The following is a 57671-nucleotide window of genomic DNA, read 5'->3' as shown; positions in this document are numbered from 1 at the left end:
TGAAAACTTCTGTTGGCGATCAGGCACTTCAAATCTTGATGATTGAAAAAGTGCTTGCTGATAAATACGAAGTGACCGACAAAGAAATTGACGCGGAGTATAAAAAATCCGAAGAAGAAATGGGCGAAAGCTTTGAGCAGTTCCTGGCCCAGAACAACCAAACCGAAGAAAGCTACAAAAAAGTCATCCGTTTGAACCTGTTGCAGGAAAAAGCATTGACTGACGGCGTTGAAGTATCTGATGAGGAAATCCAGGCACAGTATGACCGTAAGGGTACTGAACTGAACGCACGCCATATTCTTGTAGCCGATGAAGAAACAGCGAACAAAGTGAAGAAAGAATTGGATGCTGGCGGCGATTTCGCAAAACTGGCTGAAGAATACTCTTCTGACACCGGTTCTGCTGCAAACGGCGGAAGCCTTGACTGGTTCGGCACTGGCGCTATGGTGCCTGAATTCGAAGAAGCAGCTTATGCTTTAGAAGTTGACGAAATCAGCGAACCGGTTCAATCCCAGCACGGATTCCACATCATCCAAGTGACGGAAAAACGCGAAGTGAAAGATCAGCCTGCTCTTGAAGACCAAAAAGAAGAAATTCGTTCTGAATTGGCCGCTTCCAAAGCAGACCAAACTACTTTGGTTCCTAAAATCGCTGACATGATGAAAGAAGCTAATGTTGAGATCAAAGATGAAGACTTAAAAGGCGCACTTGATGAAATCATGAACGCCGAAGCTACACCAGCTCAATAACCTGTAAGAAAGCCTCTTGCCAACTGGCTGGAGGCTTTCTTTTTGTTTAGTCTAAAACCTGACCATAGAAAAACTCCCGTTCGAAGGAACGGGAGTTTTTCTATTTGATCGTCGGTTTATAGAACGACCGGTTGTCCAGCGGAAACAGGCGCTCTGAGAATTCACCCGGTTTGGTTTTATCCAATGCACGGTCAAGCATCATCATTTTCGCGTCGATATTATCGATATAATGCAGCATTTCCGCTTCTTTGATCATCGGCTTTTTCGGACTGCCCCACTCTTCTTTTCCATGATGCGACAATACCATATGCTGAAGCAGCAGCACTTCTTCGCCTTCGATTTCAAGTTCATCGGCGGTTTTCGAAATTTCGTTGACCATGATGGAAATATGGCCAAGCAAATTGCCTTCAAGCGTATAAGTCGTCGCAATCGGACCCGACAATTCAAACACTTTCCCAACATCGTGCAGAATGATGCCGGCATACAACAAGTCCTTGTTCAGGCTCGGATAGATTTCGCAGATTGCTTTTCCAAGTCTCAGCATGGACACGACGTGGTCAGCAAGTCCCGATACATAGTCGTGATGGTTCCGGGTCGCAGCTGGGAACGTCAGAATTTGCTGTTGGTATTTCTTCAAGATATGGCGGGTGATCCGCTGAATCGCCGGATTTTCCATTTGGAACAAATACTGCAGGATTTCTTCCGACAATTGCTCCGTCGTTTTTTCCGATGACGGCATCAGATCGGAAATGGACTGGTGCTCTTCCGGTTTTGCCGGACGAATGCTCTTGATGCGCAATTGATTTTTTCCCCGGTAGTTATGGATTTCTCCGCCTACTCTTACAATCGTTTCAGCGGCAAATAGTTTTTCATGTTCATCTTTCGTATCCCATAATTTCGCTTCGATATCTCCGCTCTTGTCCTGCAGGACGAGCGATATAAAAGGGTTTCCGGTGGTGGTAACACCCTTTACTGATTGCTTGATCAGCAAAAATTCATCAACCGTTTCCCCTACAGCACGCTGTGTAATCCCTTTTATCATAGTTGGACACTCCTTTCGATTGTGGCAATATCTATTAGAGAAGCATTAGGCCAAGCCTGCTGCATCGCTTCGTGGCAAGTGAAATAAATAAATTGGTGGTTCTGTTGCAGCTCTGTAATTAAGTTTATCATTTGCTGCAGCCGGCTGCGATCAAAATGAACAAAGGGATCGTCCATGATAAACGGGAATGGATGGCTCTCCTGCATCGAAACTGCCAAAGACAGCCGAAGCGAGATATACGCCTGCTCTTTTGTGGCTTGGCTGAGTTCTGCAATATGGAACCGCATGCCGTCCTTTCTGACGGCTTCAAAAAAACCTTGGGGATTCATTTCCAATCCCGGGTATGCGCCCGACGTGAGCGACTCGAAGAAGTTTTGCGCCGCCGCGATAACCGCCGGCAATTTCTTTTCCTTCAATTCTTCCATCGTCTGTCGGATGGCTTCGGTGATCGCTTTGTCAATCGACCAGCGCTTCGCCAGTTCTGCAAGTTCCACTTTCTTTTCTTCGAATTGCTGCAGCTTGTCTTCATAGGTTTCGTCTTCCAGCAGCGCTTTTGTCATTTGGCGTTTTTCCGCCTGTTCTGCCAGCAGCAGATTTCGTTCTTCTTTTAACTGGTTCAACGCAGATTCGCTTTCTGCCAGCCAATCATTTGCTTGTGTTTTGTCCATATCGGCAGACAGCGGAATGCTGCCAATCGCTTTTAATTGTTCTTCAATTGGCGCAAGGTCCCGCATCAGAACTTCTTTTCTTTCCCATTCGTCGCAAGAGCGGTAAAACGCTTCAATCGAAGCTGTACCTGCTTCTTCCAGCAAAGCTTGCTGTTCTTTTTGGATTTGTCCGTAAAGTGCTGTCAGCTGCTCGTGCTCTTTTTGCAGCTCGGCTGCTTTTTCCTGCCGCTTTGCTTGTTCATCAAGCCACTGTTTGCGCACATTCCACTCCGTACGCAAATTCGCATACATTTCTTCTGTCCCCAAGGGGCTGCCATAAACTTCTGATGCCTGGCTGATCCAATTTTGCTGCTGTTGGGCAAGCACATCCATCTCTTCCGTTACTCGCAGCTCCCTGCCATGCAGCGCATGGACTTCCCTCAGATTTCCGAACAGCTTCAAAACGGTGCTGCGGCTCGTTTCGGCACGGAAGCCCAATTGCTCCAGAAAACCCTCATAGGCTTCTTTCGCCGGCTGGCTGGTTGGAGCGCCGGACAAACCGGCCAGACGATTTTTCGCAGTGTCTACCGCTTCGAATAAAGCGTCCAGTTTCCGGTCAAAAATATCCAGTTTTTGTACAAGCGCGCCATATTCTGCTTCTTTGCCGCTGTAACGCTCCAAAACTTTTGCGTACTCATTAGACAGTCCAGCCGGCTTTTGGCGCTTCCACCATAGCCAGGCGCCTCCTGCTGCAGCCATTAGACCAATTCCGGCCACCAAATAATTTGGCTGGATGACTCCTATCGCCAGCCCAAGAATTCCAAGGCCAATCAGCAGGTAATAGAGGGCAGGAGAATTGCCGGCTGCCTGCATCTGCTTCGCCGCTTTCGCTTCGGCTAATTTAGGTGCAGCTGCCTGCCACTCTTCTGCCGTTTTCCGTTCTGCTTCCGGAGGTTCTGAAGCCAGGAAGTACCGCAGTTCTTTTTCCGCTTCCGCTAGTTTCTCTTTCTCTTCCGCTAATTTTCTCCCTTGGTACTGCATTTCCTCTTCTTCCAGATCCACTCGCCGGACATGTGCCAACAGCAGTTCTTCCTGCCCCAATGAAACGTCTGCCTGAAGCGCTTCGGCTTCACTCATGCCTACCAGTGCCAGGATCCGGTTTTTCTCATCTCCGAGTTTGATCCGTTCTTCTTTTTTCTGGCGCAAAAGCGACCGCAATTGTAGCCATTCGGATTCTTTTGCCAGCAGTTGCTCAAGGGGTTCAATCTGAATTCTTTCAGAGCCAGCGCTTGTGAGTGTCTCCAGTTTTTTGCCGGCATACTCCTTTTTGGCTTCCGCTTCGGAAAGGCGGTCTGACAACCGGTCCATCCGCCGCTTTCCGTCTGAAGGAAATGCAGAAACCTTCAGCCCCTCCAGCTCTTGTTCCAGCTGTGCTTTCTTTTCGGCGAGTGGAGCAGCCTGCAGCCATTTTTCAACTGATTTTAATCGGAGGGCGTGACCTTTTTCTTCCGCTTCAATGGCTTCCAGCCGTCCCGCTATTTCCTGGAGCCGGTTAACCGCAGGTTCATAAAGTTCCGTACGGGTTCTGAGTTCTTTCAATTCGCTTTCCCTTTGCCGCAGCTCTTCGATGAGTTGATTGACTTTCGGATTGCGGCCGGCCTTTTTGAATACTTCAGCCATTTCCTTTTCCAAACGGCTTTCCAGTTTCGTAACAGCGTCGACGCCTGTAGTCCCAGAAGCGAGCAGTGTCCGGCTCAGCTCTTCTTCTGTCATTTGTTCAAGCCCCTGCAATTCATGAATGGAAAAAGAAAAGATCGATTCAAAAGAGGCACGGTCATAATCCCGTAAAATCATTTTCAGTTCCGCATCGGATCCGCGTCTGCCATCTTCGAAATACACCGTGACATCCCCTGCGGATTTTCCTTTTATCCGCTCAATGATGACGCGCCCGTATTCGTCATCGCTTATGTGCAGCTGACCGCCGTATTTGCCGCCTGCTTTTGGTTCGTAGCGCAGCAGGTTCTGGTTGCGCGACGGATAGCCGAACAGCGTCTGAATGATAAACTGCTGGATGGTTGTTTTGCCCGCTTCATTCGCTCCATAAAAAATGGACAATTCCGGATCTACGTCGATGGTCCGGTCCTGGTGTTTGCCGAATCCGTAAATGACTAGTTTTTCAATTCTCATCCGTTCATTCCTCCAAATGCATGCCGCGGCGAATTTTCTCTGCTGCAGCCGTCTGGATTTCCATCGCTTTTGAAGGGTCCAATGCTTCTAAAAAGCGGCTGCCCTTCGGATGCCGATACAAATCTTTCAATACTTCTTTCCAGTCCGAAAGCTGCCAACCGGCCATTCTGTCCATAATTTCTTCCCCAAGCGGCGAAAGTTCAGCAGGAGTTTGGATGCCGTCCACTGCAATCGACTGGACCCAGACCAAATCGTCCAGCGTGCTAAACGATTCACGGATGGTTTCCATCAATTCTTCTTCTGTGATGCCTTTTACCATATCCTGTGCTTCTTCATTCAGATTCGCCAATTTCACTTCAACAATGCCGGCCCCATATTGCTCTGTAAATTCCTGGGCTTCGGCCAAACAGGCATCCAGCAATTCATTCATATGCACGATGTCGCTGCAATCCACCATTACTTCGTCAAACTGAAGCACCGAAGCCGGAATAAAGCTTAGATTTGATGCACCGCCTGAAAGGCGGACATCGTAAAACCCTTTGGGGCCGCTTTCGTTTTTGTGGCGCCCCTGCAGATTTCCAGGATAAATTACCGGCGGGTCCGTATGCAGCAGCTGGCGCAAGTGGATATGCCCAAGCGCCCAGTAATCATAATTCTTGCTGAGCAGCTGCTGCTTCGTAAACGGCGCGTAAACAGCATGGGCGGTATCCCCTTCCAGGCTGCCGTGAAGCATGCCGATGTAAACGGCGTCTTTCTCTTCAGCTATTGGATATTGGTGGATCACCGGCTCTTTTACGTGGCGCTGTGCGTAACTGAATCCCGTAATGACTACATCGCCATTTGCCGTTGAAAGGCGGATTTGAGATATGGCCTCATCAAATGCATAAACATTCTCCGGCAACTCGAAACGCGTCCATTTGCCGCTCAAATGATCATGGTTGCCGTAGCTTAAAACAACCGGAATGCCCGCTTCAGAAAGCTTTAGCATGCCTTGCTGGAAACGGTGCTGCGCCCGGATGCTGCGGTCTTCTCCGTCGTAAATGTCACCGGCAATCAGCACAAAATCCGGCTGTTCCTTCACTGCGTAGTCAATCAGCCGGCCAAAGGCGTCCAATGTGCTGTCTTTCAGCTTTTTCCACTGGTCCGGCTGCAAGCCGCGCATGCCAGTGAACGGGCTCCCTAAATGCAAATCTGCCGTGTGAATAAATCGAATTTCCCCCATAGCCAAACTCCTTCGAGAACCGAATATTTGTTCTTATTTTAACATGTTAACGAACGAAAAAAAACTGTTTGCAGAAATCTTTCTGCAAACAGCAATCCCTCTTTATTTATTTTCCCCTAAGCGAATCGCTTTGCGGATATCTTTCAGCGACTGGGACGAACCATACATGAGAACGCCGCCCCGGTATACCCGCGCACCAAACCAGCCCAGAATGCCGATGGTCGCCAGCATGATGGCAATCGACAGCAATGGTTCCCAAAGCGGAATATCCAGCATGCCGACGCGCAGGAACATGACCAGCGGTGCAAAGAACGGAATAAACGAAGAAACCGTGACAAACCCCGCTTCCGGTACGCCGATGCCGGAAAATGCGATGAACGAGGCGATGATGATCAAAAACATCATCGGCAGCATCAATTGCTGCACATCTTCCGTCCGGCTGACAAGCGATCCGAGAAGCGCAGCCAGCACCGCATAAAGGAAATAGCCAAGCAGGAAAAACAGCACGGCGAATAAAAATGTGCTGATCTTCACATCTGAGAAGCCGAAAACGCTGAATGCGCCTTCCGATAAATCCGTTCCGGCTGTTTTGATGGCGACGTAGCCCGAAAGCCCGAACACCAGCATCTGCAAAATTCCGAGCGTTCCGATTCCGGCAATTTTCGCAAACATATGCTTGACCGGCGATACGCTTGAAATCAGGATTTCCATCACCCGCGACGATTTTTCGTTGGCGACTTCCATCGCGATCATGTTCGGATAATAAATGACTGCAATATAAATCAACATGATCAGGATATAAACGAGCCCTCTTGCCTGGCTCAATTCTTCCTGTGATTTAGACGACTCGGAAACGGCTTCCCGCTCAAACGCGGCCGGCAGGAACAATTGGCTGACTTCGGCCGCATCGAGGCCCATGGTCTCAGCCGTCAATGCCGTTTGCAGTGACTGGACCGCTTGCTCGATGTCGGCACCACTGTTCATTTCATTGGCGGACTCCGAAACATAACGGGCAGACAGCTGCTCATTTTGCTCCAGTACCAGATAAGCTTCAATGCTGCCGTCGGTTATGCCTTCTTTTAATTCCTCTTCCGTCAAATCGGTTGGCATGGCCTGTATGTCACTGCCTGCTGCTTTTAGTTGCTGCTGCAGTGCTTCGGTAAGGTCACCGCTTTCGTCCATAACGTGAAGGACATTCTCTTCTTCTTCAGAACCTTGAAAAGCCTCGATGATATTCGGCAAATTGGCCATCAGGAAAAAGGCTGCCGCGACAATGACTGTCGTAATGATGAACGATTTGGTTTTCGCTTTTGTCATAAAAGCTTGTTTGAAAATAATCCAGAAACTATGCATAAGCTTTTCCCACCTTCGCTATGAATATTTCCTCCAAAGAAGGTTCTTCAATTGCAAAGTGGCGGAGAGCGCCAAGCTTCATCGATTCCTCCAGCAAGCGTTGGGCCACCGTTTCGTCTGTAATTTGGAACAAAGCCCCGTCATGCGTTTTGGTGAAGTTCTCTACGCCCGCTATATTATGTAAAATCGAGAGGTCCTGATCCATTTTAATCCGGACATTCTGTTTGCCGAATGAACGCTTTACTTGGCGGATCGATCCGCCGACGACAATTTTTCCGCGGTCCAAAATGCTCATGTTGTCACACAGTTCCTCCACATGATCCAGACGGTGGCTCGAAAACACAATCGTTGCCCCTTCTTTCTGGAAATCCAGTATCGCACTTTTCAGCATCTCCACATTCACCGGATCCAACCCTGAAAAAGGCTCATCCAGTATGAGCAAAGAAGGCTGATGCAACAACGAAGCAATCAGCTGGATTTTTTGCTGGTTCCCTTTCGACAATTCCTCCACTTTCTTGGAAGCATAATGCGGCACTTCAAAGCGCTCCAGCCATTTTCGGACTTCCTTTTTCGCATCCGCTTTTGGCATGCTGCGCAATTGAGCCAAATAAATTAACTGCTCCTCCACCTGCATCTTCGGATAAAGCCCCCGCTCTTCGGGCAAATAGCCGATTTCCGGACTTTCCGCATATGTAATCGGTTTTCCATTCCAGCGGATGATTCCCGCAGTCGGGTTCAATAACCCCAGAATCATCCGAAAAGTCGTCGTTTTGCCGGCGCCATTGGCTCCTAAAAACCCGTGCATCTGGCCTTGCTCCACTGTCAGAGACACATCATCGACTGCAGTGAAATCGCCGAATTTCTTTGTGGCATGTTCTACTATCAAACTCATTGTCCTTCCTCCTTTCCATACTTTACTATACGAAGCAACTGTCGAAATGTTTCAAAATCGGAGGACTTTTTCAGCAAAACCGGCTATACTTAAAATGAATAACCATTCAGAAGGAGCTGTTCCTCATGAGAACGTATAAACTGACTGCATACGAACAAACTGGCAAACTGATCACAGAAGAAACTTTCACAGCTGAAAACGACGAACAGGCAAAAGAAAAAGGCCGTGCCCTCCTGGAAGAAAAAGAACTCGTCAACCAGACACACAGACTCGCTTCCCCGGCCGGCAAACTGTTATTGTTCCATTCTTAACACACAAAAAAGCATGGCAAACGCCATGCTTTCAAACTGTAGACAAAGTATAAATGAAATGAATAGAAAGGCATAAAACCAACCGGTTCGGCCACTTCGCTTTCCATGGGCTCAGCTTCAGCCTCCTCGCCGCTTTGAAAACCCGCTGCTCCTGTTTCTGCATCGCTTCGCTAGCTTCGAAACATGAAAGAGCGTTGCATCGCTGCGCTAGCTTCGTCGCAAAGACATGGCCTCACTGATTTCGGCCAATGTCTTGCCTGCGGGGTCTTCAGCTTTCGCTGTCCCACAGGAGTCTCCGTGGCCGAACCAGTTGGGCGTCTCTCTTCGATCCGATAGTGAATGGTCATCCGAGTGAATCTTAAACAGACAGCTCAAGAGGAAAAGCGACGCCTTTTGATAATCTTCATGTTCAGGATCCGGAGTGGAAGCCGGCGGAAAACCCCTGCTCCTGTTTCTGCATCGCTTCGCTAGCTTCGAAACATGGAAGAGCGTTGCATCGCTGCGCTAGAGAATTTTTTTATAGAAGAAATCAATAGTTATCTATCTTTTTAATAGCTGCACACTTAGATATGGCGCAAAACAGCGAAGAAAACCCTACTGCTCCTGTAGCGCTATGCGCTTCGTCGCAAAGACCTAGCCTCGCAGGCTTCGGCTAATGTCTTGCCTGCGGGAAAGCGAGACGGTCGAGACCCCGCAAGGAGCGTCGCGACTGAGGAGGCTTGAACGCGAGCCCGCGGCTAAAAACATATGCTCCTGCGCAAGCTCGTCGCAAAGCTATTGCTCTCGCAAGCTTCGACCAATAACTTCGCAGCTGGTTTGCGGAATATCGGCAAATATAGATCATTAGTTCAACTTATATAGCATTCATAAATATTCTTTTATCTACAAGCAAAAAGCATGGCAAACGCCATGCTTTTTCTTATTTCCCGTGGAATTCCGGTTTGCGTTTTTCAACAAAAGCCTGGATGCCTTCCAGGTGGTCCGCGCTTTTGCGCATCGCCGATTGGGCAGCCGCTTCCATTTCGAGCACTTGCTCCAATTCGCTGACTTTCAATTGATGCAAAATGTGTTTGGACGCGAGACGCGCTTTCACCGGAGACTGGAGTGCTTGTTCTGCATACGTTTCCGCGTGTTCCAGCGCCAAGCCTTCAGCTGTCACTTCATCGATCAAGCCCTTGGCAAGCGAATCATGCGCTTTCAGGATTTGGCCGGACCAGATCAATTGCTTCGCTTTCGGCACGCCAACGCGCTCTTTCATGAAGAAATGGCCGCCGCCATCTGGTACAAGGCCAATGCCGATAAAGTTCATCGCCAGTTTGCTGTTTTCTTCTGCAATGATGTGGTCGCAAGCCAATGCCATACTGAAGCCAAGCCCGGCTGATGCCCCGTGTATGGCAGCCACAGTAATTTGCGGCAATGTGTAAAGCGATTTCGCAAGACGTGAGATATCTTTCATAACCAAGTCGATGTCCATCGGGTTTTCCGGGTCCATCATTTCTTTGATGTCTCCTCCCGCTGAGAAAGCTCTGCCTTCTCCGTGGATGATCAATACTTGCAGCGTACTGTCAGCAAGCAGCGACTCAAAACAGTCGGCCAGTTCTTTCATCATTTTTCCGCTCATGGCGTTCATCGCTTGCGGCCGGTTCAGTTTTAAATAGCCGATTCGTCCTTGCTTCGTCAATTCGATTGTTTCATACATACAAAAAGACACCCTTTCGTAAAATGAATAGTCATTCACTCTACGTATTCGGTGTCTTCTTGTGAAAATCCTTTATTTTAATCCAATTACATTGATTCGTAAAGCGATTGAACCGGTTTGATTAATACGCGGTTTACTTCATCAATGATTTGGCTCAAGCCCATTTCAGCTTCAAGCATAGCTAAAATTTTCGGATCAGCTTGTGCAGCCTGCGCTGTCGCTTGTGCACTGACCATTTCTTCTTCAGTGATTTCTTCGCCTTGCGCTTGTTTTTGCTGAAGCGTAATTTGAAGGTCGCGGAAGTTCTTGAACAATTGGCTGGAATCGCTGTCTGCTGTGACAGCTTCCACCGCTTGCTTCAATTTGCCGAATTCCTCGGTGCTGCGGAACGTGCTTTCTAATTTGTTGATGTCATCGTAAATATTAACTGCCATGATCATTCTCCTCTACGCGTTATTTAGCACGATGCTGATAATTCCTTGGAAAATCCCAATAAATCCACCAAGGAAAAAGCCCAGTGCCGTAATCATCTTCAATTCTCGTTGTGAAATTCCCAGAACCAATTCTTCCAGGCGGCTCAGCGGCAATGAGTCCACTTGCTCTTTCACCATGCCTTGGATATCAATCTTATGAAGCGTATCTTCCAATTTCACTTCCCCTTGTTCAAAAACAAAATCCGTGACAAGCGGGATAATATTGGCACTTGTCCATTCTAACCCTGTCGGCCAAGTCTCTGCAAGTGTCCGGTCCAAACGGCCGTCGATATTGGCAATTTCACGCACATATTGTTTAACGGCGCCTACTGCCGGCTCAAAATCAAATTCCTTCAGCAAGTCATCCGCTCTGCGGTCCTGAAGTTTTTCCCATTCTCCGTATGCCAGCGTAATGGCCAATTCAAACGTTCTTGGGGAATTTAAGAATTTGATGATTTCCGGTTGGATGCGGTCAACAATCGGTTTGGATTCGCCAAGCAGGGAGTGCAGCATATGGCCGAAACGTCCGCGCGACTCCAGGAATTCATCGAAGAAGTTTTTGACGGTTTGGCGCCCTTCAATCGAAGCAAAATAATCCGACCCTTGGTCAATGCCGTATTTCACGGCATGAATCATCTTTTGTTCTGTTTCTTCTTTCCAGTTTTCCGGAAGCAGTTCACCGATGGTTTTGCCTTCAATATAAGCGCGCAGCGACAACGCTTGCCGGTCCACCAGTTCATCCAGCTTTGATTCGATCCGTACATCCAGATTCTGTTGTCCGGCAATTTCCAGCCAGCCATTAAGTGAACGCTGCGACTCAAAAACATGCGTCTTCAGTTCCCGGTACATCCAAGCCTCTAATTTGCTGCGCATTTCTTCATTGAAGAAACGCTTCTTGAATGTTTCCGGCGTCAGCAAGTGCTGAACGATGGTGCGCCCTAGCTGCGTCGATAACTCGTCGCGGCGTTTCGGGATTAAGCCGGGTGTAAAAGGAAGGCGCCATTTGCCAATATAAACGGCTTTATACGGCCGGAACAGCATCTTGATGGCGATAAAGTTGGTAATGCCGCCGATTAAAGCACCAATGACTGCCATTAAAACAATGGTCAATAGAATACTCACGATCTTCACTCATTTCTTTTTTCTTCTTTGTCATTCACATAAAATCCCTTTATACTGAAGAAAGAACCAAAGGAGGATTTGTATGCTGCAGCATTTTAAATTTAAACCAATGTTTGAAAACTCCCAGCTGCCTGGCTGGAATATATCCTTTTTCTATAAAAACGAACGAATTGCAGGCGAGTATCATCCCGATGGCCGCATCGTCTGGCTTTCCAAAGCACCTGAAGACGAAGAAGCGATTAAAACAATGATCCACGAGCTGATGCTCTACCATGTATACGATTAAAGCGCCGGAAAGTTTCCGGTGCTTTTTATTATATGTAAGGTTCAATGATTTTAACAGCAATAGCATTTTCGGCGACAAAAAAAGGGAATGCCCCTTTTACCCGACGTGCTGGGTAGAGGACATTCCAGATTGGATTTGATACATCTGATAGTACTGGCCGCCTAGTTTCATCAGCTCGTCGTGAGAACCTGATTCTACTATGGAGCCGCGGTCAAGAACAAGAATGCGGTCTGCGTTCTTGATCGTCGACAACCGATGGGCAATGATGAAGGTAGTGCGGCCTTTTTTCAGCACTTCCATTGCATGCTGAATGATTTCTTCCGTCTCCGTATCGATGTTCGAAGTGGCTTCATCCAGAATGAGGATGGCCGGATCGAAAGCCAGTGCGCGGGCAAATGAAACCAATTGCCGCTGGCCGGAAGAAAGGGTGCTGCCTTTTTCCACTACCGGTTCGTCAATGCCGCCCGGTAAATGTTTCAGCACCCGCTCACCGCCAACAGCAGCAAGCGCATCTTCCACCATTTTGCGGGTGATCCGCTTGTCTCCAAGCGACACGTTCGACTCGATCGTCCCTGTGAACAAGTACGGATCCTGCAGGACAATTCCCATATGCTCTCGGACAGCCTGGCGGGACATTTTCGTAATGTCCTGCCCATCAATGGTTATGGCCCCTTTAGTCGCATCATAGAAGCGGAACAGCAAATTCATGATGGAACTTTTGCCGGATCCCGTATGGCCGACCAACGCAACCGTTTCCCCTTGCTTTGCTTCGAACGAAATATCCTTCAGGACATACTCTTCGTCTTTATAAGCGAACCAGACATTTTCCACCCGGACATTGCCGCGGTATCGGGCAATGTTTTCGTCGCTGACCGCTTCGCCTTCCCGGTCAAGCAAACGGAAAACGCGTTCCGCTGCTACAAGCGCCTGTTCAAGCTTGGCAAACTGGTTGACGATGCCGCTGATCGGATTGAACAAACGGATGATGTAATCCACGAAGGCGTAAAGGACGCCTACTGTCACTGCTGAGTTTGCCGTAATGGCATTGGTGCCGAAATACCAGATAAACAATACAAAAACCAAGGAGCGCAGTACGCCAACCATATTGTAGGAAGCAGTCGCTTCCAAAATGAGCAGTTTCTGCTGGAATTTGTAATGCTTGTTGTTCATTTCTTCAAATTCTTCTTTCATCTGCTTCTCGCGGCGGAAGGCCTGGATGATCGTCATCCCCTGAATCGACTCGTTGATCATGGCGTTCATGTCGCTCAATTTTTCTCGGACAACGTGGTTGTATTTAGCCGCAAACTTCCGGTACAACAGCATCCAGCCGTATAGGAGCGGAACCAGCACCAGCATCATCGCCGCCAGTTTCCAATCCAGATAAAACATGGCGACGTAAATGCCGCCCATATACATAAAGCTGGTAGCGAATTGCGACAGCACCGTTACAAACAATTCCCGGATTGCTTCCGTATCGTTTGTAATGCGGGAGACTACCTTTCCGGCAGGCAAGCTGTCAAAATAACGGATTGGCAATGTCTGTACATGCCTGTAGACATCATTGCGCATTTTCTGGATGATGCGGTTGGCCCCTTTCTGCAAGTATAAATACTCGAGAAAGCGGAATACCGCTGCGACGATCCCGAGCCCCAGATAAACAGCCAACAAGTAGGCAATCGGCTCAAAGTTGAGCGTGCCGCCGACCGGTGCGATGTGGTTGTCGATAATTTCCTTGGCCACAAGCGGCGCCGCCAAGTCAGCCGCTACCGTAATGGCTAAAAGCAGCAAACCCCCGATTAAAATTCCTTTAAAATGCATGGCGTATTGGAGCAAACGTTTTCCTGTCCCCATGCTTACACCTCCTCAATCTGCTGGCGGAGGAATTGTTCACTATACCAACCTTTTGTTTTCAGCAAGTCTTCATGTGTTCCTTCTTCGATGACTTTTCCGTCATCCAGTACAACAATCCAATCGGCATGCTGAACTGCCGATAGGCGGTGAGTTGTAATAATCGTCGTTTTCCCGGAGCGTTCTGCCTGGATATTCTCAATAATCTTCGCTTCTGTTTTCGCATCCACGGCAGAAAGCGAATCATCCAGAATCAGTATTTCCGGGTTTTTGATCAATGCCCGTGCAATGGAAATCCGCTGTTTCTGGCCACCGGATAAAGCGACGCCTTTTTCCCCTACCAAGGTTTCCAGGCCATTCGGCAGCATCTCCAGATCTTTTTCGAAATGGGAAAGCCGAATGGCTTCTTGGATGTCCTCTTCGGTTGCATCCGATTTTCCAAATAAAATATTGGCCCGGATCGTACGGGAAAACAGCACGTGGTCCTGCGGCACATAGCCGATCCAACTGCGCAGCTGATCTTTTGTCAAATCGCTCAATTCGACGCCATTCATCATGACAGACCCTTCGCCGAGCGGATACTCTCTCAATAATTGCTTCACGAAGGTCGTCTTCCCGCTTCCGGTCTTTCCGACAATGCCCAGCGTTTGGCCGCTGTTCATCGAGAGATTGATGCCTTGCAGGTTGATCGAACTCGATTGCGGATACGTGAAACTGAAGTCCCGGAAGCCGATATGGCTTGGTTTTTCAATGAACTCCGGAGTGGCCGGGTCTTTCACGTCTTCCTGGTAATCGAGTGTTTCGTTTACCCGGTCTACCGACGCATTGCCTCGCTGCAGGATATTGATCATTTCACCGATGGCAAACATCGGCCAGACAATCATTCCCAAGTACACGTTAAAGGCGACCAAATCGCCGAGCGACATGGTGCCCTCTGCAACGAGCACTGCCCCGTAGCCCAAACCGATCATATAGCTGATGGTAGTCAGGACTTTTGTGACCGGCATAAACAAGGCATCAATGCGCTCAACGGCCATGTTTTTTTCATACACATCATTGGTCATATCCGAGAATTCTTTTTCAGATGCCCGCTCTTGCACGTAGGCACGGATGACCCGTACACCACCCACAGATTCAAGCACACTGTCGTTCATCCCACCAAAAGCATCCTGTGCTGCCGTATAGCGGACATGGATTTTTTTGCCGAGTATTTGAACGACAATCGCGAGGATCGGCAATGGGATGAGTGCAAAAAACGTTAATTCCCATGACACCAAAAAGCCCATTGCGACAATGATCGTTGCCATGTACAAAGTGGAGTCGACCATTGTCAAAATCCCGAAACCGGCCGTCTCGGAAATGGCCCGCAAATCATTCGTTGCCCGCGCCATTAAATCGCCGGTCCGGTTTTTTTCATAAAATGTCGGAGTCATTTTCAAAAATTGCCCCATCAAGCTGGAACGGAGCTGGCGTTCAATGACGTATGCCCCGCCAAACAGCTGATATTGCCAGACAAAATTGATTAAGTAGGCCAGCACTAATGACACCACCAGCACAAGAATGTATTGCCATAATAACTGGCTAGTCAGTTCTTGCTGGGCAATTGAATCGATTGCGATGCCAATTAGCCAAGGCGGCACAATTTCAATGACGTTCGCAATCATCAATAAGCCTACAGCTACGGTGTAGCGCAGCCAGTTTTCTTTAAAAAACCATCTTAATTTCCATAAAACACTAAACATCATTTACGCCTTCTTTCTTCTTTCTGCTTTACGTGTCTGCTAGTCGCCTTCCAGCGATTCCTTGATTAGAATTTTTCGTTGTTGAAGTTTTTTCATCTTCATTCTCTCCTTTGGTTTTTTATCTATTTGAACAGCAAAAAGCTGGACAAAACCCTGTTTGTCCTCAAAGGGCCGGCAATTGAACACAAAAAAGCGCGTACCTGTTTTCTAGGCACGCGCGCATGAAAAGAGGACTGGGTATCAGACCAGCCCCGATATTTTTAGTCCCGAAATAAATTCAAAGGGAAAAATTCGGATGGTCCGACATTAATATGAAGTTGGCTGAACCTGCAATCCATAACTTTTTCATTGTCAAAACCTCCTTTTCCTTTGATTTGGTAATTTAAGAGTAACACCCTTATTTTTAGATTGTCAAGATTTTTCGGAATAAATCGAAATCTTAATAAAATAAGATATTCTTCCTATTTATTAATACAGAATCAATGCAAAATTTCCAGCTATGCCATCTTCCATGCGCTCGCCTTAAGCAATTAAGGTTTCGTTTTCTATGCCTAGGGTAATTTAGTAGTAACAATATTAGAATCGGAGTTGAATGGTATGTATCAAAACATTATGGTGGCTTATGATGGTTCAGACGGCAGCCGCCTGGCATTCGACCAAGCTATTGAATTCAAAAAAGCCCTGCCTGATGTTAAATTGACCATTATTTATGTGAACGAGCAATACCACGAATCCACCGGGTTAGTAGAAGCAGGAGGCGGCACGACGCCCCGGGTTGTTTCCGCGAATGTAGACAGTACGTATGCCCAATTTATGCCGCCCGACATTGATGGCATGGCGTCTCAGACAAACACCGATTATGTGGATACATCCATCGAATTCTCCAAGCATATGCATAATTCGATTCACCAGCAGCTGGAGGAAAAAGGTATCCAAGCGAATGTCTTAGCTTTGGAAGGAAGTGCCAGCAAAACGATCCCTGCTTTTATTGAAGAACAGCATGTGGATTTATTGATTATTGGCAACAGCGGCAAATCCGGCCTTCAAAAGTTCTTCGTCGGATCGGTAAGCCGTAAATTGATCAAAGAGGCTCCGTGTTCAGTTCTCGTAGTAAAATAATGGAAGTTTACTCGGTGGGTGTATTCCAATAGAACCGAGTAAACTTATTTTTTTGATACTTTCTTGATTTATTGCCTTGTATTAGTAAGAAAGTGTCAGTTTAAAAGTGGATGAGGTGGGTATAGATTACTAATAAGAGAAAAGTTATCACAGAGGAAGAAGGGATTCAGCCATGTCTAAACATACCGTATATTTTCTTTCTTCCAGCCAGCACCGCGGTCTCATGGCTGAAATCTGGGCGAACCGCCTCGAACTCAGTGATTGGGATATCCGAAGTGCTGCATGGGGCGATCCGTCGATTAACGACACGCCAGTTGAGATAATGAAAGAAATTGTATTGAATGTGCCGGAAGTACAGCCGCGTGCATACAACTCTCAAGAAGTAAGCCAGGCAGACCTGATTGTTGCGCTGCATGACAGCGAATACGAGTCCGCTGATATACCAAGCGATTTACCCGCACAGAAAGTGCTGAGGTGGGACATCCAGAATCCGGAGCTCCGTTCGTCTGACTTGTCGGAACAATGGGCCTTGTATCAGGAAGTGTGCGACGAAATAGCGATCAACATCAAGAACCTGGAGCCGTATTTCCGCTCTGCACATATGTAAAAAAACCTTCACATAAGTGAAGGTTTTTTTTACGTGTATAGGACTGCACGGACCGGGCTTCCATCAGCGTCTTTGATTTTCAGCGGCAGTGCCGCCAATTGGTAAACGCCTGCCGGCACCTCATCGAGGACAATGCCCTCCAAAATGAATCGGTTATGGCGGTTCATCGCCATATGCATCGGCAAGTCTTTGCTGTGTTCTGTATCCACCGACGGCACATCCACTCCCAGCAGCTTGATGCCGTTCTCCTTCATCCACTCAGCAATCGACGGGTCGAACAGCGGCCAGGTTTCCGGGAATTTGGTCCGGTCTTTCCAGCTGTCTGTTTTCAGCAAAATGGCGGTGACTCCTTTTTCCACTGCCGGCAAATCCGAACCGGTTATTTCAGTTTTCCCTCTTACATCCGCTACTTGCGCTGTTGTTAAATAGCAGTCCAGGGGCAATTCGCTGATTTTGATGCCGTCATCGTCGTAATGGAAAGGTGCATCCACATGTGTTCCGATATGCGTACTTGTCACCACTTTCCCTACGTTGACAGAACCGCTTTGTTCAATGGTCGCTGCAAGCTCGTATTGGAATGGAATATCCCCTGGCCATTCCGGTGTCTGCCCGCTCAATTCCATCGAAATATCGTATATTTTTTCGATTTTCATCTACGCCACCACATTTCGTTCATTAGTATAGTTCTTATACAATTCTTCAACCATCACTTTTTTCAAACGCTTGACCATTTCTTCCACATCTTCCACCGACGTATACAAAGCGACAGGTGCAAGGCGGATGATGTTCGGTGCACGGAAATCAGGTACAACTCCGGCTTCTTTCAATGCTTTGCAAATTCGTGCCGCTTCCTTATGGGCCAGCGCAATATGCCCTCCACGTTCTTCATCCCGTTCCGGTGTCACATCATCGAATTCAGGGATCTCCTCGGCAATCAATTCCCGCAGAAGCCGGGTCAGTTGCAGCGATTTCTGACGAACGTTCCCAATGCCGGCTTCTTCAAATATTTCCAAGCTGCCAAGCAGCGGCGCCATGCTGAAGATATGCGGAGTGCCTACTTGGTAAGCTCCTGCCCCTTCCGCTTTTGTAAAGGAATGATCCATATCAAATTGCTTCGTTTTATCTGAACCGAACCAGCCAGCCAGGCCGGGAAGCAATTGGTGATGGCGTTCATGAAGATACAGGCCGCCTGTGCCGCCTGGACCTGAATTCATATACTTGTAATGGCACCAGACCGCAAAGTCTACTTCCGCATCATGCAATGCATGGGGAAGCGCGCCAATGGAATGGGCCAGGTCAAAGCCGACAAGAATCCCTTTTTGATGGGCGGCTTGAGTAATTTCCTGAATCGGCAGCAGCTGCCCGCTTCGGTACAAAACGGATGGCAATAATAGTACAGCCACATCTTCCGTCAACTGCTCCAAAATATCTTCAAGTTCCAGCGTGTAGCCATCCCGGCTCCGGATTTTTTTCAAAGCCGTTTCGGGATTTAGTCCCCGCAGCCGCAAATGGCTTTCCACCGCGTAAATATCGGATGGAAAATTCAATTCATCTACTACGATTGCGGAGCGGCTTTCCGACGGTTGAAAAACCGTCGCGAGCATTTGGTGGATATTCGAGGTGATCGATCCGGTCACCATCACTTCATGCGGCAAGGCCCCGACAAGCGGCGCAATCCGCGCACTTAAATTTTCCGCCAGCGTGAACCAGGGATCGGTTCCTTCTGTCCAGCCATCAATGCCGTGGGCTCTCCAGCTTTCCGTGATTTCAAGCAGCTTGGTTTCCGCCCTTTTTGACATCAGCCCAAGCGAATTGCCATCCATGTAAATTTCATTTTCCTTTTGATAGAACTCGGCTTTAAAACGTGCCAGTGAATCGGGCTGTTCCCCATTTTTTGCAATTGCCACTCGACATCCCCCTTATGATAGAAATGCGTATGCCCCTGCTCCAAGAATTGCGGTAACCAGTACAACAATCCATGGTGCCAGTTTAAAATAGACTAACATTGCAAAGGCGATAATCGCAATTGCGAAGTCGAGCGGCCCGCGGATTCCCGAAGTGAAAACCGGGTCGTACAACGCTGCCAGCAAAATGCCGACCACACCTGCATTAACGCCTTTTAAGGCTGCCTGCACCCCAGACTTCGTACGGATGATGCTCCAAAACGGCAAAGTGCCGATTACCAGCAGAAACGACGGCAAGAACATGGCCACTACGGCAAGCAAAACGCCAAGTCCGCTGCCCATCAATTGACCCAAGTAACCAGCCAAAGTGAATAAAGGTCCAGGAACGGCTTGTGCCGCTCCGTAACCGGAAATAAAGAGATCCGCTGACATCCAGTTTGGAACCACTTCCCGTTCAAGCATCGGCAAGACGACATGCCCGCCGCCGAATACGATTGATCCGACGCGGTAGAAAATATCAAATATAGCGTAATAGCTTGATTCGATAACGGGGCGAAGCAAAGGCAATCCGATCAGCAGTCCGGCAAAAATCGCCCAAGCCGCTAACCCCGTCTTTTTGCCGAACGTTAAAGCCAGCTTGACGGCTTCCGGCGCCTCTGCTTTTCGATAAAGAAAATAACCGATGATTCCGGTCAATACAATGATGCCAATTTGAGCCCAAGCGGTCGGCATCAGCAAAATTGCCGCAGCAGCACCGACAGCAATCGCGATTCTGGGTTTATCCGGGGCAAGCGACTTGCCCATCCCCAACAAGGCATGTGCGACTACCGCAACCGCAACGATTTTTAAGCCCTGGATCCAGCCGCTGTCGAAAGAACCATTGGTAACAAGCAAGGCAAACAATACGAGCAAGATGACCGAAGGCATTGTAAAGCCGAACCAGGATAGAAAGCCGCCGAATATTCCGCCTCTCAGCATGCCGATAGAAATTCCGACTTGTGAACTTGCCGGCCCCGGCAGGAATTGGCACAATGCGACCAAATCGGCATAGGCTTTATCGTCAAGCCATTTTCGCTTCACCACATACTCTTCCCGGAAATACCCAAGATGTGCTGTAGGGCCTCCAAAAGAAGTCAGCCCTAATTTCGTAGATGCTTTTAAAATTTCCATGTAATTCTTTTTTGCCATAATTCTCTCCTTCGCCGTTTTGATTTTTGGCTGAGTTTTGTGCTATTTACTCAGCCCTTCCTTTAAGCATAACTGATTGCTTATATGAGTGAGTATTACAATTTCGTAAACTTGTTTTCAGAATTATTTGTCTTTTATTGTTTAATCTTTTATTATTAAAACAAATCAAACTTTCCTTTCAGGAGGTGTAAACTTTGTTTCGCTTTTTAGAAGCTGAAGCAAAGGAGCCATTTGGACATACCCATACGATTGACAGCGATTGCTGTCTTCCTCGCGGCTACTGCCTTTTTCTCAGCCAGTGAATTTGCGATAGTGAAAGTACGGACTTCCCGCATTGACGCTTTGTTTGCTGACAGAAGCAAACGGGCAATCGCGGCAAAAAAAGTTATGTCCGGCATGGACAATTATTTATGCCTTTGCCAGATCGGCCTTACTGCATCCATTTTAGGAGTTGGGTGGTTAGGCTATGGCCTGGCTAAACAGTTTACTTTGCCAATCGTGATGCACGTTGGCTTTTCACCCGGCACTGCCGAAACTGTTTCCATGGTTCTCACTTTTATGTCAATCGCTTTTCTGCTCATCGTCGCCGGTGCCTTGGTGCCGAAATCGATTGCTGCCCAGCAGGCTGAAAAAATCTTGCTGGCCAATGCTCGTTGGCTTGTCTGGTGCAGCCGGCTGTTATTTGTTTTCATCCCGCTCTTCCAGGGCTCCGTCCGTTATATCACAGGCATGTCCGGGGTGCAGCGCATGTCTGCAGGCAGTGCTGCCCATACGGAAGAAGAAGTAAAACGGCTCTTGTCGGACAGCTTAAAAAACGGCGATTCCAATGCCCTCAAATATGCATATGCCCATAAACTTTTTGAGTTCGAAAGTTTGAATGCGAAAGACATCATGGTTCCCCGCACCGCCATGACTACAATTGAAAAAGATACGAGCTTGAAACAAGCCATCCAGTTTGTCCAAAACGAGCAATTTACCCGCTATCCCATTACCGACGGCGATAAAGACCACATTGTCGGAGTGGTAAATATGAAGCACCTGTTGACGGCTTTTATTCAAGATCCGGCAAACGGGCAGCTGCCTGTCGGGATTTTTGCTTTGCCGGTCATCCAAGTCATTGACGCAAGTAAAGCCAGCGAGCTGCTGTTGAAAATGCAGCATGAACGGATTCATATGGCCATTCTGCGGGACGAATACGGAGGGACGTCCGGCCTTGTGACAATTGAAGACATCCTCGAGGAAATTGTCGGTGACATCCAGGACGAATTTGATACAGATGAAATTCCGGAAGTCCAACAACTGGGAGAAGGCCATTATATCTTTGATGCCAAACTGTTGATTGACCACATCAATAATCTGCTGGGAATTGATATAGCGGATAAAGACATTGATACAATCGGAGGATGGTTTATGGCCAAAAGTTTTGATACAATTAAAGGGCAAAAAATTTCTGAGCAAAATTACGATTTTTTGGCAAAAGAAATCGATGGACATCAACTCCTCTACTTAGAAGTTCAAAGGCGCAAATAAAGACAAATACAGAATTTACACGAAACGGCTCTCATTCGAGGGTCGTTTCACTTTGTTTACAAGACTTGGAGGCGGGAAACTTTATGGAGCTCTATACAAATTTGCGCAAAGGGGAAAAAGGCGCCTGGATCAGCATCGGCGCCTATGTCTTTCTCAGCGCATTAAAGCTCTCTTTCGGGTATGCCGGCTCTTCAGAAGCACTGAAGGCGGACGGACTGAACAACTTAACAGATATTATTGCATCGGTGGCCGTATTGATCGGATTGCGGATTTCGCAAAAACCGCCTGACGAAAACCACCATTATGGCCATTTGCGGGCAGAAACAATCGCTTCACTGCTTGCCTCGTTCATCATGGCCATTATCGGGCTGCAAGTGCTTTTAGGGGCCGTACGCAATTTCTTCTCCCCTGCAGAAGCTGCACCTTCCCTTTATACAGCAGGAATCGCTTTTTTCAGTGCTTTGGTGATGTACTTTGTGTATCGCTATAATATGAAGCTCAGCCGCCAGATAAAAAGTTCTGCCGTGCGGGCAGCCGCCTACGACAACCGTTCGGATGCCTTGGTCAGTATTGGCGCCGGCATCGGAATTATCGGAGCGGTTCTTGGTGCTCCGATAATTGATGTGGTTACGGCATTTATCGTCGGACTGATTATCATCAAAACAGCGCTGGACATTTTCAAGGAAGCTGTTTTGACTTTGACCGATGGGTTTAACGAAGACGAAGTGGAAACGATGTCCGTCCTGGTGCGTAAAGTGCCGGGCGTCAGCATCTTACGGGACTTTAAAGGCCGCAATCACGGCAACGTCATGTTCATTGATTTGACTATAGGGGTCAACCCTTCCTTGAATGTGATTGAGAGCCATTGGATAACTGAGGAAATTGAACGAAAAATCCAAAAAGTGAAACCGAATTGCGTCGTACTCGTACATATAGAACCGGACTATCAAAATCCAGACTGGTCCGATTAATGGTTTAAGGGGACTTGGAATATGTATGATTTTGTCGACCAGAAGAAAATCATTTACATCACCTTCGCAATCATTTTATTGATTTCTTCTCTTTTTGCGCCAGTGGCCATTTTCTATCCGTTAAAAGTCATTTTTATCACACCGGAGGCACTTGCAATCGGAACTTCTTATATTTCGCTCATCACGGGCGGCATTGGCATTGCGCTGATTGCTGCAGGCTTGTTCGCTTTGGCGCTCATTGAAATGCGGATGAAGAAGTATCTGACCGCCGCTATTTTGTTTGTGGCCGGCAGTGCCGGTATGTGGTTGTCGCTTAGTGACTATTACTACATGACAACGGATGAATTCACTTACAACGGGCCCTTTTCTATTTCTTCCGAAAGCTACAAATGGGAAGATTTCGAGAAAATCGAAGAGCGGATTGGAAAAGAAGACAACACACAAACCGTCCAATCCGTAGCCATGCATTTGAAAAATGGCAAAGTGATTGAAATGTCTTCCGGCAAAATTCTTGAAATGCGCGGCGACCTCGCCAGCCGGATTCAACAGGCCGGCGGACTATACGAACGCGTTGAGCTCGAACAATAAGGGCATGAAAAAAGACTCCTGTGAAGGAGTCTTTTTTCTCAGCCTGTAAACAAAGGCTAGATGAAATGTGTAGAAATGCATAAAACCAACCGGACCGGCCACTTCGCTTTCCGTGGGCTCAGCTTCAGCCTCCTCGTCGCTTCGAAAACCCGCTGCTCCTGTTTCTGCATCGCTTCGCTAGCTTCGAAACATGGAAGTGCGTTGCATCGCGGCGCTAGCTTCGTCGCAAAGACATGGCCTCACTGCCTTCGGCCAATGTCTTGCCTGCGGGGTCTTCAGCTTTCGTCGCTCCGTCGCGTTTCTCCTTCACTGCTCCCATAGGAGTCTCCGTGGCTGGTCCAGTTGGACGACTCTCTTTCTTCCGAAAGTGAACGATAAATCGGATGCTGTTCAACCAGCTAGCTCAAGAAGAAAAGCGATACTTCCGGGTAGCCTTTACTTGGAGAATCCGGAGTGAAAGCCGGCGACTCCAGCGGGATAGCGAAGTGCCGAAATCCACTCGGGACGCTAGTTCCGAGTTAGTTCGGCGCGAGCCCGCGGAACGCGTCCGGCTGTAACGGAGGATCCGGTATCTTCTCTCCAGTCGTAGGTTTATTCAGCTATCATGTGTAAAAAATTTTTTATCTACAAGCTCTGAAAAAAGACTCCTGTGAAGGAGTCTTTTTTTATTTTATCGAGTTGCTGTGCCTGTTGTATCATGCTTTTCAGGGAAGACGCTGCGGTCAAGGTATTTGTGGAAGAACCATTCCCCGCCGCCAATAACAAGAGCCGAAATAATCGCCGGAGTGATAATATCGACATTATTGCCGACCAGTGCATCCCCCATTAGCCAAATGACCAGGAACGCGACGACTATATCAGATACCGTAGCAATGGCATTGCGTTTGTTCTGGTCTGAACGATTTCCTGCTTTTCGGAAAATCATCAAATCGCCCATTACGTATGCAACTAAGGTTAACACTAGGCTAATCCATAAGGTGTCAGCGAAAGGAACATCAAACAGTAAAGTGAGGATAATAAGTAAGACTGCTGCAATCATAACGAACTTCATGGCCAATGCTTTTACGTGATTCATCTTCCTTGCCTCCTTTATTTGTTGTTATTGATTTTTTACCCGCTCTTATTTTTTATTAATCATATTTATAAAAATTTTCTTGACTTTTTAGAATAATTAGTTTTCAGTTCATCTTTTGAAGCAAAACGGACTCATGGCCAGTGATGTCAGCGAGCTCGTCCACTTTCTTTTGTAGGAAATCCCTGTCGAGGGACTTCAATTCCCCGTCATTGATGGCTTCTAATAAATAAAGTTGGATTCTCCAGATTGTGTCGTACCGCAATTCAGGGGCCAAAGCAGCTGTGACAATCAATGCATCCGTCATCGAAGAATGAACCGAAACGTCTTTCTTGCTGTGGTAAGATATCTGATAAAATGTTTTGTACAAAATATCGCTGTACGATTCAAAACGGTAAAGCAGCCGGTTATGGCCTCGTTCATCCGTTAACACCAAACCATCCGTCTTCAAATGGCTCATTTCGCCAAGTAAATGGCCCAGCCGGACTAAAATATCTTTTGCTGTATTTGGATCTTGCCTCCCGGGTGAAGTGGCCCGTACGGCGACTTCCGTAATTTTTTGGATGGCATATCCCAGATCCTGGTCTGCCGTCCGTTCATCACCTATGGTTATATAGTCAGTGAACGGCAAATCCATTTTCTGTTCAGAATAAAGATGAAAAACCGGTTTTCCTTCATAAACGTAATCGCCAATTTTAACAATCACTTCAATAGCACCGTCATTTTCTTCAGCCAACTCCATTAAACGCGATAAGTCGATAAAGTGAATGTACCCAGCCCGCGTCGCTTTTACTGTTTCTTCCAGATTCCGAGCTTGCCAATTTTCCTCCGACACATGCTTTTGTTCGTAAAGATCCAAGTATTGGGCAATTACTTGTTCCGCATCCGCTGTCAGCTTATTGGTTAACGTGCTGACTTGGACGTTTGAAGCCACAAAATGAATGTAATAAGCAAAGGTCGCAATACAGAAAAAGACAATCAGTATACCGGCGGTTGTGGAAAGGACTTCATGGTCAAACACATCTTCCTGCATATAAAGAAGCGACAGCATATTGAAAATAAATCCTCCGACGAATATGCCGAGGACATGCCGGGTGGTGGCGCTCTGAATAAAGTTTTCAGGAGCACGAGGGGAGAATTGGGAAGTGTACATCGTCAGGACAACGAGTACAGTCGAAAACGTAAATGTGGTCATTGTTAGCATAGCAGCTGTTAAAATTCCGAGGATTGTTTGCCCTTCAGCTACTTTTGTCAAAAAAATAGAAGGAATTCGATCGATAAACCGCTCTACCAAATACAAGTCGGCATAGAACGTGGCCAGTGAAAGAAGAATCGCCGCTACGCTGTATACAGCTGGTATAATCCAAATTTTTTCTTTTAAAACGTACGAAACGGGCTTCAACCGGACCCCTTCTTTCTTTTTCAGATAGCCTACTTTTCCCCCTCTCATGAAACTGCAAACGCGGACATAAAAAAGACCGGAATGGCATCCGGCCTTTACTCTTCAATGGCTAATGGGATTTCTTTGACGCCTCGGACAATCATTCCCGGCCGCCAAACGAGTTCGCTTTCATTCACTGCCAATCTCATTTTCGGAAAACGCTCCAGCAAACTGGAAATGGCGATTTCTCCTTCGAGCCGGGCAAGCGGCGCTCCCAAGCAAAAATGGATGCCCATGCCAAAAGCCAAATGCGGGCTTTTTTCCCGGGTAATATCAAAAACCTCTGGATCGTTGAACTTTTCAGGGTCGTGATTGGCGGCATTCAGCGACACCACCACCAAATCGCCTCTTTGGAACCGCTTGCCTTTGAATTCCATGTCTTCACTTGCCCAGCGGGACGTGCTGAATTCAACCGGTCCGTTATACCGAAGCGACTCTTCGATCGCTTGGGCAATCAGTTCCGGCTGCTCTCTGAGCTTCTGCTGCTGCTCTGGGTGTGCCAGCAATGCCAGTACTGTATTGCCGATCAAATTGACGGTCGTTTCATGCCCCGCAATAATCAGCAATGAGACGACACCATACAATTCTTTTTGAGTCAGCCGGTCCCCTTCTTCTTCGGCAATGATCAAATTGCTGATCAAATCATCTCCGGGCTGCTCATGCACTTTCGCAAACCATTCGCCTAAGTATTGGATAAACTGCGTCATATGTTCGTAAACACTGACCCCTATTTCTCCGCTTGTGCCTTCAATCAACGAATTCGACCAAAGCCGGAACTTGTCGCGGTCTTCTACCGGCACGCCCAAAATTTCGCAAATAACACTAATCGGCAATGGAAACGCAAAATCATCAATCAAATTGATGTTTTTTTTGTTCTCCATCCCATCCAGCAATTCATCGGCAATTTCCTGAATCCGGTCCCGCATCCCTGAAATCATTTTAGGGGTGAACGCTTTTTGCGCCAAGCCGCGCAGCCTTTTATGGTCCGGCGGATCGGAAAACAGCATATTCTGTGTAAAAACGGACATTTGATCCATCGTCCCGCCAAACAGCTTCGAATAGTCTTTGATAAAGCGCTGATCTTTTAATACGGCAGCCGCGTCTTCATAATCCGTAATCAGCCAGCCTTTCTGGCCGTCCGGAAACCTCACTTGGTGAACAGGATCCATTTCACGAAGCTTTGCATAAGCAGGATAAGGGTTTTGAATGAACTTTTCTGTGAACAACTCTGCTTCTCCGGAATTGAATGTATTCATCGCTACTCCTCCTTTTTCTTACATATACCCGCACCTGCTTGTTTTCGTCTCGTTCAATATGCTTAAATTTCCATATATGTTGAACTTATGATTACCTTTGATCGAAAGATTGAAAACGCATCAATGCTACTGACCCAAAATAAAAAAAGGGCTGAATTCCAGCCCTTTTCTCTAAACTGCTACAGTTTCTGCAGCAAATAATTTTTTCGGATTTTCCATAAACATTTTATCGAGCTGCGCATCGGTCACGCCTGCTTTTTGGAGCTCGGGAATCACTGTTTCAAATAAATGCGTTGGATGCCAGTTTGCGATTGCGCCCAGTGCCGCATCGGGAATGACCGGCGGCCGGCCCAGCCACATGCTGATGGAATCATGCGAAAGCATAATTTGGTCTTCGTATCCCGAAGCCAACAGCTCAAGCAGCGTGGTGATGCGCTGATGGTCGAATGGAGCTCCGACCATGCCTTGCAGGCCAAAGCGGTCAAAAGCGATGTTCACGCCGGTTTCGAGCGTACGCTTATGGTAAGCCGGATCCGTATTGCCGCACATATGGCCGATGACAATGCCTGCAGGGTTGGCACCGAGCTCTAATAGAAGCTGCGCCTGTTCCGGCCCCATGGTGCCTTCCTGGGTGTGCGTCAATAACGTGATGCCGGTTTCTCTTTGGGCTTGTGCTGCAGCTCTAAAGAACATTTTTTCGTAATCCGTGATGGCGTCTTTACTGGAAGCCAGTTTGATGATGCCGGGTTTGATATTCGTTCCGCCAATGCCTTCTTTGATTTCCGCAGAGAACATTTCACCGATTTCCTGTTCAGCAGTGCCGAGAGAGGCCCGGAATTTAAAATAAGGCGTCGCCCCTTCGCCTTCGTAATAATAGCCGGTGGCGCAAATGATCTGCAGTCCGCTCTCTTCAGAAATTTCTTTTAACACTTCCGGGTCCCGTCCGCATTCATTCGGCGTTGGATCGACGACCGTCTGCACGCCATGGGCTATCATCTTTTTCGCAGCCTGCACTCCGGCTTCCACGGCAGCTTCCCGGTTGAACGGCCCAAGGGTTACGTCTCCATGAAACCCCGGATAGCCGAAAATGAAATGTTCGTGGATCAAGGTCTTTCCCATCGCTTCCGGAGCAATGGGCCCGGTTACCGTTTCTACTTGTTTTGCCATCTACAAAACCTCCTCGGATTTTTGCCTTTCTTCTTCCTGCAGTTTGCGCCATAGAATTTTCCCGCTGCTGGTTGTGGGAAAAGATTTCCGGAACTCAATGACACGCGGATATTTATACGCCGCCATTTCATTTTTCGCCCATTCGATGATTTCTTCTTCCGAAATCTTTCCTTCATGCCCGTCATTTAAGATGACAAAAGCTTTGACCGTTTCGCCTCTCCGCGGATCGGGAATTCCGACGACGCATGCCTGCTGGACGGCCGGATGCTTATAAAGCAGCGATTCGACTTCGGTCGGCCAGACTTTAAAACCGGAAGCATTGATCATCCGCTTAACCCGGTCAACCATAAAGTAATAGCCTTCTTCATCGCGTCTGGCAATATCACCCGTCCGGAAGAACGAAAGCCCCTCCAGGTCAATAAAAGAGTTCCGGTTATCGTCGTCGCGGTTGTAATAGCCGCTAAAGACTTGCGGACCGCGGATAACCAGTTCCCCTTCTTTTCCGGTTTCCAATTCCTCACCGGTAGAAGGGTCAATGATCCGTGCATCCACATCAAACGAAGGAATGCCCAGGCACTGCAGCTTTGGCCGGTCCGGCGGATTGAAATGGGTTTGGGAAATCGTTTCTGACAACCCGTAGCCCTCCACGTATTTCAAGCCGATTGTCTCCGTCAGTTTTTCACCGACCGCTGCCGGCAATGGTGCACCGCCGCCTCCAATCACCTGCAGCGATGTAAGTTTAAATTCACCCAGACGCGGATTCGATAAGAAATCGATGATCATCGTACTGATGTTGATCCAATGCGTGCATTGATAGGTTTCAATCGCTTTGGCCGCATACTCGCGGTCCCAACGGGTCATTATCACCATGGCGGCTCCGGCGTAAATCGGCATGTGCATGCTGTGGACCATGCCGGTCACATGAAACAGCGGCAAAGTGGCCAAAACGACCGCATCGGACGTAACATTCATCCAGTGAAACGTCCCTACCGTATTCGCCTGCACCGAGCAGTTTGTATGGATGCAGCCTTTCGGCAACCCGGTTGTTCCCGAAGTATATGGCATCACCGCAATATCGGACGCTTCTCCCGAGTATTCGGAAGGCTCATGCCCCGCTTCAACTGCCTGCTTCCAAGGCGTTGCGTGCGCAAAACTCCGGACGGCTTCCTCAACAACCGGCGGCCGATTGCCGACCTCGTCTTCTGCAGAGGCGTATTCCGAATAAGCTGCCGTAATAACGGATTCAAGCACCGCTGTTTCCTTCAGTTCTTCAATTCTTCCATACAGCTCTTGGCCGATAATGCCGCAGCGGATTTCGCCGTCCTGGATGTAGAATTCCAGTTCTTCTGCCGTATTCATTGGATTGACGGGCACTACAACTGCGCGCAGCCGCAGAATGGCGTAATAGCTAATCAGGAACTGGGGTGAATTTTGCATAAACAGCAGCACCCGCTCCCCTTTTGAAACACCCACCTTCTTCTCCAAATAACCGGCCAGTGCATCAATTTCTTCTTTTAATTGCGCATACGTATACTCCGCACCGTAATAATACAACGCTGCTTTTTGCGAATACTTTTTGGTGGACATAGCGAAATTGTCGTATAAAGTGGTTTCAGGAACAGTTATAGTTTTCGATACTCGACTTGGCCAAAATTTAAAATGGGTAGTGTCCATTCCGTTTCTCCCTTCGGCGATTTTCAAGCCATTCTTACAGAACTTCCTGCTTTTTCTTAAAATCCGGTTTCCGTTTTTCTTTGAACGCCGAGACGCCTTCCAGATGATCCTCGGTCGTCACCAGCATGGCCTGCGTGATTCTTTCCTGTTCCAAAATTTCCGGAAGGCCAGCCGTGCTTGCCTGGTCGGCAATCTTTTTCATTAGCCCAAAGGTGCGTGACGGACCGGCTGCTAAGCGTGCCGCCAGCCCAAATGCTCCCTGTTCCAGTTCTGCCAGTGGATATAAGTGGTTAACGATTCCCCATTCTTTCGCCCGTTCAGCTGTCATCGGCTCCGCGCTAAAGAACAGTTCTTTTGCCCGGTACGGCCCGACCAAACGGGTCAGGAAATAAAGGCCGCCTCCATCGGAAATCAGCCCAACCTGTGCAAAGCTCATAACAAATTTGCTGTCTTCTGCCGCCACAATCAGATCGCTGGCGAGCGCCAAATTAAATGCCGCTCCTGCTGCAAAACCATGGACTGCTGCAACGATCGGCTTTTCAAGTGCACGCATTGCCAGCACCAATTCGTTCAGTTTGCCGATATGGTCGTACGTTCCCGAAGGTCCAGCCTGCCCCATTGTTTTCACATCGCCGCCCGCTGAAAATGAGCGTCCTGCTCCTGACAAAATCACAGCCCCGACTTCCGGATTGCTTCCGGCAGCCTTGATTTCCTCGGTTAAGCGCAAAATCATTTCCGGGCTGAACGCATTCAAGCTTTCCGGCCGGTTCAGCTGCAGCGACAAAACCCCATCCATCAGTTTGACAATAACGTGTTCTTTTTCCATTCCAATTCCTCCTTGTTTTTTAATCAATGACGAGCTTTCCATTCTTTAGCCATGGAACATGCGAAATCTTTGAAGCTTCTGCCACAAAATCGATTTCTTCTTCAAATCCGAGACTCATCAACATTTCACCGACACGCGACTGTTTCAATAATTGTCGGCTATTGCATTTATTGGTTTCATAGAAAATGCGGGCCGCTTTTGCGGAATCCGTCAGTTCCCAATGCGAAGTTTGCCGCATCAGGCAATCGACAAAATAGCCGGCCCCGAAAAAATCTTCCAGGCAAAACTCGCCGCCGGATCCCGAGCAAACAGCGACAATCGTTTCTTCCTGGTGCTCAGCGGCAATTTTATCGGCTACAGCGCTGCCGTTCAATAATGAAGCGGTATAGACTTTATTGGCACCGGCTGCTTTTCGGATGGCTACGGTGCCATTGGTTGTCGACAAAACAACCGTTTTTCCGGCAATCTGCTTTTTAAATTGCAAGGGGTTCGGGTCCAGAAATCCTTCAATCGTCTTTCCGTTGTATTCTCCTACTAAGCAAAAGCTGTCGGTTTCCCGTCCTGCTGCCTGTTTTCTCGCTTCGTCGCCGTCCAGCACCGGAATCACTTCCTTGGCGCCATGCCAAAAACAGGCGGCTATTGTGGATGTGGCCAGCAGCACATCAAAAATGATCGCTGTCTTGTCTTCCTGCATCCGCGCTTCGTCAATTTCTTCTTTTTTCAATAAGAGATGGAGTTTCGGCACACGTGCACACCCTTCCAAAATTCGGTAAAAAAAGGGAACAGCAAGAGGCGTCAGGCTGTTTCTTTCATAAAGCTTATTCTTTGGCTGCCGCTTCATCACGAAGTGCCCGCCGCAGAATTTTCCCGACATTCGTTTTGGGCAGTTCTGTACGGAATTCGATGATTCTCGGCACTTTATAGGCAGCCATTTTCTCTTTGGACCATTGGATCAGTTCTTCTTCAGCCACTTCCTGCCCGGATTTTTTGACAATGATGGCTTTTACGCTTTCTCCCCGGTAAGGATCGGCCACACCAATCGCCACCGCTTCTTGGACCGCGGGATGTTCGTATAAAATTTCCTCGATGTCGCGCGGATAGACATTGTAGCCGCTTGAAATAATCAAGTCTTTCTTGCGGTCGACAATGTAAATATAGCCGTCTTCATCCATCCGTGCGATGTCGCCGGTAAAGAGCCAACCGTCCCGCAGCGCATTTTCCGTCTCTTCCGGCATGTTCCAGTAGCCTTTCATGACTTGCGGGCCACGGATGATCAGTTCCCCTTTTTCCCCAACCGGCACTTCTTCTGTCCCGGTCGCCAAATCTACCACTTTGTATTCGGTCGAAGGGAACCCGATGCCGATGCTTCCCGGCTTGCGCTCTGCAAACGGCGGATTGCAATGGGTCGTTGGAGCGGCTTCCGAGAGGCCGTAGCCTTCCAGAATTTTCGCACCTGTTTTCCGTTCGAATTCCTTCATCGTCTCAAGCGGCATCGGTGCACTTCCGCTATTGCAAATATGGATGCTGTCGATTCCGTATTTCTCCGCTTCCGGGTGGTTCGTGATGGCGATGTACATCGTCGGCACTCCCGGGAATGTCGTCGGCTGTTCGCGCTTGATCGTCTCCAGCACTTCCTGCAGATCAAAGCGCGGCAGCAAAATATTTTTAGAGCCATTTAATATCGACAGGTTCATGGCGGACGTCATGCCAAACACATGGAATAGCGGAATGACCGTCAAACAGCTTTCTTCTCCGAACGTCACTTCATTTTTAAAGAATTCCTGCGACTGATAAGCATTCACCACGATATTGCGGTGGGTAAGCATCGCCCCTTTGGATAGTCCGGTGGTGCCGCCGGTATATTGCAGGACCGCCACATCTTCAGCCGGGTCAACCGAAACCGGCTTTAGCTGCCCATCCCCTTTTTCTATAAATGCCTGAAACGAATAATCTTCTTCGAGTGGAGCGGGTTCTTCGGCAAAGCTCACGACAATAATGGTTTTTATCGAGGTATGTCCGGCAATCGCTTTGATGCGAGGGTAAAGCGGTTCATATACCACAATTGTTTCTGCTCCTGAGTCCTTGAAAATATGGACCAATTCGTTTTCCATCAGCATCGGATTGATCTGGGTAACCGTCGCTCCCGCCTTTAAAACGCCGAAATACGAAATGACATACTGCGGGCAGTTGGGCAGCATAATCGCGACCCGGTCGCTTTTTTCCACGCCGGACCCTTGGAGCGATGAAGCGAAAACGGTCGATAAAATATGCAATTCCTTAAAGCTGATTTCCTTCTGGTAGAATTTGAGTGCTGTGTGGTCCGGTATTTTCGCTGTTGTTTCCGCTAAAATTTCGGGCATCGTCTTGTTCGGAAATTCCATTGCAGACTGGATATCCTGCGGGTAATGCTTGGACGCAATCTGGTTCATTGTCATCTACGTTCCCCCAATATCTTTTAATGGCAAGCTTTGTTTATCGCGTTTCTACAGCGGCGATGCTGTCTTTCGCTTTTTCTGGCTGGGCGTATTTCTTCAATTCCAGCCGCGCAATCTGGTTGCGGTGAACTTCATCCGGACCATCGGCTAGGCGCAGCGTCCGTGAATTCGCCCACTGGGCAGCCAAAGTGAAATCATCGCTGACGCCTGCTGCACCAAAGGCCTGAATTGCCCGGTCAATGACGCGCAAGGCCATATTCGGCGCCGTTACTTTGATCATGGCGATTTCAGCTTTCGCTTCTTTGTTGCCGCTTGTATCCATCATATAAGCGGCTTTGAGCGTCAACAGGCGGGCTTGTTCGATTTCAATGCGCGAATCGGCAATCCATTCGCGGACGACCCCTTGATTGGCAAGCGGCTTGCCAAACGGTTCCCGGCTTTGGACGCGTTTGCACATTTCTTCAAGCGCACGTTCCGCTGCACCGATCAAGCGCATGCAGTGGTGGATGCGGCCAGGGCCCAGGCGTCCCTGCGCAATCGCAAACCCTTTTCCTTCGTCCCAAATCATGTTGCCCGCCGGCACCCGTACATTGTCAAACGTGATTTCAGCGTGGCCATGCGGCGCGTGGTCATATCCGAATACCGACAACAGCCGTTCAATTTTTACGCCCGGTGTGTCAAGCGGCACCAAAATCATGGACTGCTGCTCGTATTTTGGACCGCCAGGATTGGTTTTGCCCATGACAATGGAGATTTTGCAGCGCGGATCCCCTGCCCCCGAGGACCACCATTTGCGGCCGTTGATGACGTATTCATCGCCGTCCCGGACAATTGACGCTTCAATATTCGTCGCGTCGCTCGATGCCACATCCGGTTCCGTCATGGAGAAGCATGAACGTATTTCGCCGGCAAGGAGCGGCTTCAGCCATTTTTCTTTTTGCTCTTCTGTGCCGTAACGGACGAGCACTTCCATATTCCCAGTATCCGGCGCATTGCAATTAAAGACTTCAGGTCCGATCAACGAACGGCCCATGATTTCACATAACGGCGCATATTCCTGATTGGTCAGACCGGCTCCGTACTCACTTTCCGGCAGGAATAAATTCCACAGCCCCGCTTCTCTCGCTTTTTGTTTCAGTTCTTCCATGATTGGAGGCACTTGTGACCAGCGGTTCTCTTGGGCATTCAATTGTTCTTCAAACAACTTTTCATTCGGGTAAATATGTTCCTCCATAAATAAAGTTAATTGCTCCTGCAGTTTTGCTGTTTTCGCTGAATATGAAAAATCCATTTTTCTTTTTCCACCTTTCTGGTACTAACCGGTTGGTATGTTCAGAATATTAACTTAATGTTAGCGCTTCCAAATTATAAAAGCAAGCCCTCTTTAATTTTTTATTGGCATTCTCTAGGAATTTTTTTGCATAAAAAAAAGCCACGGGTTCGTGGCTCTCTTCTGCTATTAAGGGGCATCGCCGTCTTGTTTTTCTTCATTTGTATCATCTTCCAGCTCTTCTTCTGTATCTGTCCCAATATCTGAATCCTGATCCTCTTCATCAGTTGCCGGATCTTCCACTTCAATATTGTCATCGTCTCCATCGCCGCTGCCGCAAGCACTCAGCATACTTACCGATAAGACTGCCGCTGCTCCAAGTTTCCACCATTTCGCTTCTGCCATTTGAATTCCTCCTTTAAAAATCGCCAATCTGTCAATTGCATTCTGTTGTTCTATTCCCTTTTCTCAATAGAAACTAACAAGAATCCTGAATGATTGGATAAATTTCTATTTTCGGACAAAAAAGCCTTGACCCTTCTTTGGGTCTGCAGTATCTTTATAGTAACTTGAAGAAAGAGGTGAGGCATTATGGCTATTTTATTTTTGAATACGCAAATCCAATCCATAATGTCCCGCTCTGTGTATCGCTGACGATACGCTTCTTCCATTATGCCCGGGAACCATGGATTGCGATTTGCGCGCATCCATGGTTTTTTATTTTGCATAATTAGGAGGAACTTACATTGAATTGGATCGAACAATACGGCTGGAATACAACTTGGCAAGAAAAAATCAGCGCAGCCGGCATACCGGGGCGCATTACTTTGGAACATAAAAATATTTACCGGGTCGTGACAAACAGCGGCGAATGGCTAAGCACGCTTTCCGGAAAATACCGTCATGAGCATTTGCACAGTGAATTTCCGGCAGTGGGAGACTGGGTCATGGTCGAAAGGATGCCCGGAGAAGAAAAAGGGATCATTCATCAAGTGCTTCCCCGCTCTTCCCAATTTTCGCGGAAAGCAGCGGGCGATACTTCCGAAATCCAATTGATTGCGGTTAATGTTGACTATGTCTTTCTCGTCATGTCGCTGAACCATGATTTTAACGTCCGGCGCCTCGAGCGCTACTTAATCGCTGCTTGGGATTCAGGAGCCAATCCGGTGATCGTGCTGACGAAAAGCGACCAATGCGAAGATTTGGAGCCTTTCCTGCAGGAAGTGGAATCGGTTGCGTTCGGCTTGCCGGTATACCCGGTATCAAGCGTCACCGGTGAAGGCATTGAGAACTTGCAAAACCTGCTTACACCGAATAAGACCGGAGCACTTCTCGGATCTTCCGGCGTCGGAAAATCGTCGCTCATCAATGCTTTGTCCGGCAGTGAACTAATGGCTGTCCAGGACATTCGGGAAGACGACAGCAAAGGGCGCCATACGACCACGCACCGTGAACTCGTCCGGCTGCCCGGCGGCGGTTTATTGATTGATACGCCGGGCATGCGCGAATTCCAGCTCGGCGATTACGAAGAAGGCATCGAAAGCGGGTTTTCCGATGTCGAACAGCTTGCCGATGAGTGCCGGTTCCGGGATTGCGGGCATAGCAACGAACCGGGATGCCGCGTCCAAGAAGCGCTTTTGACAGGCGAATTGCAGGCGGAACGCTACAGAAGTTACTTGAAACTGAAACGTGAACTGGCGCATATGGAACGAAAAAGCGATGCGGCTGCCCAAAAAGCAGAGCGCAGCAAATGGAAGCAAATCACGAAAGATTCCAGAAAACGGCCGGTCAAGAAACGATAAAAGAACTAATAAAAGCAGGCGCCTATGAACTTTTATAGGCGCCTGCTTTTTGGTTTTCAAGCTTCGGTCAAGCCGTGCTTGACCGCATAAAGTGCGGCTTGCGTACGGTCTTGTACTTCCAGTTTGGTAAAAATATTGGAAATATGCGTCTTCACCGTTTTTTCGGTGACAAATAAAGCCGAGGCAATTTCACGGTTGCTTTTGCCTTTTGTCAGTTCCGCCAATACTTCTTTCTCACGCGGAGTTAAGAGATTCACGGTGTGCGGCGCCGGTTCAGCCGGTCCTTTCAACAATTCCGAATTGGCTTTCGGATGCACAGTATTTTCGCCGCGCATCAAACTCCGGAGCGATGCCACCAATTCATCCGGTTCGATGTCTTTCAACTGGTAACCGGCTGCCCCCGCTTCCATCGCTGGCACCACATGGTCGCGGTCCGAGAAACTGGTCAGCATCAAGACGATGATGTCCGGATATAGTTCTTTAATTTCCCGTGTGGCTTCTATGCCGTCCATGACCGGCATCACCAAATCCATCAAGACGATATCCGGCCGGAGCTTTCCGGCCATTTCTACCGCTTCTTTGCCGTTTACTGCTTCCCCGACGACTTCAATGTCTTTTTGCGTCTTCAGGAAGAACAGCAAGCCGCGCCGAACCACATGATGATCATCGGCAATCAATACTTTCACCATGCCCATCACTCCTTAAGTTAATACGGTATTCGTACAAGAATTTCCGTTCCTTTTCCGATTTCGCTCGACCAGTCGACGGTCCCGCCTTCGGCCTGCGCCCGCTCCCGCATGCTTTGAATGCCGATCGATGGTATGTAGAGCCGTTCGTCCAGCAAAAATCCCCGCCCTTCGTCTTTGATGACCAACAGGACATCTGAAGAAGTGACCGACATGAACAACTCGACTTTGTTGACGCCTGCATGCTTCCGGATGTTATTCAAGGCCTCCTGGGCAATGCGGAACAGCGTCTCTTCGGCGCGCGAAGGCAATTGAATGACGCCTGTCACTTTCACTTCCGTCGTCAAACCGAGCATTTCGGCGTAGCCCTTAATGGCTTCCAGCAACCCGCTCTCCAGCCCTTTCGGCCGCAGCTGCCAAATAAGCGCACGCATTTCATTCAGCGCTTCCTGGGTTAAATGCTGGATGTCGCGGAACGTTTCCTGCACTTCCGGCTCGGCAGACATTTCACTGCCGCCTCTTGCGGTAAGCGTAACGGAAAACAGCAGCTGATTGACCGAATCATGCAAGTCCCGCGCCAGCCGGTTGCGTTCTTTTACAAGCGCCAATTCCTGTTCCTGCTTCGTCAACACGATGCGCTTGATTGCTGAACCGATTTGAAACGCCACGGATTCGAGCAGCGCCAATTCATCTGCTGAAAATCCGGTTCTTTCCGGGGCAGCGATGTTCAGCAAGCCAAATTTCTCTGTACCCGATTGCAGCGGCACAGTCGCATGATGGGTGATCCCACCGGAATCCCCTGTCTTTGTGGTGCGGGCATTTTCAATCCGCTGGCAGGCAATGATATTGGAAGCTTTTTTCAAATCGCCGTCGTGATACCGTTTGACGCACCAGCAGCCACCTTTTTGGAGGTGCCGGCAGCCGTTCGCTTTTAAAGCATCGGGAAGATTCGCCTGGGCTACCAATTTGTGTTTGCCTTTTTCGTCGATGAAAAAGATCCAGGCCGTTTCAAAATTAGAGCCGTTCAACAATTTCCAGATGGCCCCTTCCAGCATCCGGTCCATATCTGTTTCCTCATTCAGCAATTCCGCAATTTCCTTCAATAAAATCACGTTGGAATGTTCGTCCAATACCATTTTTGCCCCTCCCGTCGCCATTAGTTCTACCATACACGTTTTCATCCGGCTTGCGCCTCGTCCTTTTGAATGAAAAAGCTCCCTGTAGAGGGAGCTTTTGTCATCTTCTGTTCATTTCATCCAGGAACGATTCTTTAATCAGTTCCAGCTTCTCGTCGCTTTCCTGTTCCGTATCGGCGAAGACTCCAAAATAATATTTCACTTTCGGCTCCGTTCCGCTCGGGCGCAGGCAAACCCATGAACCGTCTTTCAAGAAATACTTGATGACGTTCGCTTGCGGCAATTCGATTTTTTCATCGGTGTTCATGTCCACAAACATCCGATTTTGCGTTTCGTAATCTTCGATGGAAACGACTGGGATGCCGGCAATCGCTTGGAGCGGCTCTTCGCGCATCCCCGCAAGCAATCGTTGGATTTCCCGCGCACCATCCACGCCTTTTTTCGTCACCGAAACTAGCGCTTCCCGGTACCAGCCAAAACGGTCGTATAGGTCGATGAGTACATCATGCAGGCTTTGGCCCTGCGTTTTGTAATAGGCAGCCGCTTCTACAAGCAGCAAGACGGCTTGCACCGCATCTTTGTCCCGTGCAAAATCACGGATCAAGTAGCCGTAGCTTTCTTCATAGCCGAATAAAAACTCAAATTCTTTCTTCACATCGTTTTCTTTCAGTTTTTCGCCGATGAATTTAAAGCCGGTCAGCACATCCACACAGTCGACACCGTACGAATCGGCAATTACGCGGCCAAACTCTGAAGTTACAATCGTTTTGAAAACACGGCCATTTTCAGGCAGCGTCCCTTTTTTCTGCTTTTGGCGCAGCACGTACTCGATTAGGATCGCGCCGGTCTGGTTGCCGGACAGCAGTTCATAATGGCTGCCGCTCCAAACCGCAATTCCGACTCGATCGCCGTCGGGATCAACCGCAATCAGCAAATCCGCTTCGTTTTCCTTGCCGTAAACCTGTGCCATTTCAAAAGCCGAAGCTTCTTCGGGATTCGGCGATTTCACGGTCGGAAACTCGCCGTCCGGTTCCATCTGTTCTTTGACGTAGGTAATGCCGTCATAACCTGCCGTGTCCAGCAGCCGTTTGACGGTAGCGCCTGAAGCGCCGTGAAGCGGTGTAAATACAGCAGAAATTGGTGAAGCCGATTGCTCCTGCACCGTCAAAGCGTTCGCGATATACGCCTGGTCCATCTTCTCATCGATTTTGACCAACAAGCTTTCTTCGTACTGATTATTGACGATATTCAGTTCATCTTCCACCCGGCTGACGTAATCGATCACCCGGTCCGCATCTTCCAGATTCAGCTGGGCGCCGTCTTCGCCGTATACTTTATAGCCGTTGTATTCCGGCGGATTATGGCTTGCCGTAATGACAATCCCCATAAAGGCATTCAAATACCGGACACTGAACGACAATTGCGGAGTCGTCCGGGGACCACTGTACAAATACGTGTGGATGCCGTTGGCAGCGAATGTACGGGCCGCTTCCAGCGCAAACTCCGGGGACATGCGCCGGCTGTCATAGGCAATCACCATTCCGCGCGCCATGGCCTGTTCGCCGTTTTCTTTGATGTAATGGGCGATTCCTTGCGATGCTTTTCGGACTGTGTAGACATTCATACGGTTTGTGCCAGGTCCAATTTCCCCCCGCATCCCGCCTGTACCAAACACCAAATCTTGATAAAATGCGTCTTCCGCCAACTTCTCATCTTCTTGAAGCAGAATCAAACCCTGTTTTGTGTTTTCATCGAGATTGTCATGTTCCAACCACCGTTTGATACGTTCTTTCCATGTCATATACATCCCTCCATATCACTTAGTTTACCAAAAAAAACAAATAAAAACCGCTTCCTTTTATAGAAGCGGCCTGTAAATCAATCTTTTTTGTAATTGATGCTGTAAACGTCATGGCGGCGGTCTTTCAGCTGCTTGACGGTACCGTTTTGGCGCTGGCGGCGAAGGATTTCAAGATCGACATCCCCAATCAGCACCATTTCCAGGTTGGCGTTGGTTTCACCCACGATGCCGTCACGTGCAAATTCAAAATCGCTTGGTGCAAAAATGCCGGACTGGGCGTATTGGATGTCCATGTTTTCCGTTTGCGGCAAGTTGCCGACAGTTCCGGAAATAACGGTGTAGATCTGGTTTTCCACAGCGCGGGCCTGTGCACAGTAACGCACGCGAAGATAGCCTTGGCGGTCTTCTGTACAGAATGGGGAGAAGATGATGTTCGCACCCATATCGGTCGCAATGCGCGCCAGTTCCGGGAATTCGATATCGTAGCAGATCTGGATGGCGATTTTTCCGCAATCCGTATCAAAGACGCGGACCGAATCCCCTGCTGAAATCCCCCACCATTTCCGCTCATTTGGCGTAATGTGGATTTTGTACTGCTTGTCAATCGAGCCGTCGCGGCGGAACAAATACGCAATGTTGTAGATTTCATCGTCTTCTTCTTTTACAAAATGCGATCCCCCGATAATATTGACGTTGTAGCGGACGGCTAGGTCCGTAAACAATTCAATATACTGCGGCGTATATTCCGTCAATTTGCGCACTGCCTGGCTCGGTGATGGTTCGTTCAGGAAAGACATCAGCTGAGTCGTGAAAATTTCCGGGAATACCACAAAATCGGAATGTGCATCTGACGCCACATCCACAAAGTATTCCACTTGGTTCGCGAGATCATCAAACGATTCGATCGCACGCATCAAATATTGGACCACACAGATCCGCACCGGCAAGCTTGTTTTGAAATGGCGCTTGGAAATCGGCTTGTAGTCGACGTTGTTCCATTCCATTAATGTCGCATATTTGCCGGAAGCTAGATCATCCTGCAAGTAATTCGGATTGATGCGCATCAATTGGAAGCCGTTCATCAATTGGAATGTCAAAACGGGATCGTAAATTTTGTGGCGTGATACCGAATCCACATATTCTCTCGGCGACATTTCATCCGCATGTTTATGGTAATTCGGAATGCGTCCGCCAAGAATGATCGATTTCAAGTTCAGTTCGCGCGCCAGTTCTTTTCTCGCTTCATACAGGCGCTGCCCTACTTGCATCCGGCGGTAATCCGGGTGCACCATTACTTCAATCCCGTACATGTTATAGCCGTCCGGGTTATGGTTGGTGATGTAACCGCCATCGGTCACATCGTCCCATGTATGGCGGTCATCGTACTCGTCAAAGTTGATCAATAAACTTGAACACGACCCGATGACTTTGCCGTCCAGTTCAGCGACGAGCTGGCCTTGCGGGAATACGCCTAGATGGCTGCGCAATTGTTCTTCCTTCCAAGGATCCATCCCCGGAAAACACAGACGCTGCATTTCCAGGATGGCATCAATATCAGAATAAGCCATCTCACGGATGACCATGCTTTTCTCAAAATCGGATAAATCGAATTGTTCTGGCACTGCAGACACTCCTTCACAAAAGTTTCAAACTTTATTATATAGGATTAAAGCCTAAGATAATATTAATTTACTTGTTTGCATATAACAATTATACTTTTAAGGAAGTAAATTTTGAAATGAGGTACCTGCCAATGTCGAAACGCCAAGAGAATATTTTGCTTTCCATGTGGGGAGTGGCACTTGTGGCCACTATGGGTTCACTGTATTTTTCTGAAATCCGGGGATATGAACCATGTGTGTTGTGTTGGGTCCAGCGGATCTTCATGTACCCGCTCGTCATTATCATCGGAATCGCCTATGTTCAGAAAAATGTTAAAATCGCACTTACCACACTGGTGTTCTCAGTGATTGGCGGATGCATCTCACTTTACCATTATGGAATCCAAAAACTGGACTTCCTGTCCGATACTGCTCCGGCATGCGGACGTGTGCCTTGCACGGGCCAGTACATCAATTATCTCGGATTCATCACCATTCCATTTTTAGCGCTGACTGCTTTTATTTTAATCGCAGGCATGAGCATCTACCTGTGGAAGTCTTTGAAGGAGGAAAAGTAAAATGAAGAAAATGATCATTATTGGTGCAGCCGTTGTGTTGATTTTCGGTCTGATCATCTTTTTGACCAATCAATCGAACAACAGCAAGCTTGCCAATAACCCATACGATACAGAAGATTTGAACCAGGCAACGATCGACCAACTGGATGATGAGAATTACCAGAACATCGTCCTGCCGGATGAACTGGATAAAAAAATTGCTAGCGGCGAACCGACTACGGTTTATTTCTTCAGCCCGACCTGCCCGCATTGCCAGGCAACTACACCTGTCTTGATGCCGGTCGCTGAAGATATGGATGTAGACGTTCTGCAATACAATCTGTTAGAGTATGAACAAGGATGGCAGCAGTATTTCATCGAAGCGACGCCTACACTCGTCCATTATGAAAATGGCGAAGAAGTGTCGCGCTGGGTGGGATCTCAGCCGAAAGCAAACATTGAAAAATTCTTTAACGATGTAGTTTTAAAACAATAGACATGAGGCCATGTGCTGTGCGCATGGCCCTTTTATATGGAGGAATGAATGATGACCTGGAGTTACCAAATACAGGACGACGGCATGACCGTTGAAGAACTGCTGAGAAAAGAATGGGGCCTTGGCAAAAAAGTGGTCCACGAAATGCGGATGGCGAAAAGCGTCAAGAACGACAAGTTCCAGGAAGTGATCTGGAAAGAGCCCTTGGCAAAAGGAACGGTGCTGCATTTCGACTTGCCGCCTGCCGGCTCGCCTTATGAACCGAACCACGACATCGAACTGCCGATTCTGTTTGAGGACGACCATTTTATCATCGCGAGAAAACCAAAAGGCATGGCGACGCATCCGAATGAAGTCGGGCAGAATGATACATTCATTAATGCCATACTGGGCCATATTATCCGCAGCGGCGGAACTTACGGCGAACACGTACACCGCCTCGACCAAGGAACATCCGGCCTCTTGATGGTCGCCAAACACCCTGTTGCCAAAAATGTACTCGACCGCATGCTCGAGCAAAAGCAATTGGTCCGGGATTACGAGGCTGTTGTTAAAGGAAAAGTCCACAATAAATCCGGCACAATCGATTTTCCGCTCGGCCGCGACCGCCATCATGCGACGCGCCGACGCGTTTCCCCATCTGGCCAAAGCGCTGTCACCCATTTCAAAGTGCTGAAGCAAATGGAAGGCAAATCTTTGCTCCACTTGACTTTGGAAACTGGCCGGACGCATCAGATCCGTGCCCACCTGTCTCATATCGGCCATCCGATTATTGGAGACGAACTATACGACGGGCCGCTGACGCAAGACGGGTCCTACCACCTCCATGCTTTCCGCATGTCGTTTATCCATCCGTTCACCCATGAAAAAATTGTGGTTGAAGATAAAGACCGGTAAGTAAAATAATTTAACCGAAAAAAACCGCCAACGATTTGGCGGTTTTTCTTTTTATACCGTAATTTGGTCCGGATGCGTTCCTGCGCGCCAGTCCTGATTCAATCCATCGATCATCTTCATTTCTTCAGTGGATAAAGCAAAGTCGTAGACGTCGGCATTTTCCACAATGCGCGACGGCGTCACCGATTTCGGAATGACAACCAAATCGCTTTGCAGATGCCAGCGGATCACCACTTGGGCAATGCACTTGCCATGCGCTTCCCCGATTTTTGCAAGGACCGGGTCTTGCAGCAGGCGGCCGCGTGCAAGCGGCGACCAGGATGTGACCGCAATCTCATTTTCTGCACAGAACTGACGCAGCGGTTCCTGTGTCAGCTGCGGATGCAGTTCAATCTGGTTGACCATCGGCTTTGTATTTGCTTTGGCCAGGATTTTCTCCAAATGGTGCTGCTGGTGATTTGACACACCAATCGAACGCACTAGCTTTTCATCATAGAGGCGCTGAATCGCCCGGTACGTTTCTTCGTACGTATCCGGAATCGCCCAGTGGGTCAAATACAAATCCAGGTAATCAAAGCCGAGACGCTCCAGAGACGCTTCAAAAGCGCGCAGCGTATTGTCATAGCCCTGGTCCGTATTCCATACTTTTGAAGTGATGAACAATTCTTCCCGTTTCACACGTGAAGCCCTTACGGCTTCGCCCACTTCGTTTTCATTTTGATAAACCGCGGCCGTATCGATGGCGCGGTATCCTGCATCTATAGCTGCAAGCATCGCTTCGACAGCCGCTTCTTTGTCGGTCATCTTGTAGACGCCAAGGCCAAAGCGCGGCATTTCGACGCCGTTATGTAAAGTTTTTGTTGAATTGATCGTTAAATCCATTTTCATCATCCTTTCTTTTCCTATTGTACAAATAAGCCGATAAAATTTCGACTGCCGGGCCTTTTTTTATAAAAACCGCTTGCTTTCTTGAACAAAAGCGAATAATATAGTAAACGTTGTTTAAAATGTTCGTGTTTTAGGAGGAGTAACACCCATGTTTCAGTTAAAAGAAAATGGCACTACTGTAAAAACAGAAATTCTTGCCGGCATGACGACTTTTTTGACGATGGCTTACGTTGTGATTGTCAATCCGGTCATTTTAAGTGCAGCCGGCGTCCCTTTTGACCAAGTCTTTATGGCGACCATCATCGCTGCCGCAATCGGCACCTTATGGATGGCGCTGTTCGCCAATTACCCGATTGCCATCGCACCCGGCATGGGATTGAATGCTTATTTCACTTCATTGGTCCTTGGATCCAACGGAGCCATTGATTACGTCACCGCTTTTTCAGCCGTGTTTATCGCCGGCTTGATTTTTGTCCTTTTGTCTTTAACGCGCCTACGCAAAATTTTGATCCAGGCGATTCCGGAAAACTTGAAACACGCCATTACTGCCGGCATCGGTTTGTTTATCGCCTTTATCGGCCTTCGACTCAGCAATTTAATTGTAGCCAATGAAGCCAACTTAGTCGGCCTTGGCGACTTGACTTCGCCGCCGGTCGTACTGACTTTGGTGGGTTTGGTAGTCACGTTGATTTTTATGTCCTTAAATATCCACGGCGGTATTTTCTACGGCATGATCGTAACCGGCATTATTGCGCTCGTTACGGGCCAATTGAAATTCGAAGGGGCGCTGCTCCAGCTGCCTTCCCTGCCTGAAGGCATTCTCGTCTGGAATCCGGTCGAAGCCGTTCAGTTGGTTATTGAATATGGATTATACGGTGTGGTCTTCTCTTTCCTGCTGGTTACGCTCTTTGATACGACCGGCACCATGGTCGGCGTTGCGAAACAAGCGGGTCTAATGAAGAATAATGATATGCCGCGCATGCGCCAGGCCTTGCTCGCTGATTCTTTTGCAGCGACAGCCGGTGCAATGGTCGGCACCAGCCCAACGACTGCCTATGTAGAATCGACAGCCGGTGTAGCCGCTGGCGGGCGTACAGGTTTAACTTCTCTGACAGTTGCCATCCTGTTTATCATTGCCGCTTTTTTCGGGCCTTTCGTTTCTGCCCTCTCCAATGTGGCAGCCATCACGGCTCCTGCACTGATCATTGTCGGCAGTCTCATGATCGGCTCTGTCAAACAGATTGAATGGGAGAAGTTTGACGAAGCTTTCCCGGCTTTTCTCGTCGTTCTGATGATGCCGCTGACTTCCAGCATCGCGACCGGCATTGCCCTTGGCTTTATCACATACCCATTAATGAAAATCTTTATCGGCAAAGCCAAAACGGTCCATCCGATTCTTTATGTATTTGCGGTCTTGTTCACCATCCAAATCATCATTGCGCCGCATTAAATAGAAAAAACCGCCGTTTGGCGGTTTTTTTATATTCTAGCTCGCGTTCCAAATCCAGCGACCATAGCGGAGACGATCAACACAAAAGCGGTCAATAAGTGAAGCGCCCAACCGATTAGCGGAATCCATGCCAAGACGCTGGTAATGATCCCGAGAATCGAACCGCTTTTTGGCGAGTATTCACGGAAGCAGAAGAACAGGGTGATCGCATGGAGCACAAACATCACACCAAGCGCGGTATAGCCTGTTGATATGACGAAACTCCCTCCTATAAATGGAATAGCCAACGCTGCTTCTGCAAGACCGGTAATCCATAATAAAGCGACTGAAATTTTCATTTTCATCCTTTTCACCTCTTTAAACCTTATTTACCTATTATACGAATGACACCCACAGAGGTTTCATTTTTATCAACATTCCCAAAAACTTACGAAAGGCGCATTGAAATTTGTACAGAAAATCTACACATTTCAATTCGCCATTCTGTTTCATTTTTCCCGTGATTACGCTATACTAAACACAGTTGCAAATTTCAAGGAGGTCATTACGTATGAACTTAATCCTAATCCTAGGTATTTGTGTAGCGTTCTTGTTAGCTATCTTCACTGCTGGCTTCGATGACAAACCAGGTACTACCGAGAAGAAATAATGCAAAAGGACAGCCATTGGCTGTCCTTTTTTCATGCCTGCAATTAAGTTAAATCCGGGAAATCCTGCTGGCGCAGGGCCTCGTACATCAGAATTGCTGCCGTATTGGACAGATTCAGTGAACGGATATGCTCATTCATCGGAATGCGCAGGCAATGGTCCAGGTTTTGTTCAATCAATTCTTTCGGCAAGCCTTTCGTTTCCTGTCCGAAAACGAAGAAATGGTCTTTTTCCCGGTCCGAGAAATCGAAGGTCGAATAGGTTTTTGTGCCAAATTTCGTGATGTAATAGAACTCGCCTTCTTTGTACCGGTCGAACAATTCCTGCAAAGAGTCGTAATAGCTCAAGTCGACATGCTCCCAGTAATCCAGACCGGCACGCTTCAACATTTTGTCATCTGTTGAAAAGCCAAGCGGACGGATCAAATGGAGCTTCACTCCCGTCCCTGCACATGAACGTGCAATATTTCCGGTATTCGCTGGAATCAGCGGTTGGTACAAAACAATGTGTATAGCCAAATCTTTCACTTATCCTTTCAATTCTTCGGCGAAAAATGCCAATCCTTTTTGAATTTCTGCGAGTGTGTCTTCATCCTGCTCAGTGTGCTGCGCCTGTTTGAGCGCTTGCAGCCCTTCTTCTGTGCCGATTTTGCCTAGGGCCCAAGCCGCTGTCCCCCGGATGACCGGCCGGTCGTCTTTTATCAACAGCTCAATTAATGCCGGTACGGCGCTTTCTTCTTTAAAATGGGCCAACGCCAAAATGGCATTTCGCTGAATCGGCTTTTTGCCTCTCCAGGAACCCGAGACGTAACCGAACTTGCTCTTGAATTCCCGGTTGGAAATCGTCAACAGCGGTTCCAAAAGCGGTTTTGCAATTTCGGGATCCGGCTCGAATTCCGGATGGATCCCATTGGCTTTGCGTTTGTTTTTCGGGCAGACCGTCTGGCATGTGTCACAGCCATAAAGCCGGTTGCCGATCACCGTCCGGAACTCATCCGGCAGAAAGCCTTTTGTCTGCGTCAGAAAAGAAATGCAGCGCTGGGCATTCAACTGGCCGCCTTCCACAATCGCACCGGTCGGGCAAACGTCGATGCACAAACGGCAGTCTCCGCACTGGTCTTCCATTGCTTCATCAAAACGGAACGGAATATTGGTGATCATTTCGCCAAGGTAGACATACGAACCAAACTCCGGCGTGATAATCGATGTATTCTTTGCACTCCAGCCGATTCCCGCCCGTTCCGCCACTGCCCGGTCGGACAGCTCGCCTGTGTCGACCATGGAACGCATGCGGGCGTCCGGATAATGGGCAGCGATGAACGCTTCTAAGAGCGTCAAGCGCTCACGAAGCGCGGCATGGTAATCTTTCCCCCACGAAGAGCGCGAAAAGATGCCGCGCCGCGCGCCCTTCACCCCTTGAGGCGCATCTTTCATTTTGGAAGGGTAGGCGATGGCAATGGCGATGATGCTCACTGCTTCATCCAGCAAAAGAGCGGGGCGCGTCCGCTTATCGATATCCGGTTCTTCAAAGCCGGATTGGTAGTTTAATTGCTGCTGGCGGATCAGCCGGTGCCGCAGGTTATAAAAAGGTTCAGCCGAAGCAAAACCGATTTTATCAATTCCGATTTCCGAGGCATACGCAACAAGGTCTTTTTGGAATTGATCCAGATTCATCTTGTAACCCCTCATTCTTATTATATGATACGATAAGCCTAATCCATCATCTGAAAGGAAGATTGCCATGGAACTGTCAATCCATCCATCAATTATTGAAATCCTTCCTGACTTTAAAATAGGAACTATTCATTATAACAATATCACCGTTTCCGAGTCACCTCAAATGTTAAAAGGCCGGCTCCAGCTTTTCCAGGAACAGCTGTATTTTGATCTGGAAGAAAAAGAACTCACCGACTTTCCCGGCCTTCTGGAATGGCAGCTGATCTGGAAAGCGCTCGGCGCTGACCCGAGCCGTTATCGCCCCTCTGCAGAAGCACTGTACCGCCGCATCAAAAAACAAAACTACCTCCAGTCCATCCACTCGGCTGTCGACATGAACAGCTTTCTATCACTGCAATACGAAATACCGCTCGGCTTATATGATGCGGACAAAATCGAAGGGGATGTGGAGATTGCCACCGGCACCTCCCAGGACCAGTTTGAAGGCCTGAATAACCGGGTGAACACCTTAACGAACATTCTCGTTTCAAAAGACGCACAAGGCGCCTTCGGCAGCCCTTATGTCGATTCCAAACGGACCGCTGTGACAGAAGCTACGAAAAATGCCTTACATATCTTTTACCTGCGCCCTTCCATGGAGAAGGACACCGCCTTGCAGCTGCTGACAGCGGCTTCCAATATGTTCACAGGCATCAACGGTGGAGAAGCGGAAATACAGGTCGTCTGACTTCTTAAGCATATTCTTTTCTATTTCGCGCAGGATGCAGTAAAATCTTGTTAATCCGAGAGAAAAGAAGGTCTTCAAGTGAAACGAGTGCATAGTGATATTATCCAATTCCGTGGAAGCCATTATGATTTCGGTTTTATGCAAGGCGAGCGGCTGAAAGATTCAATTCTGCTGCCAAACCGCCGCAAACAAAGAAATTCATCAAGCAAAAGTTTATTGATAAATGAACAGCAAGCGACAGAAATGCTTCAATCGTTCGCTCCAAAAATTTGGGAGGAAATCACCGGCCTGGCCGATAGCCTCGAATGGGATCTGCACGATGCCATCCGCGAGTTCGGCGGCTATTATTTGGAATACGTGCGCAGCGGCTGCTCCATCTTCACCGGCTCCGATTTCATGGTCCGCAATTACGACAGCGCGCCTCAAGGCTATGAGGGCCGATTTGCGCTGTACCAGCCGACTGATGGCGGATATGCCACAATCGGGCCGACCATGCAGATCACCGGGCGGACTGACGGTCTGAATGAAAAAGGCTTGGCGATGGGCTACAACTTTATCAACCGCCGCAATTCGGAAGACGGCTTTATCTGCAACATGATCGGCCGGCTGATTTTAGAGAATTGCGCTTCCATTGAAGAAGCCATCGATTTGCTGAAGGACATTCCGCACCGCCGGTCATTCAGCTATGTGTTGCTGGACCGCACCGGAAAATCGGTTGTCGTGGAAGCTTCACCGCGTTCGGTGGTCGTCCGCGAGTCGTCGGTATCCACCAATCACTTTGAATTGCTGACAGAAGAAAACCGCTACCAGACCGATGATTCACGCCGCCGGGAAGAAACCATGCTCGCTTACCAGAACATGGCGGATGCCTACAGCGCGTTCCGTCTGCTCAACGACTCCGACCAGGGCGTCTTCTCAAAGAAATACACGACCGCCTCCGGCACCTTGCATACGGCCTCTTACTTCCCGCATAGCCTGGAAGTCGGCTTTGCAATCGGTCCGGACCGCTTGCCGCTGATGTTTGATTTCGGCCGCTGGCTCCAGGGAGAACGCTTGTATGCCAAGCGGATCAACGGAAAAATCGATACCCATCTGCCCTTTGTCCATATGGCGGAAATGTAAAAAAGGAGTTGTCCCCAAAATAATTTGGGACAACTCCTTTTTTAGTTATCAAAACACTTGTCGGGGCTAAACAGATGCTTGCGCTTTTCTTATTGTCCAGACTCCAGCATCTAGCCCCTCGAGCCGCTTCTGCCTTGCCAGCCATGGCAAAGGACGCCATTTCCAGCAAGTCCTCCAGCGCTTGTCGGGGCTAAACAGATGCTTTCGCTTTTCTTATTTATAAGCGTAGTTCTTTTCCAGATGGGCAAAGCCTATGTCTGTATCAATTTCACCATGAACTTTCTGTTCTTCAAAATTTTGCCCCTCCAGCCACTCCCCGAAATCAAAAACAGCCGGCTTCTGGTTGCCGCCAATCGAAAACCAGACTTGTTTGTCTTTCGGCAAATAAACAGAAGTATGGATGGTCCCTGCCCAGCTCTTGTAATCTGATGAAAACACGCCTTTGTCCATGTCATTGAACAGCCGGTATGCTTTATACGCATCGGTTGTTTCTTTAGGTTGAGACACAATTGTTTCAAGTCGCTGATGGGAGTCTTTTAAATAGTTGCGGTTTTCATGTGCCTGGATTTCAAAATGATTGGTGCAAACGTTCGTTTTGCGCACGTCGACTGCTCTCGGGCTTGCTTCGATTACAAAAGTCTCTCCACTGAGATCCGTTACGACGTAACTGAATGAGCCTCTGTGAGGAACCGCTTTTACCAGCTCTACGGCTTCTTGCACGGTGGCACACGTCTCCAAAATGATGCGGCCGATCATGTAACAAACAAAACCGTCTCCCGGCTTTTTTCGGTGTGTGAAATTATAGCCCATTGCCAGGCCTTTCTCGTTCATGCCATCCATCCGCCCAATAATGCGCGAAGTCGGTCCAATCATGGCATAGCCGCCGTCTGTCGGCTGAAATACACTGAAGCGCCCTTCGTAAGTCTGTGGATGGAAATCGTAATTGCGCACCATGAAGTCCTCTCCTGTAACGATTGAACACCCTGAAGGCATGGCATCAATCCGGTAGCCGCCAAAGTCGCGCAAGACTTCCTCCATCGGCAGATCCAGGCTGTCCCGCAAACCGTTCAACTCCTGCCAAATTCCCGGCGCAAATTGTTCAAAGGCAGTTGCGGTTTCTTCCACATTGATTTGAAACCGCGGTCTTTTGACTTTCCATTGCTTTCTGCGGTTTTCAAGTGTAATAGAGTCTTTCAATAGTTCCCCCTGCATCCAGCCGAAATCATAATGGTTCCCCCGAAACTGCAGGATATCGCTATGTATGTGTTTCATGAATGCCCTCCTCTGTCCCTATACTATTAAATCCATCCAATATTCAGTTATTATAACAACTAAGCAATGTATTTTGACAGAGAAACGGGTTGAGAGGAGTGCTGGGATGGCACGGCTAAAAATACTCATTGGCCTTCCAGGCAGCGGAAAATCGACGTTTGCTGCGAAAATCATTGAGACAGAACCCGGGTGGATTCACTTGTCGTCGGACCGGATTGCCTATGAAAGGTTTGATGTGGTGGAACCGATTGACCACCGTACAGTTTTCGAAGAACTATACCAGCAGACCGCCGCTTTCCTCATAGCCGGCCGCGACGTCATTTACGATGCCACCAACATAGCTTCTTCAAGACGGAAAAGCCTCCTGAATCGCCTTCGGAAAATGGAAGCCGAAACAGAAGCAGTCCTGTTCTTCACACCACTTGAAGTGCTGAAACAGCGCAACCGGATGCGACATGACCGGGAACGGGTGCCCGAAGCGATTCTGGAACGCTACATCCGGGCTCTGCAGTTTCCGAGAAAAGATGAGAAATTGGATAAAATCACCCTTGTTTCCGGGTTTACGCCTTCTGCAACTTCTTCACAAGCCCAAAGCCTCCGGCAGCTGATCGGGTCTGAAACCGCCACATTCGAAGATATCCTCGCCCTCTACAAATCGTTTGAAGAATCAAATGCACTCACCACTCTTCCTGAAATGGAAGCCGTCGCTTACCGTTCCTATAAACTGTTTAAACAGGTTCAACTGGATGTCCTGAACCACCGAGAACGCGCTCTTCTTTCCTGGGCAATGCTTCTCCATGGGATTGGCAAGCCCCATGTCCGGAAACCTGTGCCTATTGAACAGGACAACTTCTATGGCTATGAGCATGTTTCCATGTACTTGGCTTATCCGATTCTTTCTGCTCTGCAATACCCAGAACCGTTCATCTTCGATGTGCTTCTGCTAATTGACGAACATAGAGAAGCCCCAGTGATGAAAAGAGGGAAAATCAGGCGCAGAATCGGAGAAGAAAATTTTCAGCGGCTCGAGTATTTATTGGAAAAGCTTAGTCTTTTAACAGAGCAGAATCCGCGTTAAGTGTAATGTTCTGCTACTTCTCAAATCTATGGATTGAAAACGGCCGGATATCCAGAACCGATTCCCGGTCTCCTGTTACTAATTCGCTTAAAATTTCCCCAACCGCACTGTTGAATTTAAATCCGTGGCCCGAGAAGCCACAAGCCAGAACAATATGTGGGTAATCCGGATGTTGATCGATAATAAAATCTCCGTCCGGTGTGTTTGTATAGGTACATGTCTTGCCCGAATGGTGTTTCCCTACTTTCGGCAGGCAGCGTTCTGCAAAACCGGCCACATCCTGTTGATCTTGTTCGTAAGTTCCAAAAGCCTCGGGCGGCTTCTGCATATCGCGAAGACGCCCTCCATCATGCCTGCCGATTTTTACGCCTGTCCCATTGATGCTCGGAAAACCATAGTACATTTCAGCCGGCAATTCAAATAGATAGGCAGGAAAACCTGCGGCAGAATAAATTCTTTCATCCGTTTCAAACCATGAGAAAGAGGTCCTTAATTCTTCCAAAGGCAAGCTTAAACCAATCATAGGAAGCAATTTCCTGGCAGCTGCTCCCGGCGTGGCAATCAACGAATCAGCAGTAAAGCTTTCCGCCCCTGCTGCCATTCCCATGGAACCGACGCCAACAATGATTACGTCATAGTCCATTCAATGACCTCCCGCAATTTTTTCCGTATGCCTTACTGGTAGTTCGAAATCTCGATGAGGTTGCCGTCCGGATCTCTTATATAGACAGATGCAAGGGGGCCTGTTGCTCCGGTTCTTTGGACTGGCCCTTCTTCGACTTTAACTTTGAGGCGCTCCAAATGCCCTGCCACTTCATGAAGCGGCGTTTCCGTGATGAAACAAAGGTCCGCACTGCCGGGCATAGGCGTTTTTGCTTTCGGCTCAAATTCTTTGCCTTTTTCATGCAGATTGATTTTTTGGTTTCCAAACTTCAAAGCTTTTCTATTGCCGCCAAATGTATGGATGTCCATTCCTAAAATCCCGTGGTAGAATTCACAAGTGCGATCAATATTGCTGACCGTTAAAACCAGATGATCCAGCCGGTCGATTTTCATTTGCCGCAGCCCCTTTCACTTAAGTTTCTTAATTCAACTTCTCTCCGGTTCAACCCTTTAAATAGCAAAAAGAAACATGGCTGGCGTATCAATTGACCAAGCCCCCTTTATGTTTACTCCCATTTGTTCTGTTAAACTCACATAAAAAAGGAATTTAATTATCGTGTAAAATATTCTGAATATTTTATAAAATTGTCTTGCAATTCAAATCATCAGGTATATAATGTAGGTGAATTGAATATCAATTTCTTGATACATATATTAAATATTTATCAAGGAGGAAGTAACATGAAAAAGTTTCTCGTCGCCATCATGGTCGCGTTTCTTAGCCTGTCTGCCATGTCATCAGTCAGTGCACACCCACACCATCACGACAACGGTGGCGACGACCACGATTACAAGTTCACCGTGAAAAAGGAGCTGACCATCAGCAAAAGAGCGCTTAAAAAGTACCGGGACATCGATGTTGCATTGGATGAAGGATTTACCGGATTAGTTCCAGGAGCTTGTGTGCCGAATATGGGAATTCACTTGATCAAACCGAGCCGCGCTGACGACGCGAAGCTCCACATCAAACGACCGGAAATCTTGGTTTATGAGCCACTCAAAGACGGCAGCTATAAACTCGTCGCAGCTGAATGGTATGTGCCAGCAGAAGAAACAGATAAAACACCTGTATTATTCAGAGAGAAATTCCAAGGCCCAATGGATAACCACGACGGCTCTAAAGGACAGCATTACGACTTGCACGCATGGCTCTTCAAAAAGAACCCCGATGGAATGTTCACACCGGAGAACAAGCGCGTAAGCTGTGAATTTGCCAAATAAAAAAAGCCGATGTTCTGAAAAAATCAGAACATCGGCTTTTTAGTTTCATCGCTTGGCATGGCGATGATGAGTATACCGGCGGTCGGGGTCGAACCGACACTCCCGTGAAGGAACGGGATTTTGAGTCCCGCGCGTCTGCCAATTCCGCCACGCCGGCATGTCAAAAGGACATTAATAAATATAACATATATTATTTAAAACGCCAATAGTTTTTCACAATAATATTAATAAAAGTGGGAACCTTGGCTTTCCAAGGTTCCCACTTTCTATTTTAAAGAAAAATATTAAGAACTAAGTATATGCCTCCAGCTAACAAAGCAGAAATTGGCATCGTAATCAACCACGTGATCAGCATCGTTTTAGCCGTTCCCCATTTAACGCCTTTCAAACGGTGAGAAGCACCGACACCCATGATGGATGATGAAATTACATGTGTTGTACTTACTGGCAAATGAATGAATGTGGCCCCGAAGATGACTGCCGCTCCTGTAAGGTCAGCTGCCACTCCGTTAACCGGGCGGATTTTCATGATCTTGCCGCCAACGGTTTTGATAATTCTCCAGCCGCCGACCGATGTTCCTAGAGCCATGGCAAGAGCACAGATTACTTGCACCCATAACTGAATATCATCAGAACTTTGATAGTTATTTACGATCAAAGCCATAGTGATAATCCCCATCGCTTTTTGCGCATCGTTGGTACCGTGCGAAAAAGATTGCAAAGCCGCTGTCGCAATCTGGATCAAGCGGAAATTGCGGTTCGTCTTCGTCAGGTTATTATTTTTGAACACCACTTTAAAAATGCTGTAAACAATATACCCGACTGCAAAAGCCAATACCGGCGAAAGAATCAACGCTTGAAGAATCTTTAAAAATCCACCGTAATTCAAAGCGGTAAAACCGGCTGCAGCAATTGCGGCTCCGGCGATCGAGCCAATCAAAGCATGAGAAGAGCTGCTTGGAATGCCGTAATACCAAGTAACCAAGTTCCAAACAATAGCAGCCAATAAAGCTGCCAAAATTACAACTGTTCCATTTGTAAGTGTAAATGGATCTACAATATCTTTTGTGATTGTTTTAGCAACGCCGGTAAAAGCCATAGCTCCAACAAAGTTCATGATGGCCGCCAGCATAATCGCATGGCGGGGTTTCAACGCTTTTGTGGAAACTGCCGTGGCGATTGAGTTGGCCGTATCATGAAAGCCGTTGATAAAATCGAAAACTACAGCAAAAACGACAATTAAAACTGTTAATAGCAGCACCATATCCATCGGTCATCTTGCTCCTTAAGCGTTTTTCATAATAATTGATTCGAATGTGTTTGCTACCTTTTGGCAATGGTCTGCAATTTCTTCAAGTTCTTCGTATATCTCTTTGTATTGAATAATGCGAATTGGATCTTTTTCCGTCTGGAATAAGTGCTTGATCGCGTGGCGTCTCGTCACATCACATTGGGATTCGTAATCTTTAATCTTAATCGCATGTTCTCTCATGGCAGGCAATTTCTTAGAAGACATTAAATCTACAGCTGTTTCAATTTCAATCGTGCTCAAGCGAATCGCTTCTACAAACTCAAGCATGAACTCATCCGCATTGATAATCGAATACATTTCAAACATGGAAGCTGTGTGGTCCAAGCCATCAAGCACGTCATCCATCGTCATGGCAAGCGCCAAGATATCTTCACGTTCAATCGGCGTAATAAACGCCTGATTCAAATCCTGGATAATGGTATGGACATAATTGTCCCCTTTGGTTTCGTAATCCTTCATCGTGTTGGAAAATATTTTTAAATCACTGATTTCCCGCAATTTGTAATCTGCGAAATAAGCAGCACTTTCTTTTAAATTTAATGCGATTTCACCCAACAAAACTGCAAACTTATCTTTCTTCTTGAAAGCCATTTTCTTACCTCCGCTATATTCATAAAATAAAATCTAAGCTTTTATATAATATACTATTTAACATCAGTTGCATACTATATTAATAAAATTTACAATCCTGTAATATTGAAAATTTCCACGAAAATAACATACTCCTTTTTTCAAATAAAGTCCAGAAATTTTGACTCTAAATGCTGCGAGAGGGTAACTATTTAACTATTACTTGCTCTTCAGCTACAGTAAGAATGGTCTCTCTTTTTCTAAAGAAGCACTCTCTTATAGAGGATTTGCTTTTGCAGTAATAGCATCGTTCAGCTTTTTCCGGACCCCAATGCCCTCAAATTCCCCTGCCAGCCGAGCTAACTAGCAGCAAAGTTAGCTTAGCTTTTTCACATGCTTTCAGAGCTGTTTTCGGCATAATCTGGCATGCTCTCATTCACCTAACGCGATTCTCCGATGCGATAAGAGACAAATAGAGTACAGGTGGCTGCCATGCTTAACCAGGCCACACAGCAATTTATAAGTTCCTTTTCTTGCGCACAAGACATTCCGTTAAGCCCCTCTTCTAAAGTATGTGCTTTAAACACTCCTGCGCTATCTCTAAGCCACTTCCCCACAATTGATCACAACTCTCTCAGCACGGCTGGATAGCTTCCAGAGTTGGTATTTAGGCTTTACTCTTTAGAGGCGTCTTTATGTACTAAAAAAGCAATACCGGCTGCATGTGCTGCCCCTCAAGCAAATCACTCCTGCTTTATTGCTGCGATCCTCAGATATACAGCATTTCTTAAGGTAGTCTTCTTATTTCAACTATATTCATGTAGCAAGCAATTGCGTTTGTCAAAACAACGACAGTTCAACAAATTTAGTACTTGTAATGTCCAGGATGCCTTTATTCTGCTTTCACCGGCTATCGTCTAACAGGAAATAAAGAACATGGCTTTTCTTTAAAATGAGCAACAAAAAAACTCCCAGTTTTGAAGTAAATCAAAACTGGGAGTTTATAAAGGGCAGGCAGGCCCTTTTAAATGATACCGGCGGTCGGGGTCGAACCGACACTCCCGTGAAGGAACGGGATTTTGAGTCCCGCGCGTCTGCCAATTCCGCCACGCCGGCAAATTATGATGGAGGCGGCAACCGGACTCGAACCGGTGATAAGGGTGTTGCAGACCCATGCCTTACCACTTGGCTATGCCGCCATAACTTTTGGAGCGGAAGACGGGGTTCGAACCCGCGACCTCCACCTTGGCAAGGTGGCGTTCTACCACTGAACTACTTCCGCAAAAGCTGGGGTACCTGGATTCGAACCAGGGCATGACGGGATCAAAACCCGTTGCCTTACCGCTTGGCTATACCCCAATAATTGGATGGGGCGGACGAGGGGAATTGAACCCCCGAGTGCCGGAATCACAATCCGGTGCGTTAACCACTTCGCCACGACCGCCAT

At 47.9% G+C, this 57671-nt stretch carries 53 protein-coding genes and 6 tRNA genes (1 of these 59 only partly in view); 17 read left to right on the top strand and 42 right to left on the bottom strand.

Translation table 11 applies throughout. The features are described 5' to 3' along the window. Positions 1 to 749, top strand: partial view of a peptidylprolyl isomerase gene (locus tag BLQ32_RS09185; RefSeq protein ID WP_074510116.1) — the 3' portion only. It extends 139 nt beyond the left edge of the window; 749 of the gene's 888 nt are visible here — the last part of the coding sequence; the start codon falls outside the window, past its left edge; its stop codon occupies positions 747 to 749. Between the two features lie 100 nt (positions 750 to 849). Here the strand turns inward: BLQ32_RS09185 and yhaM are convergent, their stop codons facing one another. The 5 genes from yhaM to BLQ32_RS09160 form a co-directional block, all read right to left on the bottom strand. After that, entirely contained in the window at positions 850 to 1788 is a 939-nt protein-coding gene (gene yhaM, locus BLQ32_RS09180) for a 3'-5' exoribonuclease YhaM (protein ID WP_036808014.1), read from the bottom strand. Then, positions 1788 to 4625, bottom strand: a complete 2838-nt coding sequence (locus BLQ32_RS09175) for an ATP-binding protein (protein WP_074510115.1) — start codon at positions 4623 to 4625, stop codon at positions 1788 to 1790. Before BLQ32_RS09175 ends, yhaM begins: the two co-directional genes overlap by 1 nt. A 4-nt stretch (positions 4626 to 4629) precedes the next feature. Beyond that, entirely contained in the window at positions 4630 to 5847 is a 1218-nt protein-coding gene (locus BLQ32_RS09170; RefSeq protein ID WP_074510114.1) for a metallophosphoesterase family protein, read from the bottom strand. A gap of 102 nt (positions 5848 to 5949) precedes the next feature. Next, on the bottom strand, positions 5950 to 7200 hold the full coding sequence (locus BLQ32_RS09165; RefSeq protein WP_074510113.1) for an ABC transporter permease: 1251 nt from the start codon (positions 7198 to 7200) through the stop codon (positions 5950 to 5952). Continuing rightward, positions 7193 to 8092 (bottom strand): ABC transporter ATP-binding protein, encoded by a 900-nt coding sequence (locus tag BLQ32_RS09160; protein WP_074510112.1) that lies wholly within the window; start codon positions 8090 to 8092, stop codon positions 7193 to 7195. The genes BLQ32_RS09165 and BLQ32_RS09160 overlap by 8 nt, the downstream gene beginning before the upstream one ends. A 125-nt stretch (positions 8093 to 8217) precedes the next feature. Between BLQ32_RS09160 and BLQ32_RS09155 the strand changes: the two genes are divergently transcribed. Beyond that, positions 8218 to 8403, top strand: a complete 186-nt coding sequence (locus tag BLQ32_RS09155; protein WP_036807963.1) for a YhzD family protein — start codon at positions 8218 to 8220, stop codon at positions 8401 to 8403. Between the two features lie 919 nt (positions 8404 to 9322). Here BLQ32_RS09155 and BLQ32_RS09150 read toward each other — a convergent pair. The 3 genes from BLQ32_RS09150 to BLQ32_RS09140 all read right to left on the bottom strand — a co-directional run bounded on the left by BLQ32_RS09150 (position 9323) and on the right by BLQ32_RS09140 (position 11697). Continuing rightward, entirely contained in the window at positions 9323 to 10102 is a 780-nt protein-coding gene (locus BLQ32_RS09150; protein WP_036807958.1) for an enoyl-CoA hydratase, read from the bottom strand. Positions 10103 to 10188: 86 nt separating this feature from the next. Beyond that, a complete protein-coding gene (locus BLQ32_RS09145; protein WP_074510111.1) occupies positions 10189 to 10536 on the bottom strand; it encodes a YlbF family regulator in 348 nt (115 codons plus the stop codon). A gap of 12 nt (positions 10537 to 10548) precedes the next feature. Further along, a complete protein-coding gene (locus tag BLQ32_RS09140; protein WP_244890340.1) occupies positions 10549 to 11697 on the bottom strand; it encodes a DUF445 domain-containing protein in 1149 nt (382 codons plus the stop codon). A gap of 82 nt (positions 11698 to 11779) precedes the next feature. On the opposite strand from BLQ32_RS09140, the gene BLQ32_RS09135 reads away from it, so the two are divergent. Beyond that, positions 11780 to 11983 (top strand): YheE family protein, encoded by a 204-nt coding sequence (locus BLQ32_RS09135; protein WP_074510110.1) that lies wholly within the window; start codon positions 11780 to 11782, stop codon positions 11981 to 11983. Positions 11984 to 12079: 96 nt separating this feature from the next. On the opposite strand, the gene BLQ32_RS09130 is transcribed toward BLQ32_RS09135, so the two are convergent. Together BLQ32_RS09130 and BLQ32_RS09125 are read right to left on the bottom strand one after the other, a co-directional pair. Beyond that, a complete protein-coding gene (locus BLQ32_RS09130) occupies positions 12080 to 13834 on the bottom strand; it encodes an ABC transporter ATP-binding protein (protein WP_074510109.1) in 1755 nt (584 codons plus the stop codon). Between the two features lie 2 nt (positions 13835 to 13836). Then, complete coding sequence (locus BLQ32_RS09125) at positions 13837 to 15573, bottom strand: ABC transporter ATP-binding protein (protein WP_053166632.1); 1737 nt, start codon at positions 15571 to 15573, stop codon at positions 13837 to 13839. A 597-nt stretch (positions 15574 to 16170) separates the two neighbouring features. Here BLQ32_RS09125 and BLQ32_RS09120 point away from each other — a divergent pair. Continuing rightward, on the top strand, positions 16171 to 16692 hold the full coding sequence (locus BLQ32_RS09120; RefSeq protein WP_036807936.1) for a universal stress protein: 522 nt from the start codon (positions 16171 to 16173) through the stop codon (positions 16690 to 16692). A gap of 172 nt (positions 16693 to 16864) precedes the next feature. Beyond that, positions 16865 to 17299, top strand: coding sequence for a low molecular weight phosphatase family protein (locus BLQ32_RS09115; RefSeq protein WP_036807931.1), 435 nt, complete (start codon positions 16865 to 16867; stop codon positions 17297 to 17299). A 29-nt stretch (positions 17300 to 17328) separates the two neighbouring features. Here BLQ32_RS09115 and kynB read toward each other — a convergent pair whose 3' ends face one another. Genes kynB through chrA form a run of 3 tightly spaced genes read right to left on the bottom strand, consistent with a single transcriptional unit; the run spans position 17329 to position 20391 of the window. Next, positions 17329 to 17952: an arylformamidase gene (kynB, locus tag BLQ32_RS09110; RefSeq protein ID WP_074510108.1), complete on the bottom strand. Its 624-nt coding sequence runs from the start codon at positions 17950 to 17952 to the stop codon at positions 17329 to 17331. Continuing rightward, complete coding sequence (gene kynU / locus BLQ32_RS09105) at positions 17953 to 19206, bottom strand: kynureninase (protein ID WP_074510107.1); 1254 nt, start codon at positions 19204 to 19206, stop codon at positions 17953 to 17955. Positions 19207 to 19218: 12 nt separating this feature from the next. Then, a complete protein-coding gene (gene chrA, locus BLQ32_RS09100) occupies positions 19219 to 20391 on the bottom strand; it encodes a chromate efflux transporter (protein WP_074510106.1) in 1173 nt (390 codons plus the stop codon). Positions 20392 to 20622: 231 nt separating this feature from the next. On the opposite strand from chrA, the gene BLQ32_RS09095 reads away from it, so the two are divergent. The 3 genes from BLQ32_RS09095 to BLQ32_RS09085 all read left to right on the top strand — a co-directional run bounded on the left by BLQ32_RS09095 (position 20623) and on the right by BLQ32_RS09085 (position 23480). Next, entirely contained in the window at positions 20623 to 21921 is a 1299-nt protein-coding gene (locus BLQ32_RS09095) for a hemolysin family protein (protein ID WP_244890339.1), read from the top strand. Positions 21922 to 22004: 83 nt separating this feature from the next. Continuing rightward, a complete protein-coding gene (locus tag BLQ32_RS09090; protein ID WP_036807907.1) occupies positions 22005 to 22892 on the top strand; it encodes a cation diffusion facilitator family transporter in 888 nt (295 codons plus the stop codon). Between the two features lie 21 nt (positions 22893 to 22913). After that, positions 22914 to 23480 (top strand): hypothetical protein, encoded by a 567-nt coding sequence (locus BLQ32_RS09085; protein WP_074510104.1) that lies wholly within the window; start codon positions 22914 to 22916, stop codon positions 23478 to 23480. 670 nt (positions 23481 to 24150) lie between these two features. Here the strand turns inward: BLQ32_RS09085 and BLQ32_RS09080 are convergent. From BLQ32_RS09080 to BLQ32_RS09035, 10 genes are all read right to left on the bottom strand, one after another. Continuing rightward, positions 24151 to 24555, bottom strand: a complete 405-nt coding sequence (locus BLQ32_RS09080; RefSeq protein ID WP_074510103.1) for a YndM family protein — start codon at positions 24553 to 24555, stop codon at positions 24151 to 24153. Between the two features lie 103 nt (positions 24556 to 24658). Further along, positions 24659 to 25954, bottom strand: coding sequence for a DUF2254 domain-containing protein (locus BLQ32_RS09075; RefSeq protein ID WP_074510102.1), 1296 nt, complete (start codon positions 25952 to 25954; stop codon positions 24659 to 24661). A 95-nt stretch (positions 25955 to 26049) separates the two neighbouring features. Next, positions 26050 to 27249 carry a cytochrome P450 family protein gene (locus tag BLQ32_RS09070; RefSeq protein WP_036807891.1) on the bottom strand — a complete coding sequence of 400 codons (1200 nt, stop codon included), beginning with the start codon at positions 27247 to 27249 and terminating at the stop codon, positions 26050 to 26052. Between the two features lie 171 nt (positions 27250 to 27420). Then, positions 27421 to 28416, bottom strand: coding sequence for a phosphotriesterase family protein (locus BLQ32_RS09065; protein WP_074510101.1), 996 nt, complete (start codon positions 28414 to 28416; stop codon positions 27421 to 27423). Continuing rightward, positions 28417 to 30090 carry a long-chain fatty acid--CoA ligase gene (locus BLQ32_RS09060; protein WP_074510100.1) on the bottom strand — a complete coding sequence of 558 codons (1674 nt, stop codon included), beginning with the start codon at positions 30088 to 30090 and terminating at the stop codon, positions 28417 to 28419. A gap of 34 nt (positions 30091 to 30124) precedes the next feature. Next, positions 30125 to 30916 (bottom strand): enoyl-CoA hydratase/isomerase family protein, encoded by a 792-nt coding sequence (locus BLQ32_RS09055; RefSeq protein WP_074510099.1) that lies wholly within the window; start codon positions 30914 to 30916, stop codon positions 30125 to 30127. Between the two features lie 19 nt (positions 30917 to 30935). After that, positions 30936 to 31661 (bottom strand): 2-phosphosulfolactate phosphatase, encoded by a 726-nt coding sequence (locus BLQ32_RS09050; protein ID WP_074510194.1) that lies wholly within the window; start codon positions 31659 to 31661, stop codon positions 30936 to 30938. Positions 31662 to 31734: 73 nt separating this feature from the next. After that, the gene (locus BLQ32_RS09045) at positions 31735 to 33345 is read right to left on the bottom strand and encodes a long-chain-fatty-acid--CoA ligase (RefSeq protein WP_139150529.1); all 1611 of its coding nucleotides are present in this window, start codon (positions 33343 to 33345) and stop codon (positions 31735 to 31737) included. A 43-nt stretch (positions 33346 to 33388) separates the two neighbouring features. Further along, a complete protein-coding gene (locus BLQ32_RS09040; protein ID WP_074510097.1) occupies positions 33389 to 34642 on the bottom strand; it encodes an acyl-CoA dehydrogenase in 1254 nt (417 codons plus the stop codon). 168 nt (positions 34643 to 34810) lie between these two features. Beyond that, positions 34811 to 35026: a hypothetical protein gene (locus BLQ32_RS09035; protein WP_036807877.1), complete on the bottom strand. Its 216-nt coding sequence runs from the start codon at positions 35024 to 35026 to the stop codon at positions 34811 to 34813. Between the two features lie 341 nt (positions 35027 to 35367). On the opposite strand from BLQ32_RS09035, the gene rsgA reads away from it, so the two are divergent. Continuing rightward, positions 35368 to 36423, top strand: coding sequence for a ribosome small subunit-dependent GTPase A (rsgA, locus tag BLQ32_RS09030; RefSeq protein WP_074510096.1), 1056 nt, complete (start codon positions 35368 to 35370; stop codon positions 36421 to 36423). A gap of 56 nt (positions 36424 to 36479) precedes the next feature. Here rsgA and BLQ32_RS09025 read toward each other — a convergent pair whose 3' ends face one another. From BLQ32_RS09025 to BLQ32_RS09010, 4 genes are all read right to left on the bottom strand, one after another. Continuing rightward, complete coding sequence (locus BLQ32_RS09025) at positions 36480 to 37112, bottom strand: response regulator (protein ID WP_036807873.1); 633 nt, start codon at positions 37110 to 37112, stop codon at positions 36480 to 36482. Positions 37113 to 37129: 17 nt separating this feature from the next. Continuing rightward, a complete protein-coding gene (locus BLQ32_RS09020; RefSeq protein WP_074510095.1) occupies positions 37130 to 38245 on the bottom strand; it encodes a GAF domain-containing sensor histidine kinase in 1116 nt (371 codons plus the stop codon). Positions 38246 to 38345: 100 nt separating this feature from the next. Further along, on the bottom strand, positions 38346 to 40046 hold the full coding sequence (locus BLQ32_RS09015) for a phospho-sugar mutase (RefSeq protein WP_074510094.1): 1701 nt from the start codon (positions 40044 to 40046) through the stop codon (positions 38346 to 38348). 77 nt (positions 40047 to 40123) lie between these two features. Next, positions 40124 to 41668 (bottom strand): carbon-nitrogen hydrolase family protein, encoded by a 1545-nt coding sequence (locus tag BLQ32_RS09010; protein ID WP_074510093.1) that lies wholly within the window; start codon positions 41666 to 41668, stop codon positions 40124 to 40126. 131 nt (positions 41669 to 41799) lie between these two features. Here BLQ32_RS09010 and BLQ32_RS09005 point away from each other — a divergent pair, with 131 nt between their 5' ends. Genes BLQ32_RS09005 through BLQ32_RS08995 form a run of 3 tightly spaced genes read left to right on the top strand, consistent with a single transcriptional unit; the run spans position 41800 to position 43597 of the window. Beyond that, on the top strand, positions 41800 to 42225 hold the full coding sequence (locus BLQ32_RS09005; protein WP_074510092.1) for a disulfide formation protein C: 426 nt from the start codon (positions 41800 to 41802) through the stop codon (positions 42223 to 42225). Position 42226: 1 nt separating this feature from the next. Continuing rightward, complete coding sequence (locus BLQ32_RS09000; protein ID WP_074510091.1) at positions 42227 to 42700, top strand: thioredoxin family protein; 474 nt, start codon at positions 42227 to 42229, stop codon at positions 42698 to 42700. A gap of 51 nt (positions 42701 to 42751) precedes the next feature. Further along, positions 42752 to 43597: an RluA family pseudouridine synthase gene (locus tag BLQ32_RS08995; RefSeq protein ID WP_074510090.1), complete on the top strand. Its 846-nt coding sequence runs from the start codon at positions 42752 to 42754 to the stop codon at positions 43595 to 43597. Between the two features lie 51 nt (positions 43598 to 43648). Here BLQ32_RS08995 and BLQ32_RS08990 read toward each other — a convergent pair whose 3' ends face one another. Continuing rightward, positions 43649 to 44479 carry an aldo/keto reductase gene (locus BLQ32_RS08990; protein WP_074510193.1) on the bottom strand — a complete coding sequence of 277 codons (831 nt, stop codon included), beginning with the start codon at positions 44477 to 44479 and terminating at the stop codon, positions 43649 to 43651. Positions 44480 to 44633: 154 nt separating this feature from the next. Here BLQ32_RS08990 and BLQ32_RS08985 point away from each other — a divergent pair, with 154 nt between their 5' ends. Beyond that, complete coding sequence (locus tag BLQ32_RS08985) at positions 44634 to 45935, top strand: NCS2 family permease (protein WP_036807847.1); 1302 nt, start codon at positions 44634 to 44636, stop codon at positions 45933 to 45935. Positions 45936 to 45964: 29 nt separating this feature from the next. Here BLQ32_RS08985 and BLQ32_RS08980 read toward each other — a convergent pair whose 3' ends face one another. The 3 genes from BLQ32_RS08980 to queG all read right to left on the bottom strand — a co-directional run bounded on the left by BLQ32_RS08980 (position 45965) and on the right by queG (position 48256). Next, a complete protein-coding gene (locus tag BLQ32_RS08980; RefSeq protein ID WP_036807857.1) occupies positions 45965 to 46273 on the bottom strand; it encodes a hypothetical protein in 309 nt (102 codons plus the stop codon). A gap of 354 nt (positions 46274 to 46627) precedes the next feature. Continuing rightward, complete coding sequence (gene trmL / locus BLQ32_RS08975; RefSeq protein WP_036807855.1) at positions 46628 to 47101, bottom strand: tRNA (uridine(34)/cytosine(34)/5-carboxymethylaminomethyluridine(34)-2'-O)-methyltransferase TrmL; 474 nt, start codon at positions 47099 to 47101, stop codon at positions 46628 to 46630. A gap of 9 nt (positions 47102 to 47110) precedes the next feature. Then, positions 47111 to 48256, bottom strand: a complete 1146-nt coding sequence (gene queG, locus BLQ32_RS08970; protein ID WP_074510089.1) for a tRNA epoxyqueuosine(34) reductase QueG — start codon at positions 48254 to 48256, stop codon at positions 47111 to 47113. 67 nt (positions 48257 to 48323) lie between these two features. Between queG and BLQ32_RS08965 the strand changes: the two genes are divergently transcribed. After that, on the top strand, positions 48324 to 48986 hold the full coding sequence (locus BLQ32_RS08965) for a B3/B4 domain-containing protein (protein WP_074510088.1): 663 nt from the start codon (positions 48324 to 48326) through the stop codon (positions 48984 to 48986). A 78-nt stretch (positions 48987 to 49064) separates the two neighbouring features. Next, positions 49065 to 50108, top strand: coding sequence for a C45 family autoproteolytic acyltransferase/hydrolase (locus BLQ32_RS08960; protein WP_074510087.1), 1044 nt, complete (start codon positions 49065 to 49067; stop codon positions 50106 to 50108). A gap of 213 nt (positions 50109 to 50321) precedes the next feature. Here BLQ32_RS08960 and BLQ32_RS08955 read toward each other — a convergent pair whose 3' ends face one another. Continuing rightward, positions 50322 to 51380 carry a C45 family autoproteolytic acyltransferase/hydrolase gene (locus BLQ32_RS08955; RefSeq protein WP_074510086.1) on the bottom strand — a complete coding sequence of 353 codons (1059 nt, stop codon included), beginning with the start codon at positions 51378 to 51380 and terminating at the stop codon, positions 50322 to 50324. Positions 51381 to 51486: 106 nt separating this feature from the next. On the opposite strand from BLQ32_RS08955, the gene BLQ32_RS08950 reads away from it, so the two are divergent. Beyond that, positions 51487 to 52458, top strand: a complete 972-nt coding sequence (locus BLQ32_RS08950; RefSeq protein ID WP_074510085.1) for an ATP-binding protein — start codon at positions 51487 to 51489, stop codon at positions 52456 to 52458. Positions 52459 to 52471: 13 nt separating this feature from the next. Here BLQ32_RS08950 and BLQ32_RS08945 read toward each other — a convergent pair whose 3' ends face one another. Together BLQ32_RS08945 and BLQ32_RS08940 are read right to left on the bottom strand one after the other, a co-directional pair. Continuing rightward, positions 52472 to 53101, bottom strand: coding sequence for an FAD-dependent oxidoreductase (locus tag BLQ32_RS08945; protein ID WP_074510084.1), 630 nt, complete (start codon positions 53099 to 53101; stop codon positions 52472 to 52474). A gap of 32 nt (positions 53102 to 53133) precedes the next feature. Next, the gene (locus tag BLQ32_RS08940) at positions 53134 to 53514 is read right to left on the bottom strand and encodes a VOC family protein (RefSeq protein ID WP_074510083.1); all 381 of its coding nucleotides are present in this window, start codon (positions 53512 to 53514) and stop codon (positions 53134 to 53136) included. Between the two features lie 288 nt (positions 53515 to 53802). Here BLQ32_RS08940 and BLQ32_RS08935 point away from each other — a divergent pair, with 288 nt between their 5' ends. Then, positions 53803 to 54342, top strand: a complete 540-nt coding sequence (locus BLQ32_RS08935) for a hypothetical protein (RefSeq protein ID WP_074510082.1) — start codon at positions 53803 to 53805, stop codon at positions 54340 to 54342. A 73-nt stretch (positions 54343 to 54415) separates the two neighbouring features. On the opposite strand, the gene BLQ32_RS08930 is transcribed toward BLQ32_RS08935, so the two are convergent. The 8 genes from BLQ32_RS08930 to BLQ32_RS08895 all read right to left on the bottom strand — a co-directional run bounded on the left by BLQ32_RS08930 (position 54416) and on the right by BLQ32_RS08895 (position 57668). Next, a tRNA-Leu gene (locus BLQ32_RS08930) sits at positions 54416 to 54499 on the bottom strand. 114 nt (positions 54500 to 54613) lie between these two features. Next, positions 54614 to 55612 (bottom strand): inorganic phosphate transporter, encoded by a 999-nt coding sequence (locus tag BLQ32_RS08925; RefSeq protein ID WP_074510081.1) that lies wholly within the window; start codon positions 55610 to 55612, stop codon positions 54614 to 54616. Between the two features lie 15 nt (positions 55613 to 55627). After that, positions 55628 to 56245, bottom strand: a complete 618-nt coding sequence (locus BLQ32_RS08920; RefSeq protein WP_053166649.1) for a DUF47 domain-containing protein — start codon at positions 56243 to 56245, stop codon at positions 55628 to 55630. Positions 56246 to 57256: 1011 nt separating this feature from the next. Next, positions 57257 to 57340: transfer RNA gene (locus BLQ32_RS08915), tRNA-Leu, on the bottom strand. A 9-nt stretch (positions 57341 to 57349) separates the two neighbouring features. Then, positions 57350 to 57423 (bottom strand) — tRNA-Cys (locus tag BLQ32_RS08910). An 8-nt stretch (positions 57424 to 57431) separates the two neighbouring features. Further along, positions 57432 to 57506, bottom strand: a tRNA-Gly gene (locus BLQ32_RS08905). A 5-nt stretch (positions 57507 to 57511) separates the two neighbouring features. Then, positions 57512 to 57583, bottom strand: a tRNA-Gln gene (locus BLQ32_RS08900). A gap of 9 nt (positions 57584 to 57592) precedes the next feature. Continuing rightward, a tRNA-His gene (locus BLQ32_RS08895) sits at positions 57593 to 57668 on the bottom strand. Between the last annotated feature and the right edge of the window lie 3 nt (positions 57669 to 57671).

This window comes from Planococcus glaciei, from assembly GCF_900099655.1.
In the GTDB taxonomy this organism is placed as follows: domain Bacteria; phylum Bacillota; class Bacilli; order Bacillales_A; family Planococcaceae; genus Planococcus; species Planococcus glaciei.
The sequence above is the reverse complement of the archived record's forward strand: the minus strand, read 5'-3'. Positions and strand labels throughout refer to the sequence as shown.

What these genes read in the sequence shown, in the direction of transcription:
- BLQ32_RS09175 (WP_074510115.1), bottom strand. Translation starts at nt 4,625, where the DNA reads ATGAGAATTGAAAAACTAGTCATTTACGGATTCGGCAAACACCAGGAC.
- BLQ32_RS09170 (WP_074510114.1), bottom strand. Translation starts at nt 5,847, where the DNA reads ATGGGGGAAATTCGATTTATTCACACGGCAGATTTGCATTTAGGGAGC.
- BLQ32_RS09165 (WP_074510113.1), bottom strand. Translation starts at nt 7,200, where the DNA reads ATGCATAGTTTCTGGATTATTTTCAAACAAGCTTTTATGACAAAAGCG.
- BLQ32_RS09160 (WP_074510112.1), bottom strand. Translation starts at nt 8,092, where the DNA reads ATGAGTTTGATAGTAGAACATGCCACAAAGAAATTCGGCGATTTCACT.
- BLQ32_RS09155 (WP_036807963.1), top strand. Translation starts at nt 8,218, where the DNA reads ATGAGAACGTATAAACTGACTGCATACGAACAAACTGGCAAACTGATC.
- BLQ32_RS09150 (WP_036807958.1), bottom strand. Translation starts at nt 10,102, where the DNA reads ATGTATGAAACAATCGAATTGACGAAGCAAGGACGAATCGGCTATTTA.
- BLQ32_RS09145 (WP_074510111.1), bottom strand. Translation starts at nt 10,536, where the DNA reads ATGGCAGTTAATATTTACGATGACATCAACAAATTAGAAAGCACGTTC.
- BLQ32_RS09135 (WP_074510110.1), top strand. Translation starts at nt 11,780, where the DNA reads ATGCTGCAGCATTTTAAATTTAAACCAATGTTTGAAAACTCCCAGCTG.
- BLQ32_RS09130 (WP_074510109.1), bottom strand. Translation starts at nt 13,834, where the DNA reads ATGGGGACAGGAAAACGTTTGCTCCAATACGCCATGCATTTTAAAGGA.
- BLQ32_RS09125 (WP_053166632.1), bottom strand. Translation starts at nt 15,573, where the DNA reads ATGTTTAGTGTTTTATGGAAATTAAGATGGTTTTTTAAAGAAAACTGG.
- BLQ32_RS09120 (WP_036807936.1), top strand. Translation starts at nt 16,171, where the DNA reads ATGTATCAAAACATTATGGTGGCTTATGATGGTTCAGACGGCAGCCGC.
- BLQ32_RS09115 (WP_036807931.1), top strand. Translation starts at nt 16,865, where the DNA reads ATGTCTAAACATACCGTATATTTTCTTTCTTCCAGCCAGCACCGCGGT.
- kynB (WP_074510108.1), bottom strand. Translation starts at nt 17,952, where the DNA reads ATGAAAATCGAAAAAATATACGATATTTCGATGGAATTGAGCGGGCAG.
- chrA (WP_074510106.1), bottom strand. Translation starts at nt 20,391, where the DNA reads ATGGCAAAAAAGAATTACATGGAAATTTTAAAAGCATCTACGAAATTA.
- BLQ32_RS09090 (WP_036807907.1), top strand. Translation starts at nt 22,005, where the DNA reads ATGGAGCTCTATACAAATTTGCGCAAAGGGGAAAAAGGCGCCTGGATC.
- BLQ32_RS09085 (WP_074510104.1), top strand. Translation starts at nt 22,914, where the DNA reads ATGTATGATTTTGTCGACCAGAAGAAAATCATTTACATCACCTTCGCA.
- BLQ32_RS09080 (WP_074510103.1), bottom strand. Translation starts at nt 24,555, where the DNA reads ATGAATCACGTAAAAGCATTGGCCATGAAGTTCGTTATGATTGCAGCA.
- BLQ32_RS09070 (WP_036807891.1), bottom strand. Translation starts at nt 27,249, where the DNA reads ATGAATACATTCAATTCCGGAGAAGCAGAGTTGTTCACAGAAAAGTTC.
- BLQ32_RS09065 (WP_074510101.1), bottom strand. Translation starts at nt 28,416, where the DNA reads ATGGCAAAACAAGTAGAAACGGTAACCGGGCCCATTGCTCCGGAAGCG.
- BLQ32_RS09060 (WP_074510100.1), bottom strand. Translation starts at nt 30,090, where the DNA reads ATGGACACTACCCATTTTAAATTTTGGCCAAGTCGAGTATCGAAAACT.
- BLQ32_RS09055 (WP_074510099.1), bottom strand. Translation starts at nt 30,916, where the DNA reads ATGGAAAAAGAACACGTTATTGTCAAACTGATGGATGGGGTTTTGTCG.
- BLQ32_RS09045 (WP_139150529.1), bottom strand. Translation starts at nt 33,345, where the DNA reads ATGAACCAGATTGCGTCCAAGCATTACCCGCAGGATATCCAGTCTGCA.
- BLQ32_RS09040 (WP_074510097.1), bottom strand. Translation starts at nt 34,642, where the DNA reads ATGGATTTTTCATATTCAGCGAAAACAGCAAAACTGCAGGAGCAATTA.
- BLQ32_RS09035 (WP_036807877.1), bottom strand. Translation starts at nt 35,026, where the DNA reads ATGGCAGAAGCGAAATGGTGGAAACTTGGAGCAGCGGCAGTCTTATCG.
- BLQ32_RS09025 (WP_036807873.1), bottom strand. Translation starts at nt 37,112, where the DNA reads ATGGTGAAAGTATTGATTGCCGATGATCATCATGTGGTTCGGCGCGGC.
- BLQ32_RS09020 (WP_074510095.1), bottom strand. Translation starts at nt 38,245, where the DNA reads ATGGTATTGGACGAACATTCCAACGTGATTTTATTGAAGGAAATTGCG.
- BLQ32_RS09015 (WP_074510094.1), bottom strand. Translation starts at nt 40,046, where the DNA reads ATGACATGGAAAGAACGTATCAAACGGTGGTTGGAACATGACAATCTC.
- BLQ32_RS09005 (WP_074510092.1), top strand. Translation starts at nt 41,800, where the DNA reads ATGTCGAAACGCCAAGAGAATATTTTGCTTTCCATGTGGGGAGTGGCA.
- BLQ32_RS09000 (WP_074510091.1), top strand. Translation starts at nt 42,227, where the DNA reads ATGAAGAAAATGATCATTATTGGTGCAGCCGTTGTGTTGATTTTCGGT.
- BLQ32_RS08995 (WP_074510090.1), top strand. Translation starts at nt 42,752, where the DNA reads ATGACCTGGAGTTACCAAATACAGGACGACGGCATGACCGTTGAAGAA.
- BLQ32_RS08990 (WP_074510193.1), bottom strand. Translation starts at nt 44,479, where the DNA reads ATGGATTTAACGATCAATTCAACAAAAACTTTACATAACGGCGTCGAA.
- BLQ32_RS08985 (WP_036807847.1), top strand. Translation starts at nt 44,634, where the DNA reads ATGTTTCAGTTAAAAGAAAATGGCACTACTGTAAAAACAGAAATTCTT.
- BLQ32_RS08980 (WP_036807857.1), bottom strand. Translation starts at nt 46,273, where the DNA reads ATGAAAATTTCAGTCGCTTTATTATGGATTACCGGTCTTGCAGAAGCA.
- queG (WP_074510089.1), bottom strand. Translation starts at nt 48,256, where the DNA reads ATGAATCTGGATCAATTCCAAAAAGACCTTGTTGCGTATGCCTCGGAA.
- BLQ32_RS08965 (WP_074510088.1), top strand. Translation starts at nt 48,324, where the DNA reads ATGGAACTGTCAATCCATCCATCAATTATTGAAATCCTTCCTGACTTT.
- BLQ32_RS08955 (WP_074510086.1), bottom strand. Translation starts at nt 51,380, where the DNA reads ATGAAACACATACATAGCGATATCCTGCAGTTTCGGGGGAACCATTAT.
- BLQ32_RS08950 (WP_074510085.1), top strand. Translation starts at nt 51,487, where the DNA reads ATGGCACGGCTAAAAATACTCATTGGCCTTCCAGGCAGCGGAAAATCG.
- BLQ32_RS08945 (WP_074510084.1), bottom strand. Translation starts at nt 53,101, where the DNA reads ATGGACTATGACGTAATCATTGTTGGCGTCGGTTCCATGGGAATGGCA.
- BLQ32_RS08940 (WP_074510083.1), bottom strand. Translation starts at nt 53,514, where the DNA reads ATGAAAATCGACCGGCTGGATCATCTGGTTTTAACGGTCAGCAATATT.
- BLQ32_RS08935 (WP_074510082.1), top strand. Translation starts at nt 53,803, where the DNA reads ATGAAAAAGTTTCTCGTCGCCATCATGGTCGCGTTTCTTAGCCTGTCT.
- BLQ32_RS08925 (WP_074510081.1), bottom strand. Translation starts at nt 55,612, where the DNA reads ATGGATATGGTGCTGCTATTAACAGTTTTAATTGTCGTTTTTGCTGTA.
- BLQ32_RS08920 (WP_053166649.1), bottom strand. Translation starts at nt 56,245, where the DNA reads ATGGCTTTCAAGAAGAAAGATAAGTTTGCAGTTTTGTTGGGTGAAATC.